This is a genomic window from Orenia metallireducens, assembly GCF_003001995.1.
In the GTDB taxonomy this organism is placed as follows: Bacteria; Bacillota; Halanaerobiia; order Halobacteroidales; family Halobacteroidaceae; genus Orenia; species Orenia metallireducens_B.
Window position 1 is genome coordinate 1 of sequence record NZ_PVNB01000018.1, and the last position, 57,671, is coordinate 57,671.

Below are 57,671 nucleotides of genomic sequence, written 5' to 3' on the forward strand. Positions count from 1 at the left end.
TGGAATGGAGCAACAATAAAGGAAAGCTGTATACGGGAAAACCGTACGTGCAGTTTGAAGAGAGGTCCCAGCTGTGAGGCTGGTCCTACTCTATTATTGAAATTATATTTTGAAAATCGTAGGTAGAGAGAAAAAATTAAACTGACATATTATATTAACCAGAAGAGTTTGCAGATGAAATAGTGTATTTATAAAGATGGTATAACGAGAAGTTAAGAATGACTGCAACATAACTGTAATTTTTAATAAGATTTAATATCGCGAGGTTAGCTATATACTATTATAAGTTGCTAAGATTAAAGATTTTTTTATTTTAGATTACATATATATTTAAGGGGTGAGGCTACTTTTACTCTATTTTTCAAATAAAGAAGGTAAACCTCTTTATTTTGTAGAATATGTTAAGATGTGGCAATTATCTGTGATATCTATTATCTGGAGGGATTTTATATGGGAGTCAATAAATTTACTAACCTTGAATATTGTAATGTTAATGGAAGGTCTTTAGTGTTAGATATCTATGTACCTCAGTTAGCTGGTGAGAAGCCTCCTTTAGTAATTTATCTCCATGGAGGAGAGTGGGAAATAGGTAGCAATAATGGTTATGAAGAGGTTTATAGTGTGTCTAGACCACTGATTGAGAATGGATATGCTGTTGCAATAATAGACTATCGATTATATAATGAAGCAGAGTTCCCAGCTCAGATTGAAGACTGTAAAGCTGCTGTTAGGTGGCTTAGGGCTAATGGAGACAATTATGGTTTTAATCCTGAGAAAATTGGAGTTTGGGGACGTTCAATTGGGGGGCATTTGGCATCTTTATTAGGCACAGCAGGGGATTTTAGAGGTTTTGATGTAGGTGAGTATCTAGAATATTCAAGCAAGGTACAGGCAGTCTGTGATTTTTATGGAATGAGAGATTTATTAGAGATAACAGAGGCGAATCCAATTAATTATATAAGCCTAGAAGTACCTCCTTTTTTGATGGTTCATGGAGAGGCAGATATTGAGGTTCCTCTTTTGCAAAGTGAATTATTATATAATGCTTTAAAGAAATTTACTAATCAAGTGGAGCTATATATCTTAGAAGGAGAAGGTCATGGCTTTGATATCATTAATCAAGAATTTCATCAGGATGTGTATAAACAGGTAATAGACTTTTTTAATAATTATTTAAGATGATTTTTAAAGAGGAGTTTGATATGTTATGGAGGCTTTTGTACCGTTACTAGTTTTAATTCCTTTATTACCCTTTGTAGCTATAGCTGAATATATAAGATTAGAAGAGAAGGGGCAAAATAAGAAGATTATAATCTTTAAAGTTCTATTGAATATTTTAGTGGTTGTCTTATCGGTGTTGTTACTTATTTATTTGCCAGCAGAGTATGATAAAATTTTAAATATGTTAATTATAGTAGTTGTATTTTTAAAATATCGTGCTAAGGTTAAGAAATAGATTATATATTATAAGGAGAGGAAGATAATGTCATGGCGCAAGATTAAGCGGACAATCACAGCAGAGCCTGGAACATATATCTTGATTCTAGAAGCTAAAGAGGTTCAAAAGGTTAAAGTTGGTAAATTAGGTTACTTTGATATTGAAAAAGGCTACTATGTTTATGTAGGGAGTGCTTTTGGGTCAGGCGGGGTACATTCAAGGGTTAGAAGGCATAATAAAAAGTATAAGAAGCTCTATTGGCATATCGATTATTTAAGAAAGGAGACAGAGCTTATTGAAATTTGGTATGCTTATGGTAGAGAAAGGTATGAACATAAGTGGGCACAACTACTAGAAAGTTTAGAGAGTAGCTCTATCCCTTTTTCAGGCTTTGGGTCAAGTGATTGTGACTGCCCAGCACATTTATTTTATTTTGAAAATATACTAGGCTTTAATGATTTTTATAAAAAATTAAAGGAAAATTTAGCAAATCAAAAAGTAATAGAGCTGTCTAAGTTAGAACTATAATCTATTTAAGAAGCTGCTCTATTAAATTTTTTATGGATTTTCTTGATTTTTATGTTAATTTGGTTATAATTATATAGACTATTATATATAATATTGGATCTAATTTAAAGGAGGGAGATTGGAATCGATAGTAAAGAGAAGATAATTAATACAGCTTTCAAACTATTTATTCGAAAGGGATATCAGGGGACTTCCCTAAATTCTATTGCTAAAGAATCGGGGTTGACCAAAGGTGGCATCTATCATTATTTTGATAGTAAAGAGGACTTATACTATCAGGTTTTAGAAGATTATTTCACTCCAAATGGAATACCTGAATGGCTACAAAATATAGAGTTAGATATAAAAGCTCTGATTTGGAGAGGTTTTGAATCTCTTAAAGAGAAGAAAAAGTACATTCAAGACTTGGTAGGTTCTGATAATGATGATGCGATTTTACATTACTATAACTTTTTATATGAAGCTACTCGGAAGTATCCAGAGTTTCAAAGGGCAATAGATGAATCTGATAAGCTAAAGATTGGTATTTTGACTGCTGCTTTTAAAAAGGCACAAGAAAGAGGAGAGATTCGCCAAGATTTAGATCCAGAGATCTTATCCTTCGAGTTAGATGCGTTATTGCAGCAACTATCATATTTAAACTTTGTCAATCCAGGTATTAAAAAAGATCAGAATATGTTCAAGAGATTATTTGATAATTATTGGATAAGGTTGAAAGTGTAATTTTTTTATCTTAAAAACATACCGACTGGTAGGTATGAACGGAGGGTTATGATGAAAGAGAATAAGAATATAAGTAGATTAAAGGTGATTTTAGCTATAGCTTTACCGATTATAATTCAGAATATAGTAATGCATTTTCAGATTATGATCGATAGAGCCTTTTTAGGAAATCTTGAGTCACGGTATCTAGCTGCAATTGGGAATGTCTTGATTCCTTACAGTGCTCTAAACTTCTTCTTCTTTTCTGCAGCAACAGGATTGACAGTTTTGGTGGCTCAGAATTATGGGAGAAAGGATTATAGTAAGGTTCAGCGTTTAGGGGAATCGTCGTTCTTCTTTTCTACATTATTTTCAATAGGACTCTTCTTAATATGGGCTTTAGGTGGGAGATGGATATTCTCACTTTTTGGAGCAGAAGGGCAGATACTTCAGGATTCAGTTACTTATGTAAGAATTTTAGCAGTCTCATTAGTCTTTTTAGGAATTGAGGTTTCAGCAGCATCTATCTTCCAAGGTGTAGGCATTACCCGACCTATTATGGTCTTTGGAGTTGTCAAGAGTTTAAGTAATCTCTTTTTAGATTGGGTGATGATTTATGGTAAGTTTGGTTTACCAGCTTTGGGTTTAGAAGGGGCAGCTTTAGCTACTATGATATCTAATATTATAGCAGCTGTGGGAATCTTTATAGCTGTTATAGTGTATAGTGATCTACCTTTTAAGTTCTCTAAAAGGGCTTTGTTAAAACCAAACTGGAATTTATATAAAGAGACCTTAAATATAGGGATTCCTAGTGGACTTGAATCTCTTTTATGGAATGTAGGGCAGTTGGTAATAGTACGCTTATTAAATCAGATTGATGGGATGACTATAGGGATTTATTCACTGGTAGCGGGGATTCAATCTCTGGCATTATTTATTTATCTTGGTTTTGCTAAGGCCGCAATGACCAAGGTCGGTCAGTATTGGGGTAACGAAGATTTTGAGCAAGCAAGGGATATAGGTTTTTATTGTCAGAGGTTATCTGTAGTAGTTACTTTGGTTTTTGGGTTAATCTTCTTGATATTTCCCGAGTTTCTTGCAGGTGTCTTTACTTCAGATCCTAGTGTAATTGCTAGAGCAGTACCATTACTCCGCTTATCAGGACTACATATCAATTTACAGGTATTTAATGTAGTGATGGGTCATGCCATTAGAGGTACTGGTGATACCAAGTGGATGCTATATTCACAGATATTTGGGACTATCTTTGTAGTCTCTTTATCGCCGTTGATGATTTTTGGTCTCTCCTTAGGGCTAATGGGAATGTATCTTACTCTAATCTTAGATGAAGGAATTAGAGGTGGAATCAATCTGATGAGATTTTATTATGAAGAAAATCCCTTTAAAGTATGGCTAGCATTAGTTAAGGATAATAAAGAAGTAGCATAAGAAAAGCAGTTGATAATGTTAGTTGCTTAGGTCCAACATAACTGTACACTGTCAATAGTCAACTGTTCACTATCAATTCAATTGGAGGTAGAAATATGACAAAATCAGATTGGTTTAAGGATGTAGTTGTTTATCAGATATATACTAGAAGTTTTTTTGATTCTAATGGCGATGGAGTGGGAGATATAGCAGGGGTAACTGCTAAGCTGGATTATATAGAAAAGCTGGGTGTAGATGTTATCTGGATAAGTCCTTTCTGTTCCTCTCCAAATTATGATAATGGTTATGATGTATCTGATTATAGAGATGTTATGAAGGAATTTGGGTTTATGGATGATATTGAACTTTTGATTGAGGAGTGCCACAAACGTAATATTAAAGTCATGATGGATTTGGTTTTAAACCATAGCTCCGATGAGCACCCATGGTTTATTGAGGCTCGTTCTTCTAAGGATAGTCCTAAGAGGGATTATTACATCTGGTCTAAGGAGCCTAATAATTGGGAATCTTATTTTGAGGATTCAGCTTGGACTTTTGATGAAAGTAGTGAAGAATATTATTTACATCACTTCTATTATAAGCAACCTGATTTGAACTGGAGTAATCCTAAGCTTAGAGAAGAGATGTATGAGATTGTTCAGTGGTGGATAGATAAGGGAATAGATGCTTTTCGTCTAGATGCAATTCACCATATCGGAAAGCCAGAGGGGCTACCAGATGCTCTTGAACCTGAAAAAAGATGGAGTAAGAGAAACTATCGTAATACTGAAGAGACTCATCAGTATTTACAAGAGCTTTACGAGAAGGTATTAATTAATCATGATGTAATGACCGTTGGTGAGACTGGTGGTACTACTCCAGAATCTTCAAGGCTTTATGTAGATCAGGATAGGAATGAGCTTGATATGGTATTCCACTTTGGTCATGTACTTACGAAGAAGCTTGATGCACCAATCTTAAGGGATTATTTTAAGAAGTGGTATGATTCTTTAAGCCCTAAAGGATGGGATACAGTCTTCTTTAGTAACCATGATCTGCCTCGCCATGTATCAGTCTTTGGTGATGATCAAGATTATCGAAAAGAGTCAGCTAAGTTATTTGCTACATTAGAATTGACTATGTGGGGAACACCATATCTCTATCAAGGTGAAGAGATAGGGATGACTAACGTTAGATTTGATGATATCGATGACTATCAAGACCAAGCAAGTAAGAAGAGGTATGAGTGGGCACTTAAATCTGGTAAGAGTGAAGAGAAAGCTTTAGAATATTTTCTTCAACGTAATAGAGATAATGCAAGGACTCCAATGCAATGGAACAGCCAAGAGCATGGAGGATTTACTACTGGAGAGCCTTGGATTAAGGTAAATCCTAATTATAAGAGTATTAATGTAGAAGAAGAGAATCAAGAAGCTGATTCTATCTTAAATTATTATAAAGAGCTGATAGCCTTACACAAAGATAATAATGCCTTAAAGCGTGGAGACTTTAAGCTTTATGGAGAAGAAGATTCTCATATATTGGCTTATACTAGAACAGATGAAGAAAGAGAATTTCTAATCTTATTAAATATTTCAGGTGATAGTGTGGAGTATAGAATAGATGAGATTAATCAAGATTGGAATCTGGTTATAGGTAATTATGTTAAGCAACCAGAATCATTATCGCAAAATAATCTATTTAAGCCTTGGGAAGCAAGAGTATATATGATTAATAAATAGAAGTATTAAGTTAAAATAGCTCCTAATTAGGAGCTATTTTATTAGTTTATAGCAAAATAATATTATTTATAGATATTACTACACTTTCGCGTCTTAGTTGACAGTTAAGTTCTTTAAAGGCGAAAAGAATTATTGTTTGAACATAGCAAAAATTGAGATGAACTTTAGAGTACAATGAATTTTTAATTAGAGAGTATAATAATTACTAATTCATATTATTTGGATTGCGTAGTGAGTTATAATTCTTTTCTAGACCTTTTGGTTACTTTTAGGGCAATGCTAAGATTAACTCGGGAAAAAAGCTGGTAAGCTTTCCCAAAAGAGATTTTTATAGTTTGAATTACTTTTCAAAGTATAACTGTTGCAACATCCTCACTAACTCTTAATACATTAAAGTTTAATCAGCTACTTCATTTTAATTAAAGAGGTAGCAAGGTGATTATCAAGGAGTGGAGAAGTTATTAAGATAGCTTAATAATTATAATTGTAATTAAAGGAAGGAAGATATTATATGGAATTCAAATCGTCAACAACACCCATATCTAATAAATCAGACTCAGCTTATTGGCTCTTATTTAGTGAGAATCAAATTTTACTTAAATTTAATAATGATATCCCTGCTGTCCCACTTATCAATAATAGATTTGTAGATAATTTAAATCCTATTGTCACAGAGTTTCTTGGCACTTTAGATGGAGTATCCTGTTATGTAGGATTGCTTGAATCCCCGAATAAATTACTTAACTGTTTATCTTTTTATGGAATTAGGGAACTCTATGGAGTAATAGGTGAAGATTCATTCAAATTAATCGGCTATGCACATCAATTTATCAATTGGTCTTATGATAGCCAATATTGTGGTAGGTGTGGGGGCCCTACAGAGAATTTAAAGAGGGAGAAGGCTAAAATTTGTAGTGAATGTAATCAGATAATCTTTCCTCGGATATCACCAGCTATCATAGTAGCTATTACTAAAGATAATGAGATTTTATTAGCTAACTCATATAGATTTTCCAATAAATTATATAGTGTGATTGCTGGTTTTGTAGAGCCAGGTGAGACTCTAGAGGAGTGTGTTAGAAGAGAGGTTAAAGAAGAGGTAGGAATAGAGGTTAAAAATATTGAATATTTTGGTAGTCAACCTTGGCCTTTTCCAGATTCTTTGATGGTAGCCTATACTGCCGAGTATGCTAGTGGGGAGATAGTGATTGATGATGAAGAGATTGCAGATGCAAGGTGGTTTGATGTTAACAGCCTTCCTCAAATTCCAGAGAGGGTCAGTATTGCAAGAAGACTGATTGACTGCTTTATAGAGAATAATAGTTAATAGGGGGCTAAGATGAAGGGTAAAACTGCGATTATAACAGGTGGAGCACAGGGGATTGGTTCTGTGATAGCTCTTCACTTATTAAAAAAAGGGTGTAGTGTTGTAGTTTTAGATAATGATGCAGAAGCGATTGCTGATTTTATTGAAGATAATCAAGAGTTTAAAGAGAATATTCTAGCTATTAACTGTGATGTGGCTAAAGAAGATAAAGTAATTGATGCAGCAAGGAAAGTAGTAGAAAGGTTTAAGAAGATAGATTATATTATTAATAATGCTGCTATTGCTATCAATAAGGCTATTATGGAACTAAGCTTTGAGGAGTGGAATCGAGTAGTTGGAGTTAACTTGAGTAGTATCTTCTTGATTACTAAATACTTTAGACCATATTTTCGTAATAATCAGGGCGTTATTATCAACATGGCTTCTACAAGAGCCTTTATGTCTGAGTCAAATACAGAAGCCTATAGTGCTAGTAAAGGTGGTATCTATGCTCTGACCCATTCTCTAGCAATGAGCTTGGGACCTGTTATTAGGGTAAACTGTATCAGTCCAGGTTGGATAGATGTCTCTAATTATCAAAAGAAGAGTGAAAGAAAGCAGGAGAAGCTATCAAAAGAAGACCATCTACAGCATCCAGCTGGAAGAGTAGGTACTCCCCAAGATATTGCCTCAATGGTGGAATATCTATTATCAGATAAGGCAGAGTTTATTACAGGACAAAACTTTGTGATTGATGGTGGAATAACTAAAAAGATGATATATTTTTAATAAAATTGAGTAAGGGTACGAGAAATCGTGTCCTTTTTTCTTTATATTATTTTGTACTCAACTAAGGGTTATTATAGTAAGAGGACGGTAACAAGTGATGATTAACTAGCAAGGAGAGAGAAATTTTACTGGTTACTGGTCACTTGTCACTGACTGCTTATCACTCATCACAGAATAGGAGAAGGTAAAGATGTCATTATTACCTAGGATTATTTTATGTCTTTTGCTGATAATTGCGGGGATTAAGCTCTTTCAATGGAGTTTTCAAGATTATAAGGAAGAAAGTTTTTCTAAAAATCTCTTAATAGCAATCCTAGATTTGTTTATGGGCTCTTTTGAAGATTCAGCCATAGGTGGTTTATTGATTGCTCTATTATTAATAGTAGGAGCTATACTCTTATTTATATATGGTGGATAATCTATCTTTGATTTAATAAATATCATTATAATATAGATTATTTTTTCAAGTCGAGCAGATTTTCTGTTTGGCTTTTTTCTTTTTATTGCATATTTTTACCATGGTATTAATATAGTTAGGTAGAGGTGGTATCTATGGAAAATAAAATGAATAGAATCTTAAAACAGGGTATCTTGCCTGTACTAGCTCCTGAGCTTAGAAGGATAATTAATCATATAGATGATAACCAAATAGATGATTTGATAGAGATAAGGTTAAGGGTAGGAAACCCTTTAATCTTAGAGAGGCGGCGAGGGGAATTGATAGTCGATAGTAGAGGCTATAGGATTAAAGATATTAAGCAAGGATATTTAGTAACTATAAAGGATATTAAGGATACCTTAAATTTAATGACTAGAAGCTCCCTCTTTACTTTAGAAGGTGAGATTAAAGCAGGATTTTTCACCTTGACAGGAGGGCATCGGGTAGGCTTAGTCGGTCAAGTCATTGCTGATGAGCAGGGGATTAAGAGGATTAAGCATATTTCAGGCTTGAATATTAGGATTTGTCAAGAAATTATCGGTGCAGGTGATAAGGTGGTTAAAGAGATAGTGAGAGGAAGAAATGATATTTACAATACTTTAATTATCTCTCCACCTCGTTGTGGTAAGACTACTTTGATTAGGGATTTAACTCGTCAGCTAAGTGATGGGATTCCTACTTTAAAATTCAATGGCTTGAAAGTAGGGGTGGTTGATGAACGTTCTGAGATTGGAGGGGCATATCAGGGGGTAGCTCAGAATAGATTGGGAGTAAGGACAGATTTGTTGGATAGATGCCCCAAGGCTGAAGGGATGATGTTATTAATCAGATCCATGTCCCCTGATGTGATTGTTACCGACGAAATTGGGTCAGAAGAGGATGTTAAAGCATTACAGGAAGCTATCAATGCAGGGGTGAGAATCATTACTACTGTTCATGGTAGTAGCTTAGATGAGTTGAAATTAAGACCAAGCTTAAAAGAGATTATAAATACTAATACCTTTCAAAGGATAATCATTCTAAGTCATCGGCAGGGAGCAGGTACAGTAGAGAAGATTATTAAGATATAGGGGGACGGAAATGAAACTATTGGGTGCATTAATTATCATTAGTAGTAGTACAACAATTGGATTTATTATAGCTGAGCAATATCTTTTAAGACCCAAACAGTTAAGGGAGCTACAGACTGCTTTACAGATGTTAGAAACTGAGATAAGCTATGGTGTTACCCCCTTACCTGATGCCTTTGCTAAATTGGCTACTAGCTTATCAGCACCGATTTCAACAATCTTTCAGGTTGCACAAGAAGAGTTGGATTCTGGAATGATAGCAGAAGAGGCTTGGCATAGAGCAGTTAATGCTACCTATAATCAAACAGCTTTGGTATCAGAGGATATAGATGTTCTGCTAGACTTTGGTTATAATTTAGGGCAGACAAGTATCGATGACCAAGTCAAGTATATGAATCTAGCCCAGCATAAGCTAGATGCTCTATATCAACAAGCCTTCACTGAGAAGGAGGAGAAGGTCAAGTTGTGGAGATATTTGGGGGTATTAGTAGGGGTGTTTCTTGCAATATTGATATTTTAAAAGCAGTAACGAGTGACGGGTAATAAGTTATGAGTAAATAAAAGGATTAAATTAAGTTATTGATTATAGTACTAAGATTAATAATTTACTATTATAAGGTTTTATGTTATATAGGTTTAATGATTTTGAACTTAACTGTCCTTACGAGTCTGAAAATATGACTCTTCAAGTAAACCATCGTCAACTGTACCTACGAGTCGAAAAATATGACTCTTCGTGTAAGCCACTGTCAACTATTAAGGTAGGAGGTTGGAAAATGGATATAGATTTAGTCTTTAAGATTGCAGGTTTAGGAATTTTAATCTCAGTCTTCAATATGGTATTAAAGCAGGCAGAGAAGGAAGAGCAAGCCCAGATGTTGACTTTAGTTGGGGTAATAATTGTACTGATGGTGATTATTCAGCTGATAAATCAATTATTTACTAATGTTCGTAGTATCTTTGGATTTTAGGAGGGGATATGGTGGAGATAATCCAGATTGTAGGTATAGGCATCATCGGTACCATTTTAGCTGTAGTAATCAAGCAATATAAGCCTGAATTATCTTTGCTCTTAAGTATAGTGGTGGGACTGATTATTCTACTCTTACTGCTAAGCAGGATAGCAGTAATTATTGATGTAATGGAGAATCTAGCAACGAAAGCCAATATAGATTTAATTTATTTCAAAACAATTTTAAAGGTGATAGCTATTTCATACATAACTGAGTTTGCTTATAAGATCTGTGAAGATACAGGGCAGCATAATATAGCTATGAAGATACAACTGGCTGGTAGAATTTTTATTATGATTTTAGGTATTCCCATTATGTTAGCTATTTTAGAATCAGTAATGCAACTCTTACCATAAAGGCGTGATAATATGAAGAAGCTACTAATACTGATATTTATACTGACTCTAATCTCGCCACCTGTAGATGCTAATAATTCAGAGCAGGACTTGTCAATTCAACCAGGAGAGATTATAGAGAAGCAACTAGAGAAGTTGAATCTATCAGAGTTAGATAAAGAGGTTGAAAAATTGAATAAAGAGGTAGAAGAGTACCTTCCTCAGATAAGTGTTAAGGATATTATTAAATTATTCAGTAAAGATGGCTTTAGAATCAAGATAATAGAGATTAGTAAAGGGATATTGAAGTACTTCTTAGATGAAATTTGGGCAAATAGTAAGCTCTTAGGTCAATTAATAGTCCTAGCTATGATGGTAGCTGTTTTAAAGACCTTTCAGTCAAACGATTCAGCTCAGGTTAATAATCTAGCAAATGGGATAGTATATCTGGTTTTAGTGATTATAGCTCTGAATTCCTTTAAAGTTGCTATAGGAATTGGTAAAGATACTATTAGGGATATGGTAGATATTATGCAGGCAATACTGCCAATATTATTGTCTTTACTGGTTAGTATGGGAAATGTAACCTCAGCAGCCTTATTTCATCCAATCAGTTTCTTGATAGTCAATAGTTTAAGTACCTTTATCATCAATATCCTCTTTCCCTTGATCTTCTTAGCTACTATTTTAGATATAGTAAATAATCTCTCTGATAACTTTAAGGTGACAGGGCTGGCAGGGTTATTTAAGAAGGGGGTTGCTAGTATACTAGGATTAATTACAACAATCTTTTTAGGAACTATTGTAGCCCAAGGGACTATTGCTACTGTAAGTGATGGGGTTACTATTCGTACTGCCAAATATTTAACAGGTAGCTTTATCCCAGTAGTGGGAGGTTTTTTATCGAGTACTTTAGATATGGTGATAGGTGGCTCATTATTAATTAAGAATGCTTTGGGAGTCTTTAGTGTATTTATTATTATTGTATTCTGCTCCTTCTCTGTGATTAAGATTTTAGCTTTGGTTTTTATTTATAGATTGGCAGCAGCGCTGATTCAACCTATCAGTGATGATAAGATAGTTGATTGTCTCAATAGATTAGCCAATAACCTATTGTATGTCTTTGCATCGGTAGCCATTGTAGGGGTAATGTTCTTTGTAGTGATAATTATCATGGTAGGAGCAGCCAATTTTACAGTAATGATGAGGTGATAGAATGGATTTTCTAACAGGCTGGATTAGAAATATAGTACTAGTAATTATCTTTGCTAACTTTATTGAGATGTTATTACCAAATAATAATACTAAAAGAGAAGTCAATATGGTGATTGGGCTGTTTATTATCCTAGTAATATTGAACCCAATAATTAATTTAATAAATTATCAGTCAAATTTTTTGAGCTTTTTTAATATATTTAATTATAGTAAACCATCCTTTGAAGAGATAGTTCAAGAAGGAGAGCGATTAAAGGAAGATAATCAAGTTATAGCAGAGGATTATAAAAGAAGATTAAACAGGCAGATTGAAGCTTTAATCAAGTTGAATTCAGATTTAGAAGATGTTGAGGTTGAGGTAGATTTTGATTCTAATAGTCGGCTCCAAGGAGTATCTATTAGAGGAAGGGATAATAGAGTTAAAGAGGTTAGTGTAGATTTATCAAAAAATAATCCATCTCAAGATAATGGGGATAATCAGATAACAGAATTAAAAGAGCTGATAGCTAATTTTTATGGGATTGATATTGAGCAGATTACAGTAGACTTGAATTAATGCTTTCTATTATTTTAAAAGTGATACTATATAGAGATATTACGACACTTTTTATTAGCTCCTAGCCACTGGCTACTAGCTAAGAACTTATAGTTCTAATAGCCAGAAGATAGAGGCTAGAAGCTAGTAGCGAAAATGTCGCAATATTTCCATTAACCAACTAATATTCATATAAAAATTGTAAAATAGATTAAATCATATAAGAGAGGAGGACTTATATGGATAATATTTTTGGAAAAGAGGGTTTTTTCAATAAATCACAATTTAAGTTTATCAGATATTTGGTGATATTGGTCTTAGCAGGTGTCTTTTTAATGCTATTAGGTGACTTTGGCAAAGATGTCTCTACCTCCAAGTCAAAAAAGTCATTAGCTAGCAGGAAAGCAAGCTCAATAAATACGAGTACTTCAAATTTGGAGGAGAGTATAGAACTTAAATTACAGAAGATGTTATCTCAAATTGAAGGTGTTGGAAAGGTTGATGTAGATATAACTTTGGATTCTGGTTCAGAGTATACTTATGCTAGAGATTATCAAGATTCTAAACAAGAGAGTTTAGAAGAGGATAACTCTGGAGGAAATCGTAAGACGATCCAATATGATAATAGGACTGAAGTAGTATTACTTAATAATAGTGGTGAGCAGCTTCCTTTGATAAAAAAGGAGGTCAAACCCCAAATTAGAGGGGTATTGGTGGTGGCAGAGGGTGCTGGGAATTCATATATTAAGGCAAAATTATTAAGGGCAATTAAGATAGGTTTAGGAGTACCTAGCTATAAGATAGTTATATTATCAAAAGAAAGGTAGTGATTTTAATGAAGATAGTTGGAATGATAACTGATCAAGAGTTGAAGAGAAGGGCAGGTTGGTTTTTAGTATTGATGTTATGGGTGGGAATGGTAACAGCGGTAGTGATTCATCGTAGTTCAGTATCTGATAATCATCTAGCAGATATATCTTCACAGGAAGGCTACGTAGCCATAGAGGATGTAAAGGAGTCAGATACTGAAATTATCAGTGAAGAGCCAATCTTAAATGATGTAACAGCTAAAGAGGTAATTAACTTATCCAAAGGTGATAAGGATACTAAGAATAAAGGCAAGGACTTTTTTGTAGAATATAGAATTGATAGGGATCAAGCTCGTAGTGAACAGATAAATCTGCTAAGAGAGATGATAAATAATCCTAATTCTGATAAGAATTTAAAGTCTAAAGCACAGGAACGTTTATTGACTTTGACGAATAATATAGAGAAAGAGATGGAGATTGAAAGCTTGGTTAGAGCAAGAGGTTATCAGGATGGAATTGCCTTTATCCATGACAAGTCTATAGAGCTAATTATCTGCACAGAAGCATTAAAGAAGGAGGATGTAGCAAAGCTTGGTGATATTATTAAAAATAGCACCAATATCAATTTACAGAATATAACTATCATTGAGAAAAAACCTGAATGAATTGACAAAATATATGAAAGAAGGTATAATAACTAAATAAGATTAACAGTGCTCAGGTTATATTTGTTCGTTAACCTGAGTCTTTCTGTAATTAAGTCCAGTAATTCACTAATGAGTAAATTGTTTTTATGTTAAGGTTTGAAATGAAGATTAAATTAATCTTTTTGCTAGTAATTGCCGATAAATTTAACGCTTAACAAGGAGTTAAATTGTAAATATAGAAATAATAGAATGAGTATTTAGGAGGGAGAAGAATGAAGAGAAGAGTGAGAATTACCGATACAACTTTAAGAGATGCTCATCAATCATTGTGGGCAACAAGGATGAGAACTGAAGATATGTTACCAATTATCGGTAAGATGGATGAAGTTGGCTATAATGCTATGGAAGTTTGGGGCGGAGCTACTTTTGATGTCTGTATGCGCTATCTAAATGAAGACCCATGGGAGAGGCTTAGGCTATTAAATAGCTATATCCGCAAGACTCCATTACAGATGTTATTGAGGGGGCAGAATGTAGTAGGGTATAAACATTATCCTGATGATGTTGTTAGAGCATTTGTTGATAAAGCAGCGGAGAATGGAATAGATATTTTTAGAATCTTTGATGCTCTTAACGACGTAAGAAATATCGAAACAGCAATGAGTGCTGTTAAGGAGACTGGAAAGCATGCACAAGCTACAGTTGCATATACTGTTAGTCCTGTTCATACTATTGGACATTATGTAGAAACTGCAATGACATTAAGGGATATGGGAGCAGATTCTTTATGTATTAAGGATATGGCAGGGTTATTAACACCTTACCGTGCTCATAACTTAGTTTCAGCAATTAAAGAGAAGATTGATCTTCCAATTGAATTACATAGTCATTATATTGGAGGTATGGCGATTCCAACCTATTTGAAAGGTATTGAAGCAGGTGTAGATATCGTTGATACAGCTACTGCATCTTTGGCTTTTGGTTCTTCTCAGCCGCCAGTTGAGACTATGGCAGCTATTTTAAGAGAGACTGACTATGATACTGATTTAAATTTAGATTTATTATTCGAAATAGATAGTTATTGGGAAAGAGTAAGAAGACAAAAAGGCTTCCCTAGAGGAGTTACTAGGATTACTGACATGCAAACATTCTCACATCAAGTACCAGGTGGAATGATATCTAATCTAGTATCTCAATTAGAGAAGCAAGAGGCTTTAGATAGAATCCATGATGTATTAGAGGAGATACCAAAGGTAAGAGAAGACTTAGGGTTTCCTCCACTGGTAACACCAACCAGTCAAATTGTAGGAACTCAAGCAGTATTGAATATCTTATTAGGGGAAAGATATAAAGTAATTCCTGATGAGATTAAATCATACATTAAAGGATATTATGGTAGACCTCCAGCAGAGATCAATCCAGAGGTTCAAAAGAGAGCAATTGGTGACGAAGAACCAATTACTTGTCGTCCTGCTGATTTATTAGAGCCAATGTTGGATAATATAAAAGACGAAGTTACACGCTATGCAGAAAAAGAAGAAGACTACTTATCCTATGCTTTATTCCCACAAGTGGGATTAAAATTCTTAAAAGAGAGAAAGAAAGAGAAAGATATCTTTGGAGAAACTGAACCAGAAATTAATAGGGAGGAAGAAGACATGGAATTAAAAGACATTAAAGAATTAGTACAGATTTTAAATGAAACTGATATCTCGGAGATCAATCTAGAAAGTGATGGAACAAAGATCAGTATCAGAAAGGGAGGAAAAGTAGTAGCTCAAGAAGCTTCAGCGGTAGCTGCACCAGCTCCAATTGTGGAAGAGGTAAAATCTAATTCTACAGCTCAAGCACCAGCTGCTCAGCCAAAGGCTGAAGAAAAACCTGTTGTAGATGGAGAGAAGATAGAGGCTCCAATGGTAGGAACTTTCTATACATCACCTGCTCCAGATGCAGCTGCATTTGTTAAAGTTGGTGATGTTATTAATGCAGGAGATACTTTATGTATCATTGAAGCAATGAAGCTGATGAATGAGATTGAAGCAGAATTTAAATGTAAGGTTGTAGATATTTTAGTAGAAGATGGAGAACCAATCGAATATGGTCAACCTTTATTTATAGTTGAGCGAGTATAAGGGAGTTGGATATGATGTTTAAGAAGATACTTATAGCTAACCGTGGAGAGATTGCATTAAGAATTATTAGAGCTTGTCGAGATCTTGGTATTAAATCTGTGGCAGTCTATTCAGAGGCTGATAGAGATTCATTACATGTAAAGTATGCAGATGAGGCTTACTGTATTGGTCCAGCTGCCTCAAATAAGAGTTATTTAGATATTCCTAGTTTAATCAGTGTGGCTGAAATTTCTCATGCTGATGCTATTCATCCAGGTTATGGATTCTTGTCAGAGAATGCTCATTTTGCAGAGGTTTGTGAAGAGTGTGGTTTTAAATTTATTGGACCTTCTCCTGAGCATATTAACAAGATGGGAGATAAATCTATAGCTCGTGAAACTATGATCAATGCTGGAGTGCCAGTTGTTCCTGGTACTGAAGGAGCTATTGAAGATGCTGATCAAGCTGTTGAAATAGCAAAAGAGATTGGCTATCCAGTTATTGTTAAGGCTTCCTTTGGTGGTGGAGGTCGTGGGATGAGAGTAGCCAACAATGAATCAGAATTAGTTAAGGCTATTCAAACAGCAAGTTCTGAAGCAAAGGCTGCTTTTGGAAATGCTGAAGTTTATTTAGAAAAGTATGTTCAAAATCCACGCCACATTGAATTCCAGATCTTAGCTGATGAACATGGTAATGTAGTTCATTTAGGTGAACGTGACTGTTCTATTCAACGTCGTCATCAGAAGGTAATTGAAGAAGCACCATCTCCAGCTATTGACCCTGAACTAAGACAGAGAATGGGAGATGCTGCTGTTAAGGCTGCCAAGGCTGTAGGTTATTACAATGCTGGTACAGTTGAGATGTTATTAGATAAGAATAATGACTTCTATTTTATTGAAATGAATACTCGTGTTCAAGTAGAGCATCCTGTAACTGAGATGGTAACAGGGATAGATATTGTTGGTGAACAGATTAGAATTGCTCAAGGTGAAGAATTAGGTTATTCTCAAGAGGATATTATAATAGAAGGTGCGTCTATTGAATGTCGAATCAATGCTGAAGATCCTAGTAAAGACTTTAGACCTTCTCCAGGAAAGATAACTGAGTATTTAGTTCCTGGTGGAATTGGGGTAAGAGTTGATAGTTGTGCTTATCCTGAATATATGATACCTCCTTACTATGATTCTATGGTTGCTAAGTTAATTACCTTTGGTAAAGATAGAGAAGAAGCTCGTAAGAGAATGCTAAGAGCTCTACAGGAGTATGAAATTGATGGAATTAAGACTACAATTCCATTCCATCAAGAGGTTTTAAATAATGAACACTTTATTAAAGGTCAATTTGATACAGGGTTTATTGCTGAACATATCATGAAACCAGAAGATAATTAGTTTTAGGAGATTTCGTAATTATTAAATGCCTCTAGACTTCAGTATAGATATTATAATAAATGAACAATATATAGTGACTTATACTAAATTGCTTTATTAAATTAGGTATATTGGCTAGAATATATTCTAGCCAGATAATCTGGTTATATAGTTGGATGTATTAGGTTTTAATAAAGACAAGGAGGGGCAAATATGAGCGAAGTTGAAAATGGTGTAGGAAGCATTAAGATTGCTAATGAAGTTGTAGGGATCATTGCTGGTTTGGCTGCTACTGAAATTGAGGGAGTAGCAGGAATGAGTGGTGGTATAGCTGGTGGAATTGCAGATATATTAAGAAAGAACAATTTATCTAAAGGTGTTAGGGTGGAGGTCGGAGAGACTGAAGCTGCTGTAGATTTATATACAATCATGAAATATGGAGTAAAGATACCTGAAGTTTCTCGAGAGATTCAAGAGAATGTCAAGAGATCGATTGAAAGCATGACTGGTTTAGATGTAGTAGAGGTTAATGTTCATGTTCAAGGTATCAGTTTTGAAGATGAAGAAGCAGAAGAGGAAGAAGAAGTTGAAGAAGAGGAAACAGAAGAAGTAGAAGTTCCTAGAGTAAGATAAGCACTAGAAAAGCTAGCTCTTGTTTAAAGGGTTAGCTTCTCTTATATTTCTGGTGATTTTTTATAAAAATAAACATTATAATATTTGTTAAAAACATTAAGCTAATACTTCTAATATATTTTAGATCTGGGTATGATTATACATAATAGGTTCCAACCTGAAAGTTATTATTCTTTAAATATTGTTACTAAAAACTGCTACTTTAGAGAGGAGTTTAAAGATGACAGTTATTGACAAATTATTAATATTGCTGATTGATTTCATTACTATGATTCTTTCTATCTTGCTAATTGGTCTTTACTCAGGTATATTGGATATTAAGTTCTTAATTGCTAACTTTGAAAATTATCAAAAATATACTGTAGGAATAGAGGGGATAGTTGTAGGGGCGGTCTTGTTTTTAATCTCTATCAGAATTTTACAGCTATTCTTTAGAAAAAAGAAGGTAAAGCAGGCTATAGTTGCTAGAAATGAATTCGGTGATGTAAATATCTCTTTAGATGCTATCAATAGCTTGGTCCATGACATAGTTAAAGAAGAGTCCAATGCTAAGGACATACAATCTAAGATCAAGGTCAAAGAGGATGGAGTACATGTCTATTTAAATTTTGTTGTTGATAGTAGGACTATTATTCCTGAGCTGTCAGAGCGCTTACAAGAGATATTAAAGGCTAGAGTAAGTGAGTCTACAGGGGTTAAGATATCGAAAGTACAGATTCTAATTAAAGAGATTAAAAGAGAAGAAAGAGCAAGATTAGACTAAAAGAGAGGTGTTTAATAGTGATTAATAAGAATGATCTAATGGAACTTTTAAACCTCTTAACTGATTATAAAGGTAGAATTTTAGGAATTCTACTTGGTTTTGTGATTGCTTTATTAATTATTAACTTTGGTATTATCTTGTCAATCTTTATTATTATCTGTGTAGTTATTGGATATTATCTGGGGATGCGTTATGATAATAAACAGGACTTCAAAGATTTGATTAATGATATTCTACCAAATAATGAATAATTATTGTTGAGACTATTAAAATTAATTAATAATTTACCACCTAATTAAGTCATGGGTGGTTTTTTAAATGAGAAGTTGAGTTTAAGTCTGATTATAAGCTCAAGTCTAAGTCTTAAGCTTAGCCTTGATTTTAATCTTAGACTTAAGCTTAACCATAATTTGGGGAGGAAATAATATGACTAGGGAATTAAACAGGCATGAAGCAAGAGAAGTAGCAGTACAGTTATTATACCAGATGGATATCAATCAAGAGAGTTTGGAGGAGAATCTAGAGGTTTTAAAGTCTGAACAGCCTGAATTGATGTTAGAAGAGAGTTTTTTATTGGAGTTACTAGAAGGTACTTATGAGAAGTTAGAAGAGCTAGATAATACAATTGATCAGAATGTTGTCGATTGGAAAGTAGATAGAATGGGTAAGGTAGATAGAAATATTATCAGATTAGCCATGTATGAGATTCTATTTAGACAGGATATTCCAGTAGCAGTCTCTATTAATGAAGCAGTAGAGTTAGCTAAGAGTTTTAGTGATGAGAAGTCGGCTAACTTCATCAATGGCATTTTAGGAAAATTGGTCGATGCTTTAGATTTGGAGATAAAAGAGGAGGAGTAATTAAAGTTGATTTTAGGGATAGATACCAGTAATTATACAACTTCAGTTGCTTTAATGACTCTAGAAGGTAAATTAGTTAAGCAGAAGCGAGAGAGGCTAAAGGTTGACTTAGGGGAGAGGGGCTTACGCCAATCAGAGGCTCTATTTCAGCATGTGGAGCAGCTACCAGCTTTGATTGCTGAGGTTGCAGAAGCTAGCAAGGATAAGTTGACTAAGATAATAGTCAGCACTAAGCCTTGCCCCCAAGAAGGCTCTTATATGCCAGTCTTTAAAGTAGGCTTTGGACATGCTAAGGCTCTAGCAAGTGTTTTAAACATACCCTTGATTAAGACTTCCCATCAGGAGGGGCATCTGATGGCGGGTTTATGGTCTGCAAAGATAAATCTACATAATTTTTTGGCTGTTCATCTATCTGGGGGAACTTCAGAGGTACTGAAGGTAGAACAGAGTAATAATCATTTTGATATTACAGAGTTGGGAGCTTCTCAAGATTTACATGCTGGTCAATTCATAGATAGAGTTGGTGTAGCACTAGGGTTATCCTTTCCAGCAGGACCCCAGCTAGAAAGTTTGGCTACTAAAGGTGAATTAGGCAAGGTCAGTATTCCATCTTCAATACAAGGCTATCAGATGAGCTTCTCTGGACCAGCATCAGCAGCGATGAGATTGATTAAAACTGCTAAAGCTTCAGCAGATATAGCTTTAGCTGTGCAGCAGTGTATAGCCAATTCTTTGGAGAAGGTTTTAAAGAAAGCAATTGTTGAAGAGAAAAGCAAAGATATCTTAATCGTTGGTGGTGTAGCAGCCAATCAGTACATCAGAGAGAGATTAAAGAAACGTTTAGAACATCCTGCTGTAGGTGCTAAACTATACTTTGCTGACCCTAAATGGAGTAGTGATAACGCAGTGGGTGTTGCTGCAATGGGGCTAAAAAGTGATGATTAATGGACTTATTGTGACACACTTTAAAATTGAGAATTAAAAGATTTTCAAACCGAAAAAAATTTCTGTTTGAATGAAGCAAGTATTTTCAAGGGATAAAAATAGTTGCAGAATCTTTGAATTAGAAGTACTATATTTCTCTAATTCAATAGATGTTGGTTGCTGAGTGAGTTGAATTTTTTTCTTGATTTTTTGGTTACTTTTTCATCAAGGAAAAATGTAACCCGCCCTTAGGCGGAACCTGAGGTTTTGATTACTTTTTAAAAATAAATATTTATAAGTAAACTATCCCTAATTGTTTTGGAGGTGAGATGGTGAAAATAGGCTTTTTAGATTCTGGAATAGGTGGACTTACAGTATTGAAAGAGGCTTTGAAAATATTGCCTAATCATGAGTATATCTACTATGCTGATACTGAAAATGTTCCTTATGGCATTAAGCCTAAAAATGAAGTAAAAAATTATATTTTTAATGCAGTTGATTTTATTATCAAGCAAGGAGTTAAAGCAGTATTAATAGCTTGTAATACAGCCACTAGTATTGCAATAAAAGATCTACGACAACAATATAATATTCCTATTATAGGAATGGAGCCGGCTGTTAAACCAGCTGTAGAAAATTGTGATGGTAAGAGGGTTTTAGTACTGGCTACTCCTTTGACGTTAAAAGAAGAGAAATATCAAAAGTTGGTTTCTAGATTAGATTCTAAAGATATTGTTGATTCATTGCCGTTACCAGAGTTAGTAGAATTTGCTGAAAATTTTGTATTTGATGAAGAGATAATAACTAGATATTTAAAAGATAAATTTGCACCCTATAATCTGAATGCTTATGGGACAATTGTGCTGGGGTGTACTCATTTTCCTTTTTATAAAAGCTTCTTTAGAGAGATACTTCCTGCTCATATAGATATAATTGATGGTAATTTGGCTACAGTAAAGCACTTAAAAAGGAGCATAGAAGAAAGATACTCTAATATAAATACTGATAGTCAAGGAAAAGTTAATTTTTATCTTTCTGGTAATAAAGTTTGTGAAGATGTAGTTTTAGATAAGTATATGGGGATTTTAAAATCATAGGAAGTTATTGCAATTGAAGATAATAAATATAGTGTAGATAAATTTGAAGAATTATTAGGTAGGGATAGCCTAATTTGGAAGATATAGAAGAAGTGAAAAATTTACAAGAGATAATATATTACAGAAATCATTAAAGATTTTGTATTTGGTTTGTTATAATATTGAGCAACAGGTTTAAATCTGTTACTTATCAGAGCGATTATAAAGTTTCTCAAAAACATGAAACTTTATTTCTTCTCACAAGAGTCCAAAGGATTTGTAGAAAGAGTGAAGAAATTTGATAATGATTATTGTTTTACTCGTTACTGAACTTAAAAGGAGGATTAGTTATGGAAAGAATCAAGTTAAGTGATACATTAGAGATATCAAGAGTTGTTCACGGGCATTGGCGTTTAGCAGACTGGGATATGTCTAAAGAAGAGATTATAGAGCTGGTGGAAGAATGTCTAGAGTTAGGGATAACCACCTTTGACCATGCAGATATCTATGGTAATTATACCTGTGAAGGTATTTTGGGAGAGGCTTTAAGTCTAAAGCCTAAGCTAAGGGATGAAATTGAGCTAGTAACTAAGTGTGGAATTAAGTTAATCTCTGAAAATCGTCCTGAACACAAGATTAAATCTTATGATACCAGTAAGGAACATATTAGAAAATCTGTGGAGAATTCTTTAAGAAATTTTAAGACAGATTATATAGATTTGCTGTTGATTCATCGCCCTGATCCTTTTATGGATGCCGATCAAGTAGCAGAGGTATTTACAGAGTTAAAAGAAGAAGGTAAGGTGTTAAACTTTGGAGTCTCTAACTTCAAAGCCCATCAATTTAGTTTATTGAGCTCTCGTTTAGATTTTCCTCTGTTAACTAATCAAATTGAGCTTTCGGTAATGGAGCTAGAGAATATAGAGGATGGGACATTAGATTATTGTCAAGAGAAACGGGTTGCTCCAATGGCATGGTCGCCAATGGCAGGGGGCAGGGTCTTTACTTCTCAAGATGAAAAAGCTATTAGAGTCAGAGAGACTTTAGAGCAGATAGCTAAAGAAGTCAATGCTAAGTCGATTGACCAAGTAATGTATGCTTGGTTATTAGAGCATCCAGCTAAGATAATCCCTATTGTAGGAAGTGGAAAAATAAAGCGAATCAAAAGTGCTGTTGCAGCTATGGAAATAGAGCTGAGTAGGGAGCAATGGTTTGAAATTTTACAGAGTTCAATGGGCCATGAGGTACCTTAAATATTATAAAACTACCTACTTTCATTTGAAAGTAGGTAGTTTTATAATTGCAATAAACAGGAAGCAAAATTGACTTATATTTAACAATTAAAAGATAATAATTATTAAAGAATGATAAATAAAGTTGATTGTTACTTTAAATTAGATAGAAAAGTCAGATATTTTTTAATTTTTTATATAATATTGCACTATATTACCACTTATGTTATAATATAATTGTTAAAATAATAACATTAGGGGTGATGAGATGAGTACATTTTTGATTCCAAGAAATATTGAATTTGGTGAGAATTCTTTAGAGATTTTGAAAGGATTAGAAGGAGAGAGAGCGGTTTTAGTTACAGGTGGAAGTTCAATGAAGAGATTTGGTTTCTTAGACCAAGCAGTAGATTATTTAAAAGAAGCTGGTATTGAGTCTAAAATAGTTGATGGAGTAGAGCCTAATCCATCAGTTAAGACTGTAATCAAAGGAAAAGAAGAGATGTTAGACTTTAATCCTGATTGGATCATTGCTATAGGTGGAGGTTCAGCTTTAGATGCTGCTAAGATTATGTGGGCATTTTATGAGCATCCAGATTTAGAGTTTGAAGATATTATTGAAGTAGCTTCTATGCCTAAGTTAAGAAATAAGGCTAAATTTATTGCAATTCCTTCTACTAGTGGAACAGCATCTGAGATTACAGCTTTCTCTGTTATTACAGATACAGAAAATAAGATTAAATATCCAATTGTATCTCCAGAAATTGTACCAGATATAGCAATCGTTGACCCTAAAATTCCTGCTACAATGCCAGCACATATTACAGCTAATACTGGAATGGATGTTTTGGCACATGCAGTTGAAGCCTTTGTATCTACTGCAGCTAGTGACTATAGTGATGCTTTAGCATTAAAAGCAATCGAGATGGTATTTGAGTACTTACCTAAGGCTGTTAGTAATGGTGATGACATGGTAGCTAGAGAGAAGATGCATAATGCTTCTACAATGGCAGGAATGGCTTTCTCTAATGCATCTTTAGGAATTGTACATAGTTTGGCTCATAAAATTGGTGGAGAATTACATGTTACTCATGGGTTAGCCAATGCTATATTACTTCCATATGTTATAGAATTTAACTATGAAGCTGCTAAAGAGAAGTTTGAAATAGTCGAAAAGGCATTAGGTGTAGATAGTTTAGCAGATTCTGTTAGAGATTTAAATAAAAAATTAGATATAGTACCTTCATTTAAAGCAATAGACTGGTTAGATTATACTGAGAAGGATTTTGAAAATATACTAGATAGAATGTCAAAAAATGCTCATCAAGATCCATGTACATTAACCAATCCACAAGAGCCTACTGTTGAAGATATGAAACAGATTTATACTGACTCTTTCTATGGGAATTAATCAAGTCAAGCTTAGAAGGTAATAGACTCAAAAATAAAATATTTTACTTAAAATAACCTAAAGCCACGGGATTTAATCTCGTGGCATTAATATTAAATGAGCAGATGAAAATTATTCCTGTAAATTAAAGGTGAGAGATAAAGTTACACTTTGGGTGTTAAGTAGATAGGTGGGTAGGAAGTACCTAACTACCTAAATTTCTAACTCCTAGCCATCTAATACTCTACTCATAAAGTTTTAGTTATAAATGAAAAGAAGAGTAGGGTATTTTAATAATTTAGATGACATGTATTATTATTTATTCAAGAAAAGTTGATTTTAGCAACTAAATTGATATAATTATAATAATTAGTTTTATATTTTTATGCAATTTACTATTACTAATTAGAAAATCTATATAAATTAGGAGGAGAGAGTACAAGTGTATAAGATATTAGAAAAAGAAGTCTTGGCACCTAAGATAACTAAATTTAAAGTTTTAGCACCAAATGTAGCAGCTAAAGCTCAGCCAGGACATTTCTTAATTGTTAGAGTAGATGAGCAGGCAGAAAGAATTCCATTAACTATTGCTGACTATGATCGCCAAGAGGGCAGTGTTACAATTATTGTACAAGAGGTTGGTTATAGTAGTGAAGAGATCTGTAAGTTAGAAGCTGGAGATAGCTTCTTAGATTTGGTAGGTCCTTTGGGAGAACATATTGAGACTGAAAATTATAAGAAGGTTGTTTGTGTTGCAGGTGGTTTAGGTGCAGCACCACTATACCCTAAAGCAAAATCTTTAAGTGAAGAGGGGACAGAAGTTATTACTATCCTAGGGGCTAGAACGAAAGAGTTGATAATTTTAGAAGAAGACTTTGCTGAATTGAGTCAGCAATTATATATAAGTACTGATGATGGGTCTAAAGGTCATCAGGGGTTTGTGACTGATGTTTTAAAGGAAGTCTTAGAAGAGAATGATGATATAGATTTAGTAATAACTATTGGTCCAATGATTATGATGAAGTTTGTGTCAGAGTTGACTAAAGAGTATGGAGTCAATACAATGGTGAGCTTAAATTCATTGATGGTTGACGGTACTGGTATGTGTGGAGGGTGTCGTGTGACTGTTGGTGGAGAGACCAAGTTTGCATGTGTTGATGGTCCAGCCTTTGATGGACACTTGGTAGACTTTGATGAACAATTAAGAAGGCAGCAATTTTATAGTGATCATGAAAAATTAGCCCATGGTCATGAGATTGGAGGTGAAGGTTGCCGTGTCAAAGCAAACTAAGAAGACTAAGATGCCAGAACAGAATCCTCAGCAAAGAGTTAATAATTTTGGTGAGGTAGCTTTAGGCTATTCTGCTGAAGATGCAATCAATGAAGCCAAGCGTTGTCTACAATGTAAGAATCCTCTCTGTATGCAAGGCTGTCCAGTAGAGGTTGACATTCCTGACTTTATTGCTCTAGTAGCAGAAGGAAAGTTTGAAGAGGCAGCTAAGAAGATTAAGGAGAAGAATAATTTACCTGCAATCTGTGGACGGGTATGCCCTCAAGAAGAGCAATGTGAACGCAAATGTATAGTAGGAATTAAGAATGAACCAGTAGCTATTGGACGTTTAGAGCGCTTTGTAGCTGATTATGCTAGAGATAAAGAAGAGATAGAGGCGGTTACTAAGCAAGATAAGGGTAAGGTAGCTATAATAGGAGCAGGTCCTGCAGGTCTGACTGGAGCAGCAGACTTAGCTAAGATGGGTTATCAAGTAACTATCTTTGAAGCCTTCCATGAGGTAGGTGGGGTATTGACCTATGGTATTCCAGAGTTTAGATTACCTAAAGCAATTGTTAAAGATGAGGTAGAGAAGATTGAAAAGTTGGGAGTGGAGATCAAACTCAACCATGTTATCGGTAAGATTAAAGGTGTAGATGAGCTCTTTGAAGAGGGGTATGATGCTGTCTTTGTAGGAACTGGAGCAGGGCTTCCTCGTTTCTTAGGTCTTGAAGGGGAGAATTTAAATGGAGTCTATTCAGCCAATGAGTTCTTAACTAGAGTTAATCTGATGAAAGCCTATCGTTTCCCAGAGTACAAGACCCCTGTTTATGTAGGTAAACGGGTGGCAGTAATTGGAGCAGGAAATGTGGCTATGGATGCTGCTAGAACTGCATTAAGGTTAGGAGCTGAAGAGTCAATTATCGTTTATCGTCGGGCTAGAGAGCAGATGCCTGCAAGAGAGGAAGAGATTCATCATGCTGAAGAGGAAGGAATTCAGTTCAAGCTTCTCAATAATCCAACCAGAATCTTAGGTAATGAAGAGGGCTTTGTAACTGGAATGGAATGTATCAAGATGGAATTAGGTAAGCCTGACGATTCAGGTAGAAGAAGACCAGTTCCAATTGAAGGCTCTGAATGGGTGATGGATGTAGATACTGTGATTATGGCTATCGGTCAAAGTCCAAATCCTATTTTATTAAAAGACTCTCCTGAGATTGAAACCACTAAGTGGGGGACAATTGTAGCTGATGAAGATACTGGTGAGACCAGTAAAGCAGGAGTCTTTGCTGGAGGAGATACGGTAACTGGAGCTGCAACAGTAATTGAAGCTATGGGTGCTGGAAAGAGAGCAGCTAGAGCGATTGATGAGTATATTAAGGGCAGTAAGAAGTAATGGGTGACGAGTAACAAAGTAAATAATTTTTTGATTAATAGGGTAGCTTAAGGTGAAAATCTTAGGCTGCCCTATTTTTGTTTAGAGAATGTTTTTATTGGTGATATTCTTATAGCCTAATTATAAGCATAAATAAACACTAAAGTAGTGTTCTTATGGTTTACTCAATCTTAAACTTAGACTTAGACGATGGTCCTTGACAGATAAAAATTGCTGTGGTACTATATGAGTATAAGAACAAATAAACATATAAGAACAAATGTTCACAAGATAGATTCTTAAAATGAATTTAACTAGGAGGTGATAAGTTGTGTCTGAAGGTCTAGTTGCTAGAATAGAGAGTTATGGGGTTTATGATGGACCAGGAATTAGAACAGTAGTCTTTCTTAAAGGATGTCCCTTAAGGTGCCAATGGTGTAGTAGTCCTGAAACTCAACATAGAGGACAGGAGTACTATTATGGTGAGGACTCTTCTAAAGGAGAGTTAGTAGGCAGATATATGAGTGTTGAAGAGGTAGTTGAAGTAGTTAAACAGGATATGACCTTCTATAATCAATCTGGTGGAGGGGTGACCTTATCTGGAGGAGAGGTCTTATCACAAGCTAAATTTAGTGCAGAGATTTTAAAAAGATGCCAAGAAGAGTATATTCATACTGCTATTGAAACCTCTGGCTATGGGAGTTGGGGGAATTTCAAGCAGGTTTTAGAATTTACAGATTTAGTACTATTTGATATTAAGCACTTGGATAGTAATAAACATTTAGAAGTAACAGGTGTTGAGAATACTTGGATAATAGATAATTTAAGAAGAGCTGCCCAACTAAATAAGGAGATGATCATCAGAATTCCTGTCATTCCAGGAGTTAATGATAGTAAAGAAAATATCAGTCAAACTGCCCAGCTGGCACAAGAGTTAGGTATAAAAGAGGTACACCTCCTTGCTTATCATAGCTTAGGTAGGGAGAAGTATGCTAGATTGGATCGAGAATATCTCTTAGAGAATTTAGAAAGTCCTAGTGATGAGAAGATGAATTATCTGAAGAAATTAGTAGAGTCTAAAGGGATAAAGGCTCAAATTGGAGGTTGATTATAAAATAGGAGGGATGAGTGTGAAAGATAAAGTTTATCAAATTCAAAGTCCTAGAGTAGAAAAATTAAGAGAGAGTGTTCTATCTAAAAGACCAGGAGTCTGTATCGAAAGAGCTAGATATATTACAGAAGCTTATCAAGAGAATGAAGCTGCTCCTATCTATTTAAAGAGAGCCAAAGCAGTAGAGAAGATTTTACAGAATATGAGTATTTATATTAAAGATGGAGAGCTAATAGTTGGAAATCAGGCTTCTGATGAGAGAACAGCCCCTATCTTCCCAGAGTATGCTGTAGAGTGGATGGAGGCTGAAATAGAAGCAGAAGGAAACTTTGATAAACGATCAGGCGATAACTTCCACTTACCTAAAGAGCATATTGACGAGTTATTAGAGCTTGTTCAATACTGGAAAGGTAAAACCTTACATGCTAAATGTTATCAGCTATTACCTGACGAGGTTAAGAAGGCTTCTAAGGTAAAGGTGATTCATGGTGAAGGGAATATGACCTCTGGTGATGGGCATATAGTTCCAGATTTTGAGAAGGTCTTGGATAAAGGTCTTGAAGGTATAATTGCAGAGGCTCAAGCAGAACTTGAGAAGCTTGATTTAGGTGAGGTTGATGCTATTAGAAGAAAGGCTTTCTTAGAGGCTATTATTTTGACCAACAAAAGTGTGATGAATTTTGCCAAAAGATATGCTCAACTTGCTAAAGACCAAGTAGAAGAAGTAGCTGACCCTACTATAAAGGAAGAATTAATCAAAATTGCTGAGCTTTGTGAGCGAGTTCCAGCCAAAGCACCCCGTAATTTCTATGAAGCAGTTCAGACAATCTGGTTCATTCATTTAGTTCTTCAGATTGAAAGCAATGGACATTCAGCTTCTCTAGGTAGAGTAGACCAATATCTATATCCATTCTATAAAAATGATATTGAAGAGGGAACTATCACTAAAGAATTTGTCAAAGAGTTACTAGAATGCTTATGGATAAAGCTATTCTCGATTATCAAGCTTAGACCTACTTCCCATGCAGGTTATGGAGCTGGTTATCCTACTTATCAAAATGTAACTATTGGTGGTCAGAATGCCCAAGGAAAAGATGAAACTAATGAATTATCCTATTTGATTTTAGAGAGCGTTGCTGAGATGAAGCTGACTCAGCCTAACCTATCTGTTAGAGTCCATACTAACAGTCCAGAGAGATTCTTGCGAGAGGCTGCAGAGGTTATCAAGGCTGGTTATGGAATGCCGGCACTTCATAATGATGAGATTATCATTCCTTCTTTACTCGATAAGGGAGTAAGTTATGAAGATGCCTATGGATATACGATGGTAGGGTGTGTAGAGGTAGCTGTACCTGGTAAGTGGGGCTATCGCTGTACTGGAATGACCTTCCTTAATATGTTAAAGGCCTTAGAGTTGACCTTAAATGATGGAGTTGATCCAAGAACTGGCTATGAATTATTTAAAGGGCAAGGAAACTTAAATGATTTTAGAAGCTTTGATCAACTTTGGAAGGCTTGGGAGGCTCATATTGCTTATTATACAAAGCTTTCTGTGATTGTTGACCATGTAGCAGATACTCAGCTTGAAGAGTTGGTGCCAGATATCTTATGTTCTTCATTAGTAAATGACTGTATTAAGCGGGGTAAGACTGTCAAAGAGGGTGGAGCAATTTATGATATGGTTAGTGGGCTTCAGGTAGGTCTAGCTAATGTGGCTAACTCTTTTGCAAGTATTAAGAAGTATATCTTTGAAGAGAAGTCCTTAAAGGCTGAGGAATTAATGGAGAGTTTAGCTAATAACTTTGCAGGTGATAGAGGCCAATTCATTAAGAAGATGCTACTTGATGCCCCTAAATACGGTAATGGTGATGATTATGTTGATCAGTTAGCAGTAGCTGCTTATAAGACCTATATGAATCAGATTAAAAACTACAAGAATACAAGGTATGGTCGAGGTCCTATCGGTGGTAACTATTACATGTCTACCTCAGGAATCTCATCTAATGTACCAATGGGAACAGTAACTGGTGCTACTCCTGATGGAAGAGAGGCTGAGAAGCCAACAGCAGAAGGTGCTTCACCTACCCAAGGAACCGATGTTAAAGGACCAACAGGGGTCTTAAACTCTGTAACCAAATTACCTACAATGATGATAACTGGTGGTCAACTCCTTAATCAAAAATTCCCTCCTGAACTAGTAGCAGGTGAGCGTCAATTTGATAGATTTGTCTCCTTTATCAAAGCCTTTATCAACCTAAAAGCTTGGCATGTACAATTTAATATCGTCTCTAGTAAGACCCTTAGAGCAGCTCAGCATAATCCAGAAGAATATCGGGATTTAATAGTCAGAGTAGCGGGATACTGTGCTCAATTTGTAACCTTAGATCAGAAGACCCAAGATGATATTATTGCGAGAACAGAACAGAAATTTTAATAACTTAAACTATATAAATTGAATTAAAGTTCTTCATATCAAAATCAATACCAAAAGAAAATTTAGACACAGATTTACACTGATAAATACAGATTAAAAATTAAATAAATTAAGGTTTTAAATCGGATCTTAATCAGATTTTAGTCTGTGTCAAAAAAGGTTTTGATTTATATCTTTTTTATGAAAATTATTAGTTCAACTTATATAGATATTAAATTTTAAAATAAATTCAGAGAAATTACTAGCCACAGATCTACACAGATTAAAACCAAATAACAATTATATTCTTATTAATTTATTATCTGTGCCCATCTGTGTTAATCCGTAGTAAAAATAGGGTTTTAAAGCTATTTATATAAAAAGGAGGAAATAAAATGCTAATTTTATTAGATACAGCTAATTTAGAGAAGATTAAAAGACTTAATGATTTATATCCACTTGATGGTGTAACGACCAACCCATCAATTATTTCTAAGGAGAATAAAGACTTCTTAGAATTATTAGCAGAGATTAGAAATATCATTGGTGAAGATAAGATGTTACATGCTCAAGTATTAAGTACTAAGGCAGAAGAGATGATAGAGGAGGCTGAATTTTTAGCCAAAAAGTTTGGTGAAAACCTATATATTAAGATTCCAGTTATTCCTGAAGGAATTAAAGCTATTAAAAACTTAAGTAAGCAAGGAGTTAAAATTACTGCAACAGCAGTCTTTACTCCACAACAAGCATTTATGGCAGCCAAAGCAGGAGCCGATTTTGTAGCACCATATGTCAATCGTTTAGATAATATCTCTGCTGATGGTATTAAGGTTGTTGCTGAGATTATTGAATTATTTAAGGTGCATCGACTAGATACTAAGGTGATTGCTGCTAGCTTTAAAAATATTAATCAGATTCACCAATGTTTGTTACAAGGGAGTCAAGCTGTTACAGCCAATCCAGATTTAATTGAAAAGCTAGTCTATCATCCAATGACCAACTTAGGTGTAGAAGGCTTTATTGCAGATTGGGAGAGAGTCTATGGAGAAGGAAAGAAGGTCAATAATCTATAGAATCTTCAACAAAATATAAAAGAGAGTAAATACATGGATATTTACTCTCTTTTTATTATAGATAAACAATTTTAGAATGAAAAAATATAGAGATATTACGACACTTTTGAATTTACAATTAAAAGAACTTAAAGATTTTTAAGACGAAGAAAATTAGTGTTTGAACGAGGCAAATATTCTAAAAGAACAATAGGTTCAAGATAATTTTTGAATTAGAAGTATCATATATCTTAATCCCAATACATCTGGATTGCTGAGGGAGTTTAATTTTTTTCTAGACTTTTTGGTTACTTTTGCGGCAATGGCAAAAGTAACACGGGAAAAAGCTGATAAGCTTTCCCGTAACTTCTTTAATTAATAAAAATTTTGCTCACTTTTTAAAAGTAAAAAGTGTCGCAATATACTCATTAAATTCAACTTTAGACTTGGACATCTATATAAAGAAAGCTAGAATATATTGACTTTTTTTAGCAAATATACTATACTTATCTTAGAACATGATATCGTTTTAGTACATATGTTCAAAGGAATTTAAAAAAAGAGAAAGGGTGATAATATGGCAAAGGTTCTAATTTCTCCAGGAAAGTATGTCCAAGGTAAAGGCGTGCTAAAAGAGGTTGGAGAGCACATTGCTAAATTAGGTGATAAAGTATTGGCTTTATCAGACCCAGTAGTCTTAGATTTATTCCAAGAAGAGATAACAGCAGGACTAGAAGATAAAGATTTCATACTAGAGAGTTTTCATGGTGAGTGTTCTAAAAATGAGATTAATAGATTGAAGAAATTAGTAGCAGAACAAGAGATTGAAGTTGTAATTGGTATTGGAGGAGGTAAGACCTTAGATACAGCTAAAGCTGTGGCTTATTATAGTGAGTTGCCAGTAGTTATTATCCCTACGATAGCTGCAACTGACGCTCCTTGTAGTGCTTTGGCTGTAATCTATAGCGATGAAGGGGTCTTTGAAGAGTATCTATTCTTACCTTCAAATCCTGATGTAGTCTTGGTCGATACAGAGGTGATAGCTAAAGCTCCAGCTAGATTCTTAGTATCAGGAATGGGAGATGCCTTAGCGACCTACTTTGAAGCCAAAGCATCTAGCTTGACTAAAAGCAAAGCTATGTCAGGTGGAAGTCCAACTATGACAGCACTTAATTTAGCTAAGCTATGCTATGACACATTGATTGAATATGGTCTAGTAGCCAAAAAAGCAGCAGAAGCTGGTGTAGTAACAGAGGCTTTAGAGAAGATTGTAGAGGCTAACACCTTATTGAGTGGACTAGGCTTTGAAAGTGGTGGACTAGCAGCAGCCCATGCTATTCATAATGGCTTTACAGTATTAGAGGAGACCCATAATAAGACCCATGGAGAGAAGGTAGCTTATTCTACCATTGTCCAATTGGTCTTAGAGGGTAGAGAGCCTAAATTGCTTGAAGAGGTAATTGGATTCTGTAGATCTGTTGGTTTACCAACTACCTTAGCTGATTTAGGGATAGAAGAGATTGATGAAGCTGAGATTTTAAAGGTTGCTGAGGCAAGTACTGTCAAAGGTGAAACGATTCATAATATGCCTTTTGCTGTAGATGCTCAGATGGTTAAAGATGCTATCTTAGCAGCAGATAGACTAGGAAGATAAGATTATAGTTTAGTAAGAGCGGACATTTTGTTCGCTCTTATGCATTTTATTGATTGATACTTTGGCTGTAAAAATTAAATAGATTAGAGTAGGAAGTAGTAAAATATTCATGTAGACTTTAAAACTAATGGAAAAGGATTTATAATAAGAGTAGATTTCATTAAGGAGTGAATTAATATGCCAACTTATGAACCAAAATTAATGGCTAAAGTAGCTGAACTATACTATAAATATGATATGAGTCAACAGGAGATAGCCGATAGAATTAAGATTTCTAGAGTGAAGGTTTCAAGAGTCTTAACTGCAGCTAGAAAAGAGGGAATTATTGAAGTCAAGATAAATTATCCTAAAGATAATGCTACTAGGTTGGAGAGAAAGTTTGAGGAGAAATTTGCCTTGAAGGAAGCCAAGATTATCGTTAATCAAGATGCTTCAGAGGAAGTTTATTTTAATGAGGTGGCTAAGACTGCTGCTAAGCATTTAAGTGAGAAGGTAAGTGATGGCGATATCTTAGGTGTCTCGTGGGGAAGTACTTTACGGAGGGTAACTGATTATGTAGAACCCACTAATAAAGAGGTTGATATTGTGCAACTGATAGGTAATTTAGGCTCTAATGATGTAAGTGCCAATACTATTATTCATAACCTTGCTAGAGCTTTTGGTGGTGAATATAATATTTTGCCAGCACCTGCCATTGTTGATAATAAGGCAATTAGAGATGCTATTATCTCTGATAGAAAGATAAAAGAGGTCTTTGAGATGATGAATCAAATAACAGTAGCAATGCTTGGAATTGGAGGGTTAAAACCAGTATCGACTTTCATTAAATCAGGTTATTTGCTAGAAGAGGATATGAAATTGCTCAATCAAGCTGGAGCAATAGGTGATGTCTGTGCTCGATTCTTTGATATCAATGGAGAGAGGTGTAATGCTACCTTTGATGATAGAGTAATAGGAGTGGGTTTTAAGCAGCTTAAAGAGATTCCTTATGTAATGGGAGTGGTGTCTGGTGCTCACAAAGCAGAAGCTATCTTAGGTGTGCTAAGAAGTGGGGCAATAGATGTATTGATAACCGATGAGATTACTGCTTTAGCTGTGTTGGAGTTGCTATAAATTCTCAGGCTGAGTTTAAGGTTAAGATTGAGTAAAACTGACTTGAATTTAATCTTATACTCATACTTAACTTCAGATAATTCAGGTAGAGGAATTTTAATAAAGTAAGTGATGAGTATATTATTTTGAAAGGAGGCAAGCTGTGATTAGAAGAAGATTAGTGTTGATAGTCTGTTTATTATCTATATTGATTTTAAGTGGCTGTGAAGAGATTTTAGATGACCAAAAATTTGTTGGAAAGAAGCTGGGAGTAGTTATAGAGATTGAAAATAAAGAAGATTTACATTTTGGAGCACGAAGAAATGATAATTTACATAATGAGATGGATATTAGAGATATTTATCTTGATAAAGAAGAAGTTATTATATTAAATAATGAATTAATCGAATACATAAAGAGTCATACGCCAATGGAAACAGTAAAAGTAAGCAAGGATTTATTAGAAGCTAATAAAGTTGCTAATAAAATTTCAAACTTTGATTATTTATTACATATTAATATATCAGATATAAAGTTTTATTATGAAAGTCAACTAACTGAGCAAATAAGTCATTCAGATACTGATTCCCTCACTGTATCAACTGATTTTGAGGATGAAGAAGGTAATGAGATAGAGTATTCTTATCGGAATAATCTTTTTTATGAATTAATTGATAGTGCAACAGGTGAAGTAATCATATCTGGAGTAAAAAGTGGACATTATAAAAATGAATATCTTTTGACAGACAGCGATTTTGACCTTGAAGGTTTTGAATATGAGCTAGATTATTCTGATTTTAAAGATTTTAGAGTTAAAGATATTAAATATAGTATTATTGATTCTTTGTTAAAAACAGATTTATATAAATAAAGTCAAAGGGTGTCATTTAAGTATATTCAAAATAAATAGGATAAAACTAAGAAGACTACTAAAGTTATATCTATTGGTAGTCTTTTTATAATACAAGTAATGTTAGTTAATGGATATATTGCGACAGCTTAGCTACTAGCTTCTGGCCTCTCCTACGGGTTTGAAAATCATAAACCCTCCGTGATAAATCTGCTATTAGCTAAGAACTTATAAAGCTAGAGGCTAGTAGCCAGTAGCTAGTGGCTATTAAAAAGTGTCGCTTTTTCTTTCTAAAATGACAGTTATTATATCAGTATATTTAGTTGAAAGGAGGTAAATTATGAATTACTTAGCTATGATTTTTAAGTTATTAGGTGGAGGTGTAACAGGATATATTACCAATGATCTTGCAATCAAGATGTTATTTAGGAAGTATGGACCCTTTGGTGGGGTGATTTTGGAGACCAAGGATGAGTTCATTGAGAATATAAGCCAGTTGGTAGAACGGGATATCATCAATTATCAGACCATTGAGCAGGAGCTATCTAAGAAGGAGTTTAAGCAAGCTTTTCAAGCTACAGTCTCTGATCTCTTAGAAAGATATTTATACCAGAATACTGAGAATATACAGTGGTCAAAGATACCTAAATTAGATGAATCATTGGAAAATATCAGCAACTTTTATGATCAGAAGAGGTCAGGCTTCATAACGGAGTTTTTAGATATTTTGGCTGAGAATATCTTAGTAGAGGAGTTACTAAGTGTTGAGCAACTAGAGCAGTTGCTCAACTTAAGCTTTGATCTTTTTACTAATACTCTAGCTGAAAGTAAAGTAGTTGATAATTTGCTTGATGATATCTACAATACTAACTCTACAGAAGAGTTAGTAGAGTTTATTCCAGCAACTATTTTCAAGACCCTTGCCATTAATTTAGAGGATAGTACTAGAGGCTTTCATGTTAGGCTTAAAGATAAATTTGAAGCTAGTATCGATGAGAATATAGAAAAATTATATTCAGAGTTGAGTATCTCTGATATCTTGGCTGAGATAGAGGAGAAGGTTAAAGCTAAGTCTCTGGCTGAAATCTTAGGAGAGAAGCAAGTAGATGATATAAGTAATCAACTTCTCTTAAGGGTAATTGAATTCTTCAAATCAGCAGAAGGTAAGAGGTTAATCTATAATTTTCTAGAAGGAGCTCTAGAATTATTAAAGCAGATTGATCTTCCTATCTTGAGCCTGTTAAGTGAAGATATTAAAGAAAACTTAGAGAAGTTTATGTACAAGCAGTTACCCTATTTGGTGGAAGAAGGTGTAAGGTGGATTAGGGCGAATCAACAGGAGATTGAAGAGTTGATTGAAGAGAGTATTGATGAGGTTTTGGAGAAGGGGTCAGGGGTTAAGAATTGGATTAAAGGTCAGATAAAAGAAAGTTTAGGTAATATCGCTAGAAGGTTTCAGCTGATTGATAAGCTATTATTGTCTTTAGAGGATGATTCTGATATTAAGACTCTAAGCCGAGAATTGAGCCATCAGATCATAAATTATATCAAGGATAATAGTATCAAGGATATTATTGATTATCTAGAGAGTAGGGATTTAATCAGGATACAGAACCTTGTCAAGTTGATTGACAGGAATATCGATAGATATTTAGATGGGATTGATTTGAGTGGCTTTGATAGGTTATTTGAGATTAGCTTAGGTGAGATTATAAATATAAATCTGGCTCAATACTTTGATGATAATATTAAAGACAATTTAATTGAGAAATTTAAAGAAGATTTTCTCTTTACACCTCAATTAACAGAGATATTGCAAAGAGAGTTATTTCAGCAGATAATCAAGGTTGCTCAATTAAAGTTAGCAGAGCTTATTGATGAAGAGAGCTTGGAAGCTAGCTTACCTTTAATTAAAGGTAAAATCATAGGTTATTTACGAGAGAATCATGAGATTATTATAACTAAAGTGAGAGAAGAAGTTGAAGCATTTGTTAAGGGGAAGAGTTTCTCTGAGCTATTTACAGATAAATTGAAGGAGGAGTTAGTTAATAATCTTGGAGACAAATCTAGTAACTATTTAAAAGAATCTCTTTCAGGCTTACAAGAGCAGAGAATAACTGAACTATATGATAGATTAAATCAGCAGGAGGATGTAGTGCAAAGGATAACTGCTTTGATATTGGAGTTAGTAAATAAGAATCTACCTCTTATGCTAGAAGGGAAGGTCAAAGGTGCAGTAGCCGATAATTTGTATAAATTAGAAGATAAGCAGGTACAAGATGTAGTTGAGGGCTTTATGGGCAAAGAGTTGAAGCCGATTACTCAACTAGGGGCATTGTTGGGGATCATAGCAGCATTAATTTTATATTTAATTCAGGGGAGTATCAATCTATCACAGTTAGGCTGGCTTAATTTTATCTTATCTACCTTTACATATGGTTTTGTCGGTTATTTTACCAATGTACTTGCTCTTAGAATGATCTTCCGTCCTTATAGTGAGAAGAAATTATTAGGGCAGAGAGTTCCTTTTACTCCAGGAGTAGTTGCTAAGAATAAACCTAGGTTTGCTGATTCTATGGGTAAATTTGTAGATGAACAGTTATTGAATGGGGAATCAATCAATAAGTTATTTAAAGATAATAGAGTGAAGATAGAAGATGATTTGAAAAGCCTGTTTGCTAAAGATAATTATCTGATTCTTAATAAATTGTTAGTCAAGAACAGGGGCTTGATATCGGAAAAAGTTTTTATATCTTTGTTAAACGTACTCAAATTTAATGGCGATGATTTAGTTAATAAATTATTGAATCAATTAAAAGAGATAGATATATTAGAGGTTGATCTTTCATTATTAGAAGCTAAACTAGCTTCAAAGCTAGAAACAATATTACTAGAGTCAGAAGATATTTTAACAGAAAGACTATTTCAATTTATAAATAACAAGAATTCTCTAAAGGAATTCCTACCAGAGTCTTTAAAAGTGAGAATAATAGAGCTGTTAAAGGAAGTAGTAGATAATGAGCTAACAGAATTAGTAGCTTTAATAGATAATCCTGATAAAATTCAGCAGCTATTGACAGAATACTCACCAAAATTTGATGAATTAATTGAAGAGAAGCTGATGGAGTTAATCCCTTCTTCCCATCAGAAAGCATTGAAGGATTTTATAGTTGAGTATTCTCTTGAAAAGTTTAAGTCAACTGAAATCCGTCAGCAATCAGCCTCTTTAATTGAAAATAATATCTTTAAAAAAATAAATCCTGAGGATAGGATAAAAGATTTATTCAATGGTAAGTTAATGAATCCATTATATGATAATATGGACTTTATAATCAATAATTTCTTCAATAAAGGGATTCGTTATCTACAGTATCAGAAGAGATTTATCAAAGATATGGCTTTAGAGGTAGTTGAAGAGGAGTTTGCTAGAGAACAGATAAGTGGAATCGGTGGTTTAATTACAGGTTATTTTAAAAGAGGGGTATATAATCTAACAGATACAGCAGAGACTATCGAGAGTATTATCGATAATCTAATAGATGAAAAGCTACCTGAGTTTATAAAGCTGAAAGAACAGGAGATAGTCAAGCTAGTAAATAGATTTTTAGATAAAGTGGGAGATAGAAGGCTTAAGGAGATTGGGATTGATTTAGATAGTGCTGCCTTAATGAGTTTGGTGGACAAGCTCTTAGCTAATGAAAATTTGGTCAATAGCTTATCGGTTTTAGTAGCTAGAGTAGTTGACTCAATTTTAGAATTAAAGTTAAAATCAGTCTCAAGGATAATGGCTATCGATGATATTTCGGATATGCTAGAGTTTTTTACAGATGAGATTGATGTATTTAGCAACTCTTTGAGTAGTAATCTTAGGAATAAAGAAGGGGTAATTAAAGAAAATTTATTAGTTTTGTTCAGTGAGATATTGGATAGACTGATTTTATCATTACCACTTAATCAGCTTGCTGTTAATATCAGTAGAGGTGAGTTGAAGAAAGTAGTCAATAAAATTATTGAGACTATCCATAGTACTCCTACTTTTGAAGAAAATTTGAGTATCTTTATGAAGGATATAATTGCTAAATTAGCAGAGAAGAATATCGATAAAATTCTAAATTTTGATTATTTAGCTGCTGATATTAAGAAGCTTCTAGCTAGAATGATAGATGATGGAGAACTAAGATATCAACTATTAATCTTTATCAAGAAAGTTATAGAGGAGATATTAGCAGAGTTAAATAGCATGCTTGAATCAGATACTAAGGGATTCTGCTTTGAGATTATCTTAGCTAGTAGCTTAGATTCATTAGAGAGCCATTTTTTAGAGTTGCTAACTGCTTTAAATATCAAAGAGGTAACGGAATTAGAAGTCAATCAGATGAGCTCTCAGGATATCGAGGATCTCTTCAACTCCTTTGCAGGAAGATACTTTAGAAGATTAGAGGCTTATGGGTGGATGGGAAGTGTAGTTGGGGTATTTACAGAACTGCTTTCTATTATATTGTAAAAATTTACATTAAATTATTCATCTTATTATTATAAATCTCAATAAAGAAAAATCTCATTTAACCTTTTACTATGGTTATAATCTATGTTATAATTATCTCCGTGTCTATAAGCCTTGGGATGTGTTTCTTAATAAGCAGTGTAGTAAATTTTAGATAGTTAAAATTATAAGGTTATATATAAGGCGGTTTTTGTTTTAAGCTAACATCTTTATAAGAGACTATATAAAAGAAGTTTATATAAGAAGTTTATATAAGTTTATAAGAATATAAGGAGGAGATGTTTTTTATGGTAAAAAGGATGAAAGAGAGCTTTAACCGACAGATAGTTAAAGATGATGTTCTATCTGGATTGACAGTAGCTTTAGCGTTGATTCCAGAATCAGTGGCGTTTGCTTTTGTAGCAGGGGTGAGCCCAATTATCAGTCTGCAAACCGCTGTTATTATTGGTCTAATAGCAGCTACTTTTACAGGAAGACCTGGAATGATTAGTTCGTCTACAGCTGCACTTTCAGTTGTATTTGCTTCATTAATCTCTCAGCATGGCTTGGAGTATCTCTTTGCTACAGTAGTTCTAATGGGGATTATTCAGGTATTAATAGGGGTATTTAAGTTGGGTAAATATGCCAGAATGATACCTTATCCAGTAATGCTTGGTTTTCTTAATGGGTTATCGATAGTGATGTTTTTGGCTCAGTGGGAGCAGTTTAAAGTAAAAAAGACAATAATGGTAGATGGTGTTGAAATGATACATAAGGTTTGGTTACCTGCATCAGATATGACAATAATGTTTTTATTTGTAGTCTTTACTATGGCAATTATTCATTTTGTTCCTAAATTGACTAAAGCAGTTCCAGCAAGTTTAGTGGCTATTGTAATAATGACAGTTATTGCAGTTCTTTTGGATAAAAATGGCTATCATCTAAGAAATGTACAAGACTTTGCTGGAATGGAGTTAAAAGGTGGCTTACCTAAGTTTCATATACCCCAAGTTAAAATAAATTTGGATATGTTAAAAATTATCTTTCCCTATGCGATAATTGGGGGACTTGCAGGATTGACAGAGGCAGTACTTACCCTTAGAGTAATTGATGAGATGACTGATACTAGAGGGCATACTAATAAAGAATGTATTGCACAGGGTCTAGCTAATACTGTTAATGGATTTTTTGGTGGAATGGGCGGAGATGCTATGATAGGTCAGTCTATTATTAACATTAAATCTGGTGGTAGAACAAGATTGTCAGGATTGGTAGCAGCATCAGGGCTAATGATGTTCATCATGTTTGGCTCAGGTTTTGTAAATGTTATTCCACTGGCAAGTTTAGTAGGGGTTATGTTTATGGTTGTAGTAGGAACCTTTAAGTGGGAAAGCTTAAAGTATGGTAAGAAGATACCTAAAGAAGATATTGTAGTGGTAGTAGCAGTTACTTTAATTACAGTATTGGTAGATTTAGCTACAGCTGTAATTATAGGGGTAATCCTATCAGCATTGATCTTTGCTTGGCAGAAAGGAAAAGCAATTCAGGTAAATAAAAGAAATAGTCACTGTGGTTCTAAAGTTTATGAGGTAGATGGACCATTATTCTTTGGCTCTGTATTAGAGTTTAGAGATTTATTCGATATTAAGGGTGATCCTGAGAATATTATCATCGACTTTAAAAACTCTAAAGTAATGGATCACTCAGCTATCGAAGCTATTAACTCTATAACAGAAAAATACTTCAATGCAGGTAAGAAAATTATTTTGCGGCATCTTAGTAAAGACTGTCAAATGCTTTTAAAGAATGCCGAGAGTATTATCCAAGTTAATATAGAGGATCCTAATTATCATGTGGCTGATGATCTATTATAAGATTAATAAAGAATGATATGATTACTATTAACACCTAAAATAATCCCCTACTTCTAATTAGAAGTAGGGGATTATTTCTAAATAGTAATCATATTTTCAAACTCTGAAATATACCAATTACCATTGAGTTTATCTAACTCTAAGGTAGCCTTAGCATTACCATAGCTATTGACTTGCCCACTTTCTTTCTCTCTTACTTCAATTAAGATATCAGCAGTAAAGATATACTTCTCGCCTTTTTTAAAAATCTCTTCATTATTAGTTTGGAACTTTAGGTAATCTCTTCTTGTAAATAGGTCTCTACAATAATCAATAAACTCTTCTTTACTAAATTCATTAACCTTTTCACTGATTATATCATTATCCTTAATAATTATTTCTATCTCCATAAATCTGTCAGGGGCTATAGTTCTTTCTAATTCCTTATAATCGGCAAATACCCAAGAATCAAAAAAATCTCTTACTCTCTCTTTAATTTTATGTTTCTCAGTTAGATTCAAGCATTGAGTCTCTTCCATAATACCACCCCTTTGCCAAATTAGTATATATTATTAATTGAACAAAGTTTTATAAAATCCTTTCTATTTTTGCATTATAGATAGTAAAATAGTAATGAGTTATGAGTAACTAGTGACGAGAAAAGAATTTTACACTGGTTATTCATCACCTGTCACCCGTCACTAAATTAAAGTTGGATGATCAGAGTGTTTTTATGTTATAATTGTTAATATATTAGAGAATAGGGAGTGAGTAGTAGAATGAGTCAAACTAAGATTTTAGATGGTCGCAAAGTAGCTAAAGAGTTAGAAGCCGAGATTGGTCAAGTAGTAGAGAACCTAACTAAGCAAGGTATCACTCCAGGACTAACGGTTATTTTGGTAGGTGATAACCCAGCTTCAGAGATTTATGTATCTTATAAAGAGAAGGCATGTAAGAGGGTTGGAATCAACTCTAATCTAATTAAATTACCTGCTGAAATCAATGAAGAAGAGTTGTTAGGAGAGGTAGAGAGATTAAATCAAGATGATAGTGTAGATGGTATCTTGGTACAATTACCATTACCAGAGCACATAGATGAAGAGAAAGTAATCAATACTATCAGAGCAGATAAGGATGTTGATGGTTTCCATCCAATCAATATAGGTAAGCTGATGATTAATGGTAGTGGACTTCATTCATGTACACCAAGGGGAATTATGGAGATATTACATAGATATGAGATTGAAGTAGAGGGTAAGAATGCAGTTATAATTGGCAGGAGCAATATTGTAGGTAAACCAATGGCTCAGATGCTTCTACAGGAGAACGCTACTGTGACTATCTGCCATAGTAGAACCAAAGATTTAAAGGAGCATACGCTAAAGGCAGATATTTTGGTAGCAGCAGTAGGTAGAGCTGAATTTGTAACTGCTGATATGGTCAAAAAAGGAGCAGTTATAATAGATGTAGGAATTAATCGAACTGAAAATGGACTACTAGGAGATGTTGAATTTAAAGGTGTCAAAGAAAAGGCAGCTGCTATTACTCCAGTACCAGGTGGAGTAGGTCCGATGACTATTGCTACTCTACTTAAGAATACTTTAAAGGCATGTCAGGAAAGAAGGGGATAAGATGTTGAGAAATAATGGAGTAACAGATCGAATCTGGTCTGTTACCCAAGTAACAAATTATTTAAAAGAGTTACTAGAGACTGATCCCAACCTCAGTCCAGTTATGCTCAAAGGGGAGATTTCTAACTTTCACCACCACTCATCAGGGCATATGTATTTTACTATCAAGGATGAGAAGACTCAGCTTAGTGCAGTAATGTTTAAAGGTTATAATCAGAGTTTAGACTTTATCCCTGAGGATGGGATGTCGGTAATTGCTGAAGGTAAGATAAGTATCTATCCTGCTAGGGGTCAATATCAAATTTATGTCCATCGGATGCAGCCTGATGGTATCGGTAGCTTACATCTAGCTTATGAGCAATTGAAGGAACGCTTGGAAAAGGAAGGCTTATTTAGAGCAGAGTTAAAGCAGGCTATCCCTAAGATTCCAGCCAAAGTAGGTGTAGTCACCTCTCCAACTGGTGCTGCTATTAGAGATATTATCAGTGTGATTAAACGGCGGTTCTCCAATGTGTCACTATTGATTGCACCAAGCCAAGTACAAGGTGTGGGAGCAGAAGAGACTCTGGTTAGAGGATTGGAGCTATTAAATCAGAGTGATGTTGATGTAATAATTATCGGGCGTGGTGGAGGGTCTATTGAGGATTTATGGGCATTTAATAAAGAAAAGCTAGCTAGGGCTATCTTCAATTCTAGAATTCCTATTATCTCAGCAGTTGGTCATGAGACCGATTTTACTATCGCTGATTTTGTAGCTGATTTGCGAGCACCGACACCTTCAGCAGCAGCTGAGTTGGTAGTCTCTAATCGAGAAGAGATAGTTAAATACTTAGCCAGATTATATAATAACTTAAATAGTGCAATGGATAATCGAATAAACCGTTTAAATGATAGGTTACTTAGCTTAAAGGAACGAAGAGCATTGCGTTTACCTGAAGAGAAGATTACAGAGTATATGCAACAAGTTGATGAGTTGAGTATGAAGCTTGAGAAAGAGATTTGTGACAACCTGACTAAGAAACAAGAAGAGCTAGAAAGAGTAGTTGGACAGCTTAATTCATTATCCCCATTAAGTACCTTTGCCAGAGGATATAGTTTAGCACGGAAGCTAGATAGCAAAGAAGAGATCAAGTCAATAGCTCAGCTAGAAGAAGGGGAGATGATAGAGGTTATCTTAAAGGATGGAGCTTTGGATTGTAAGGTTGAATCAGTAACCGGTGAGAAGTAAATAGTAATAAGTAATATTTAGGCAATCTTCGTAGATTGTCTTTTTTTTATCTCTGACAAGTTATAATATACTTATTATGGTTAATGTGGTTTTTGATTACAAGATATCAATTTAAATTCTACAGAATAGTCCCCTAATTTTAGACATATAATCTTACTAGTATATTGTGGAGGGGAGCGTATGTTTCTTTTGATTGAATTAAATAGAGAGAAGATCTTGCTGTTATCTATATTTCTCTTGATATTTTTAGGATTAGGGGGCTATTTAGGGGTTTTGTTTAGAGAAGATGCTGTAATGGTTATTGATGATGAGGTCAAGGATATCTTATCCCAAGATATACAGAATATATTTAATATTAGAAATAAGGCTTTGGTAGAAGGGGATAAAGATACTCTAAAAGCTCTATATAATACAGAGGGTAGGACAGGGCGATGGGCTTATGAACATTCTTTAAGAAAGATGAGGTACTTACAAGATTGGGGAGCTAAACAAGGTGTGAAATTTAAAGATATTAACTCTGAAGTTCTTTTAAGATATGTCAAGGAGAAGGGGGATGGCTATTCAACTACTCTGTTGGTCTCCACAGAGTATAAGTATGCTTATCAGGATTCACCGAAAAAATATAATACTTTTAGAATTGGAGCATATCATGCCTTTGAGATTATTCCCAAAGATGAGAGGTGGGTGATTAGCAAGGAGTGGTATATGGATCCTATGGATGACTCTCTAGAGCTAGAGCAGAGTAAGATTGAAGAGGTAAATGAGGTTATTCTTGCAGAGGAGCCTAAGGATTTATCGAATTTAAATAAAAGAAGACTTAAAGCAGTGGAGTATGCTGATAAGTATTGCGGAACTGCTAGTTTACCTAAATATGGTTTTAAATATAACCCTAAATATAGAAACTTTAATTCTCAAGGGGGTAACTGTGCCAACTTTGCTTCACAGATATTATATGAGGGAGCAGGGTTTAGAAAGAATCGTGCCTGGAATTATAGTAGAGGAAGTGGTACTAAGGCTTGGCTAAATGCTCATGGTTTTAATCAATATATGACCTATAGTGGTCGGGCAGCTATGATTGCCCATGGCAGTTATGATCAGGTTCTAAAGTCCTCCTATAAGCTATTACCAGGAGATTATGTTGCTTATGAAAAGAAAGGAAAGGTTGACCATATATCTGTGGTAACTGGATTAGATTCTAAAGGCTATGCTCTAGTAAATTGTCATAACTCCGATAGATATCGAGTCCCTTGGGATATAGGTTGGAATAAGAAAGGGGTTAAGTTTCGTTTGGTTCGAGTACATTATTAAGAAGAATAAAGTTGGATTTTAGAGAGATATTAAGACAGTAATGAGTGATAAGTGATAAGTGACGAGAAGAGATTTTTACTCATTACCTGTCACTCGTCACTGATTACTAAAAGATTTAGTGTGACTATATATATAATTTTAAATTTACAAGTATAATCTTTTAGTTTGTAAGCTTTTAATAAATTTTTTAAATAATTACTTGCAAGGGTGACAAACATATGTTATTATAATTCTGGCAAAATAGAATAACGTGTCGGATGAATGTTACAGGAGAAAAGCTTAAGCTTTGCCGACGGGGCAAGTCTATAGTTGTCCGACTATAGATGAAACTCTCAGGTAAAATACTGTAACTGGACGGCGCTCTGGAGAGACTCATTAAGAGCACCGAAGGAGTAACCTGATTAATTCAGGGTAATCTCTCAGGTAAAAGGACAGGGTAAAGGACAGATATAAAGCAGGTGGGTAAAATATAGGTTTTAGGAGTGTAGTAACTAACTACCCAAACACCTAACTACCTTTATTTATTTGTCTTTCTCCAGAGTCTAAGCCTTAGAGGTTTAGATTTTTTTAATTTGTACTAAAAATTATAATAAGGATTAGAGGAGGAAGAATGATGGCAGCATTGCAAGAATTTTTTAGTAGTATGAGTAGTTTGGTCTGGGGACCACCAATGTTAATCTTATTATTAGGAACAGGAATTTACTTGACCATTAGATTAAAAGGGGTGAGCATATCTAAGGTTCCTCATGCAATCACCTTAATCTTTAAAAAGGATAAGAATAGTAGTGAAGGTGATGTGTCGGCCTTTGAAGCTTTGGCTACAGCATTATCATCAACAATTGGAACTGGTAATATCGCAGGGGTAGCTACTGCTATTGCTGTTGGTGGACCGGGAGCTGCTTTTTGGATGTGGATGGCTGCTCTAGTGGGAATGGCGACTAAATTTGCTGAAGGTGTACTAGCTGTCAAATATCGTGTTAAGAATAAAGCAGGAGAGATGGCTGGAGGTCCAATGTATTATATCCAAGAAGGATTAGGAGAGAAATGGAAGCCATTATCAATCTTCTTTGCAGCCTGTGGAGTAATGGTAGCATGGCTTGGAATTGGTGCTACAGTACAGGCAAATTCAATGGCTGATGCTTTAAATGCTAACTTTGGGATTAAACCTTTATATACAGGAATTGTTTTATCAATCTTGGTTGGAGCAGTAGTATTAGGTGGAATTAAGAGAATTGCGAAGGTGGCAAGTAAGATTGTTCCATTGATGAGTGTAATCTATATTGGAGGAACCTTATATATCATCCTTTCTCATATCGGTGAATTACCTGCTGCTGTTGGGTTGATTATCAACTCTGCTTTTAATGGACAAGCTGCTGTTGGTGGCTTTGCTGGAGCTGGAGTTATGTTAGCTCTTAGAAAGGGGATCTCAAGGGGGATTTTCTCTAATGAAGCAGGACTAGGAAGTGCACCTATTGCCCATGCTGCTGCTAAGACAGACAGTCCAGTAAGACAAGGATTAATTGCTATGTTAGGTACTTTAATTGATACTATTATTATCTGTAGTTTGACAACCTTGACTATTATCATGACTGGTGTCTGGAATAATGGAATGACTGGGGCTGCTTTGACAACAGAAGCCTTTAATGTAGGAATGCCAGGACCAGGTGGGTTGGTAATAGCTATCGGAATTATTTTCTTTGCTTTCTCTACAACACTAGGATGGTGTTACTATGGAGAAAAATGTATTGAATACTTATTAGGAACTAAAGCAATTAAGCCTTATAAATTTATCTATATCCTCTGTATCTTGATGGGAGCTACTGTCAAGCTAGAGTTAATCTGGGCTATCTCTGATGTAGTAAATGGATTGATGGCATTTCCTAACTTGGTAGCTTTATTAGGATTATCAGGGGTAGTAATTAGTATGACTAAAGATTACTTTAATAATGTCGATATAAAAGAGTCAGAAGAATTAAAAACTATTGCTTAGTCAAATTCAAAGGTTGCCTTAAGGCGACCTTTTTGTTATTATAAAGAAAGATATTATTAATACAGTGACAAGTAACGAGTGATTATGAAGAAGATTTTTATAATTTACTGATACATAGACTATTTATACTGGAACTAAATTATAGATTAAATTTATAAAATTAGTATTTTTAGGTATAATAAGGTGTATTAGTTTAAGTATAAGTTTAAGGCAAAATAATACCTAAATTAGTCTTGAACTCAAACTTAAGCTTAGACTGAACCTTAATATATGCAGGTGATAAAACACTAATCTAGAAGTAATTATACTGTAGTATTGTAGATAAGGAGATGAAATTTGATGGGTAATAAATCGGAATTAACCTTTGAAGAAGCATTAAATCAATTAGAAGAGGCTGTTGAGAACTTAGAAAAGGGAGAGCTAACCTTAGCTGATTCTTTAGAAGAGTTTGAATTGGGTGTTAAGTTAACTAAGTTTTGTTCTGATAAATTAGAGCAGGCCCAAGAGAAGATAGAGATTATAAAAGAAGAGAATGGTAGGGTTAAGATAGAGGATTATAATTACCAAGATGAAGGAGCAGAATAATGGATATTAGAAGATTTATTAAAGAAAAGAGCCAATTAATCAACCAAGCTTTAGAAGATTATTTACCTAATCAAGAGCTTCACCCTGCTAAATTACATGAGTCGATGAGTTATAGTGTTTTAGCAGGTGGAAAGAGGCTAAGACCTATTTTAGTATTAGAGGCTGCTAAGTTAATCGGTGCTAATGAAGATGATATTTTAGCAGCAGCTTGTGCTTTAGAGCTGATACATAGTTATTCCTTGATTCATGATGATTTACCTTGTATGGATGATGATGATTTTAGAAGGGGAAAACCGACAAATCATAAGGTCTTTGGTGATGCGATAGCAGTATTAGCTGGAGATGCTTTATTGACCTATGCCTTTGAGCTTATGACTGAAGTCAAGAATATTTCGCCAGATAAGGTCTTATTAGCTATTAAGGAGTTGGCCAAAGCCTCTGGAAATCGAGGGATGGTAGGTGGACAAGTTGCCGATATTATGGCAGAAGGTCAGAAGATAGATGGCAGTGAGCTAGAGTACATACATACCCATAAAACGGGTGCTTTATTGAAGGCTTCTGTCAGAGTTGGTGCTATTTTAGCTGGGGCTAGTGATGAACAGTTAGCAGCTTTGACTACTTATGCTAAAGAGATTGGTTTAGGATTTCAAATTGTTGATGATATTTTAGATATTGAAGGGGATGCCAAGAAGTTAGGTAAGGATATAGGCAGTGACTTAGATCGGGATAAAGCTACCTTTCCTGCGATTTATGGCTTACAAGAGTCAAAAGAGATGGCTACTGCTACCTGTAAAAGGGCTAAAGAGGCGTTGAATATTTTTGGTGAAGATGCTGAGTTATTATTGCAATTAGCAGATTATATTATAGAACGAGAGTATTAAGGACAGTTAACAGTTGACAGTGAACAGTGTACAGTTAAAATCCTAAAACATAAGAATTTTGACTTGTATAAATCTTCTATTTTAGATTTAATGTTGGATTTATATCTTAAATAACTGTAAACTGTAAACTGTACATTGTAAACTAATTAAAAGAGGGTGATTTTTATTATGGATGATCTATTATCTAAGGTCAATTCACCGCAAGATTTAAAGAATTTATCCATAGAGAGTTTATATAAACTAGCTCAGCAAATTAGAGATGAGATTATCATTAATTTATCACAAACAGGAGGTCATTTAGCCTCTTCTTTGGGCGTAGTAGAGCTGACTATTGCCCTTCATTCTATCTTAGATAGTCCCAAGGATAAGATTATCTGGGATGTAGGTCATCAGGCCTATGCTCATAAGATTTTAACAGGGAGAAGAGCAGACTTTAAGAGTTTAAGAAAGTTAAATGGGATAAGTGGATTTCCTAAACGTATTGAAAGTGTTCATGATCAGGTAGATGTCGGTCATAGTAGTACTTCGATTTCATCAGCCTTAGGGATTGCCTGTGCCCGTGATATTAAAGGTGATGATGATACGATTGTGGCTGTAATTGGAGATGGGGCATTGACAGCAGGAATGGCCTTTGAGGCGTTAAATCATGCTGGTCATTTGCAAAAAGATATGATAGTTATTTTAAATGACAATGAGATGTCTATCTCTGAAAATGTAGGTGCAGTCTCTAATTATTTAGATAAGTTAAGGACAAATCCTAAGATTCATCGGGCTAAGAAGGATTTAGGACATTTAATTAATGCTATTCCAGCTATTGGAGATCATTTGCTAAAAACAGCAAACAGAGTAAAAAATAGTCTAAAGTATCTACTGGTATCGGGAATTTTATTTGAGGAGTTCGGCTTTACTTATTTAGGACCTATTGATGGTCATAATATTAAAGTCTTACAAGAGCATATCAAAGATGCTCAAAAGATTGGTGGTCCAGTCTTAATTCATACGATCACCACTAAAGGGAAGGGATATACTCCTGCTGAAGAAGAACCAGCTAAATTTCATGGAGTAGGTCCTTTTAATATTAGAACAGGGGAAGGAAAGAATAAGAAGCAAAGAAGAACCTATACCAATATTTTCAGTCAGACCCTAATTGATCTGGCTAAAGATGATAGTGAGATTGTAGCGATTACAGCAGCTATGCCTTCAGGTACGGGCTTAAATAAATTTGCTCAAGAGTTTCCTAAGCGTTTTTATGATGTAGGGATAGCTGAGCAGCATGCAATAACTTTGGGTGCTGGTTTAGCCTTAAATGGAGTCAAGCCCTTTGTTACATTATATTCTACCTTCTTACAACGGGGCTATGATCAGGTAATGCATGATGTCTGTATTCAGAATTTACCTGTTAAATTGGCAATTGATCGTGCTGGAATTGTTGGAAGGGATGGGGAGACTCACCAAGGTGTCTTTGATTATGCCTTCTTACGCCATCTGCCAAATATGACTGTGATGGCTCCTAAGGATGAAAATGAATTGAAGGCTATGATTAAGTTGGCTGCTAACTATAATAGACCAATTGCTCTTAGGTATCCACGGGGAGAGGTTGTCGGAGTAGAAAGAGTAGAGATAGATGATTTAGAGATAGGCAAGGCAGAAGTTTTATGTGAAGGCAAGGATGGAGCTATCTTAGCTATAGGTTCTATGGTCTATCCTGCTTTAGAGGTTGTTAATGATTTAGCTAAAGAAGGGATAGATTTGACTGTGGTCAATAGTCGCTTTGTTAAACCATTAGATCAAGAGTTAATTTTAGGTTTAGCTGATAAATATAATAGAATCTTCACTATTGAGGAGCATGTCCTACAGGGAGGTTTTGGTAGTGCTGTAGCTGAGTTATTGCTTGATAATGATAGTAGTGTAAGATTAACACGAATAGGGCTACCTGATAAGTTTATAGAGCATGGTTCTAGTGAAGAACTTTTAGCTAGATATGGCTTAGATATAGAAGGGATTAAAAAGCGGATTAAAGAGGTAATGCAGGAGGGGTAATATGAGCAAAAAAGAACGATTAGATGTACTATTAACTGAGCGGGGTTTTTTCAAAAGTCGTTCCAAAGCTAAAAGATCAATCATGGCTGGATTAGTCTTTGTTGATGAGCAGAAGATAGATAAGGCAGGTACTAAGATAGATTTGGAAGCAGAGATTAGAGTAAAAGGTGACTTGCACCCTTATGTAAGTAGAGGGGGATTGAAGTTAGAGAAAGCCCTTGAAGTTTTTAATATCGATTTAAGTGATAAACTAATAATCGATATAGGTGCTTCTACAGGAGGATTTACCGATTGTGCCTTGCAAAATGGTGCAAGAAAGGTATATGCAATAGATGTAGGTTATAATCAACTGGCTTGGAAGTTACGGAGTGATGAGCGGGTAGTCTGTATGGAGAAGACCAATGCTCGTTATTTAACCTTAGAAGATATAGGAGAAGCAGGTGATTTTGGAATGACCGATGTTTCCTTTATCTCTTTAACCAAAATCTTACCTGCTTTAAAAGGGTTATTGAACAGTTCTGGTGAAATTGTAGCTTTAATTAAGCCACAATTTGAAGCAGGGCCAGAGAATGTGGGTAACAATGGTGTTGTTAAAGATCCAGCTATCCATAAAGAGGTGATTTATAAGATCTTTAATTTTGCTAAAGAGATTGGCTTGATTCCAATCGGTCTTAATTATTCACCAATTACTGGAGGAAAGAGCCATAATATCGAATACTTATCTTATTTCACTCTTGATCAAAAGGCTTTAGAAATCTCTAATTTAGATCAGAAGATAGAAGAAATAATCAAGGTTGCCCATCAAGATTTATAATTCCAATTAATATAGATTATATAAAGATAAGGATCTTTAATCCATATTCCTGAGGTGAATAGAAGTGAGTATTAGAGGTGAGATTAAAAAAATTGCTTTAATTGCTAACACAAACAAGGCCAAAGCTGTAAATGTAATGGAGCAAGTCTGTAATTACTTAGATGATAAAAGGAAGGATTATATTCTAGAAGAAGCCAGTGCAGGCTTGTTAGAACGGAGAGTTAAAAGTCAAGTTTATGAGAGGTTGGTTGATTTTGCCGATATAGTAATTGTTTTTGGTGGTGATGGTACCTTTTTAAAGGCTGCTCGTACCTTTGCTGCTAGTGATGTGCCAATTTTGGGGATTAATTTGGGGCAGCTAGGCTTTTTAACTGATATAGAGGTAGAGATGTTAGAGGATGGTTTAGATAAACTATTAGCAGGAAAATATCAGATAGAGGAGAGAATGATTCTAGAAGGAAGGGTTATTAGGTCTAAACAACTGGTCAGTCGCTTAATTGCTATCAATGATTTAGTCCTTACTAAGGGACCCTTTTCTAGAATTATTAAGTTAGAGACCTTCATTGATGGAGAATACATCACAACTTACCCAGGTGATGGACTGATTATAGCCTGTCCAACAGGTTCAACAGCCTATTCCCTATCAGCAGGGGGACCTATTGTCAATCCTAAGATGAAATCTCTAATTATTACTCCAATTTGCCCCCATACCTTAAATTCTCGATCTATAGTTACTACTGAGGATGAAGAGATAGTAGTTAAGGTAGATGCTGACCATAGTGAAGTGATGTTGACAGTAGATGGTCAAGAGAGTTTTCCTATACTATCAGATGATATCATTAAGATCAATAAATCTAATTTAGTGGCTAAAATGATAAAATTAGAAGGATATAATTTTTATAAAATTCTAAGAAACCGGTTACATAATAATCGGTTTTAAAGGAGGAGACTGTGTGAAAAGTAAGCGCCATCTTAAAATTATGAGCTTAGTCCAAGATGAAGATATTCATACCCAAGATGAGTTGGCTTCTAGGCTAGAAGAAGAGGGAATTGAAGTGACCCAAGCAACGGTATCCCGTGATATCAAGCAATTGGGTTTGATTAAAATACCGCTAGATAATGGAGGTTATAAATATTCATTACCTCTTCAGCAGAAGGATAATATTAATATAAATAGTAGAATGAAGAGGATGTTTGAAGATTCAGTAAGCAGGATAGACTATAGTGAAAATTTAGTTGTAATTAATACTTTACCAGGAACAGCTCAAGCAGTAGCTTCTTTAATCGATAATACAGAATGGAAGAATGTATTAGGGACAATTGCTGGTGATGATACTATTTTGCTGATCATAAAGCCTAAAAGTGCTGTTACAAGTGTGATTGAAAGGCTAAAAAGTCTGACTGTTTAAAGATAGAGGGAGGTAAAGCAGTGCTATCTGAGTTAGTTATAAATAATTTTGCATTGATTAAAGATGTTAAATTAGAGTTGACTCCAGGATTAAATATATTAACTGGAGAGACTGGTGCTGGTAAATCAATTATCATTAAAGCTTTGGATATGTTATTAGGTGGTAGAGCATCGACAGATTTTATTAGATTTGGTGAGGAGAAGGCGATTATAGAAGGATGCTTTGATATCAAAGATAATCCTCTTGTCAAAGATCTATTAAAGGAATTGGGGATAGATATATTAGAGGAGGAGACTCTAATTTTAACCCGTGAAATCTCTACAAGTGGGAATAATAAATCAAGAATCAATGGGAGAGTTGTTACCCTAGAGATGGTTAAGGAGCTAACCCAATATTTAATAGATATTCATGGGCAGCATGAACACCAGTCACTGCTAAATCCTGAAGACCATTTGAGGCTATTAGATCAGTTTGGTGGTAAAGAGCTGATGGTACTTAAAGATAGGCTAGAAGAGGTATATAGCAGATGGCAGCAGAAGAAGAATAGATTAAATAAGATCAGTTATGATGAGAAAGAAAGAGAGAGAAGAATTGATTTATTAGAGTTCCAAATCAATGAAATTGAGCAAGCAGAATTAAAGCTTGAAGAAGATGAAGAGTTATTAGATGAGAAGAAGAGGTTAAGTAATGCTGAAGAGTTGAGTAGAACTGTCAATAAGGCTTATAACTCGCTATATCAAAGTGATTTTGAACAGACTGCTATTATTGACCAGATTAAGCAGTTTTCTAAGGAACTTGATAGTCTAGTCAAGATAGACAGTAGCTTAGAGGAGATTGCTGAGAGTTTAAGAAATATCAATTATGAGTTAGAGGATATCTCTTTTAGATTGAGTGACTATAATGATAAAATAGAGTTCAATCCCCAACGCTTGGATATGATAGAGAATAGATTGAAGTTAATCAATGATTTAAAACGTAAATATGGAGATTCCATTGAAGAAATTTTAGACTATTATCAAAAAATAGATCAAGAGTTGGCTGAGCTGAAAAATAGTGAGGTAGAGAAAGGTGAGCTATTAGCTGAAATTACTAAATTAGAAGAGGAATACTTAGTTGAAGCTGAAGAATTATCTACTCAAAGAAAAGTAATTGCTACAGAGTTAGAGAAGAGTATCGCTAGAGAGTTAATGGATTTATCGATGTTACAGACTAGATTTAAGATAGATTTTCTAAGAAAAGAGAACTTTACTAAAGATGGGATTGATAAGGTGGAGTTTTTAATCTCACCAAATCCTGGATCTGAGCTGCTTCCTTTGATTAAGATTGCATCAGGAGGAGAGCTATCGAGAATCATGTTAGCTTTAAAGACGATAACGGCAGATATTGACCAGATATCTACATTAATCTTTGATGAAATAGATACTGGAATTGGCGGTAGAGTCGGTAAGCTAGTTGCTGATAAATTGCTAGTCTTATCAGCTAAACATCAATTAATCTGTATTACCCATCTTCCCCAGATTGCATGTATGGCAGATAACCATTATTTCATTATGAAGAAGGTAGTCAATGATGAGACTGAGACGGTAATCCATCCATTAAATGATAATGGTAGAGTTAGAGAATTAGCGAGGATGTTAGATGGTACTCTAACCGAGACAACTCTAGACCATGCCAAAGAATTACTTAAATCAGCTATAGAAAAGAAAGAAAGAATTGAATAAAATTAAACTATTTAGGGCATCTTTATTAATTAAAGGTGCTTTTTTTATTTTATATTTAAATTTAAAATTGTCATTATATCCATCTATCTTCGAATCTAACTTACGAATTTATTATAAAAATTTTAAATTAGCAGGATTAATTTTATGATAATAATAAATAATTTAAAAATATTATTAAATTTAAAAACAATTAACATAAAAACCTTTAAAATACAACTGAATATAACTATTTATGGTGGGTATAATAAGTATATATCTAAGTTAAATATCATCCACAGTGGTATTTTAGAGTGCTTAAAATGTATCTATAGTCTTCTTTGATAGATTAATCTTTGAGTTTATTTTTAGTATTGGCAGATGAAATTTTGTTAAAATTCTTTTAATTGGAAGATACTACACAGGTGGGGACTGTGTAGGAGTGTGACAAATGAAAAAATATAAGAGAGTAGTGGTGATCAATCTTCTTCTATTATTAATCTGTTTTTTGTCATTGCCTAGAGTATTGATCTTTTTAGGTCTACCTGATAATTGTCAAATATTTGAGGGGAATAAGACACCATTAAAGATAAATTTACCTTTTAATGTATCTATCCGATCAAATCAACAGGGAAATCTAAAGATTAATGGTCAAAAACTTTCTCAGCATGAACTGAATATCAATCTTTCTAATCCGATTGCTTTACAGGCTTCTTCTGTTGGTGAGTATAATCTTGATTTTAAATTATTTGGCTTAATCCCATTAAGAAAGATGGTTGTGAATGTTCTCCCTCAGGTCAAGGTCATTCCTGGAGGGCAGGCCATTGGAGTAATTCTTAAGTCTGATGGGATTATGGTAGTGAGAAACTCCTATATTATTGGAGAAAATCAGCAAAAATACTTCCCTGCTAAAGAGGCTGATATTGAAGTAGGTGATAGTCTGTTAGAGGTCAATCATGTTGAAATTAAGAATAAATATCATTTGGCTAGATTAATCAATGAATATGGGAAGAAGGGCGAAAGCTTAAGATTTAAGATTAGAAAAAAGTCAGGGGAGGTTCAATTTAAGGAGATTACTCCTATTAAAAGTAAAGATGGATTTTACATGATAGGTATTTATGTCGATGATGGTGCTACTGGGGTAGGAACGATGTCCTTTTATGAACCAAAGAATGGCTATTATGGTGCTTTGGGTCATATGATTACTGAAGCAAATACACAATTGAAGATTGATGTAGGAGAAGGAGAGATAGTTAGAGCTAATATTTCAGGAATTAATCAGAGTCATGATGGCTTACCAGGAGAGAAATTAGGAACTTTTTTCAATGGACAAGGTATGCTAGGGAATATAACCAAGAATAATAGTTTTGGAATTTATGGTCGCTTATCTATCTCACCTAAGCATCCTTATTTTAAGGAAGCTATACCAGTAGCAAGCCCTTTAGAGATTAAAGAAGGACCTGCTAAGATTTATACTGTACTCCATGGTGGAGAGATAGAGGAATTTAATATAGAGATAGAGAAGGTTAGAAGGCAATATGAACCTGCTGAAAAAGGCTTGATTATTAGAATAGTTGATTCTCGGCTTTTAAGTCAGACAGGAGGAATAGTACAAGGAATGAGTGGCAGTCCTATTGTACAAGATGATAAGTTAGTAGGTGCTATTACCCATGTTTTTGTCAATGACTCTACTCGTGGCTATGGTATTTTGGCTCAATGGATGATAATGCAGACTGATTTATTAGAAAAGAATGTCGCCAAAGAATTTGCATCATAAATTCTTTGGCTTTTTTTATTTTTTAAAGGAGGAATTTGGAAACAGACATAGAATTTGTAGTATAGAGTCAGTATGAGGAGGAAATGTACTATGAGAGAAGCAGATGAAATCAAGGTGTTATTAGTAGATGACAATAGGGATTTTTGTAATTTGATTAAAGAGTATCTTGACCAGCAAGATGAGTTTAAGGTAGTAGGAATTGCTAATGATGGAGTTGAGGCTTTAAAGGTAATCGATGAGGTCGACTTTGACGTATTGGTCTTAGATGTGATTATGCCGCATTTAGATGGAATTGGAGTATTAGAAGAGTTGCATAGTCAAGGAGTAACTGACAAATTTAAGATAATCATGTTGACTGCTTTTGGACAAGAAGAGTTGACACAGCGAGTTGTTAATTTAGGTGCTGATTATTATATCTTAAAGCCTTTTGATTTAGAGAAGTTATCTAATAGAATCAAGCAAGTTACTTCTAAAGTTGCTTGTGGAAGCAGAGGCTATACATTTACTACTTCGGCTAATAATCCAAATAACGGAAAAAATGTTGAAGAAAGAATTACTGATATAATGCACCAGATTGGAATTCCAGCACATATTAAAGGATATCTATATTTAAGAAAGGCAATTGCTATGGTCGTTGATGATGTAGAGTTATTAGGAGCAGTAACTAAAGAGTTATATCCTTTAGTAGCTAAGGAGTTCAATACAACAGCTAGTAGAGTGGAAAGAGCAATTCGACATGCTATTGAGGTTACTTGGGAGAGAGGCAATACCAATGCTATTAATAGAATTTTTGGTCATTCTG

The 57,671-nt window shown here is 34.5% G+C and carries 51 protein-coding genes and 2 riboswitches (1 of these 53 running past the window's edge); of the genes, 50 read left to right on the forward strand and 1 reads right to left on the reverse strand.

What is annotated here, in order from left to right; genetic code table 11:
* The first annotated feature begins 450 nt into the window (after window positions 1-450).
* The 37 genes from BX659_RS12115 (at window position 451) to BX659_RS12295 (ending at window position 41,530) form a co-directional block, all read left to right on the forward strand.
* On the forward strand, window positions 451-1,182 hold the full coding sequence (locus BX659_RS12115) for an alpha/beta hydrolase (protein ID WP_106231842.1): 732 nt from the start codon (window positions 451-453) through the stop codon (window positions 1,180-1,182).
* Window positions 1,183-1,207: 25 nt separating this feature from the next.
* Window positions 1,208-1,456 carry a hypothetical protein gene (locus tag BX659_RS12120; protein WP_106231843.1) on the forward strand — a complete coding sequence of 83 codons (249 nt, stop codon included), beginning with the start codon at window positions 1,208-1,210 and terminating at the stop codon, window positions 1,454-1,456.
* 27 nt (window positions 1,457-1,483) lie between these two features.
* Complete coding sequence (locus BX659_RS12125) at window positions 1,484-1,966, forward strand: GIY-YIG nuclease family protein (RefSeq protein WP_106231845.1); 483 nt, start codon at window positions 1,484-1,486, stop codon at window positions 1,964-1,966.
* A gap of 144 nt (window positions 1,967-2,110) precedes the next feature.
* The gene (locus BX659_RS12130; RefSeq protein WP_258176141.1) at window positions 2,111-2,689 is read left to right on the forward strand and encodes a TetR/AcrR family transcriptional regulator; all 579 of its coding nucleotides are present in this window, start codon (window positions 2,111-2,113) and stop codon (window positions 2,687-2,689) included.
* Window positions 2,690-2,740: 51 nt separating this feature from the next.
* Window positions 2,741-4,117: an MATE family efflux transporter gene (locus BX659_RS12135; RefSeq protein ID WP_097019183.1), complete on the forward strand. Its 1,377-nt coding sequence runs from the start codon at window positions 2,741-2,743 to the stop codon at window positions 4,115-4,117.
* Between the two features lie 95 nt (window positions 4,118-4,212).
* Window positions 4,213-5,838: a glycoside hydrolase family 13 protein gene (locus BX659_RS12140; protein ID WP_106231848.1), complete on the forward strand. Its 1,626-nt coding sequence runs from the start codon at window positions 4,213-4,215 to the stop codon at window positions 5,836-5,838.
* A gap of 511 nt (window positions 5,839-6,349) precedes the next feature.
* Window positions 6,350-7,165 (forward strand): NAD(+) diphosphatase, encoded by an 816-nt coding sequence (gene nudC, locus BX659_RS12145; RefSeq protein ID WP_097019185.1) that lies wholly within the window; start codon window positions 6,350-6,352, stop codon window positions 7,163-7,165.
* A gap of 12 nt (window positions 7,166-7,177) precedes the next feature.
* Window positions 7,178-7,933, forward strand: a complete 756-nt coding sequence (locus tag BX659_RS12150) for a glucose 1-dehydrogenase (protein WP_097019186.1) — start codon at window positions 7,178-7,180, stop codon at window positions 7,931-7,933.
* A gap of 190 nt (window positions 7,934-8,123) precedes the next feature.
* The gene (locus BX659_RS12155; RefSeq protein ID WP_097019187.1) at window positions 8,124-8,351 is read left to right on the forward strand and encodes a hypothetical protein; all 228 of its coding nucleotides are present in this window, start codon (window positions 8,124-8,126) and stop codon (window positions 8,349-8,351) included.
* Between the two features lie 134 nt (window positions 8,352-8,485).
* Window positions 8,486-9,442, forward strand: a complete 957-nt coding sequence (spoIIIAA, locus tag BX659_RS12160; RefSeq protein ID WP_106231850.1) for a stage III sporulation protein AA — start codon at window positions 8,486-8,488, stop codon at window positions 9,440-9,442.
* A 10-nt stretch (window positions 9,443-9,452) separates the two neighbouring features.
* The gene (spoIIIAB, locus tag BX659_RS12165; RefSeq protein ID WP_106231852.1) at window positions 9,453-9,962 is read left to right on the forward strand and encodes a stage III sporulation protein SpoIIIAB; all 510 of its coding nucleotides are present in this window, start codon (window positions 9,453-9,455) and stop codon (window positions 9,960-9,962) included.
* A gap of 256 nt (window positions 9,963-10,218) precedes the next feature.
* Window positions 10,219-10,413, forward strand: coding sequence for a stage III sporulation protein AC (gene spoIIIAC, locus BX659_RS12170; RefSeq protein ID WP_068716357.1), 195 nt, complete (start codon window positions 10,219-10,221; stop codon window positions 10,411-10,413).
* Window positions 10,414-10,421: 8 nt separating this feature from the next.
* Window positions 10,422-10,811: a stage III sporulation protein AD gene (gene spoIIIAD / locus BX659_RS12175; RefSeq protein WP_253250797.1), complete on the forward strand. Its 390-nt coding sequence runs from the start codon at window positions 10,422-10,424 to the stop codon at window positions 10,809-10,811.
* Window positions 10,812-10,823: 12 nt separating this feature from the next.
* Entirely contained in the window at window positions 10,824-12,002 is a 1,179-nt protein-coding gene (gene spoIIIAE / locus BX659_RS12180) for a stage III sporulation protein AE (RefSeq protein ID WP_106231853.1), read from the forward strand.
* Between the two features lie 4 nt (window positions 12,003-12,006).
* Window positions 12,007-12,561 carry a stage III sporulation protein AF gene (spoIIIAF, locus tag BX659_RS12185; RefSeq protein WP_106231855.1) on the forward strand — a complete coding sequence of 185 codons (555 nt, stop codon included), beginning with the start codon at window positions 12,007-12,009 and terminating at the stop codon, window positions 12,559-12,561.
* Window positions 12,562-12,779: 218 nt separating this feature from the next.
* Window positions 12,780-13,367 carry a stage III sporulation protein AG gene (spoIIIAG, locus tag BX659_RS12190; RefSeq protein WP_106231857.1) on the forward strand — a complete coding sequence of 196 codons (588 nt, stop codon included), beginning with the start codon at window positions 12,780-12,782 and terminating at the stop codon, window positions 13,365-13,367.
* Window positions 13,368-13,375: 8 nt separating this feature from the next.
* Entirely contained in the window at window positions 13,376-14,014 is a 639-nt protein-coding gene (locus BX659_RS12195; protein WP_097018630.1) for a SpoIIIAH-like family protein, read from the forward strand.
* 254 nt (window positions 14,015-14,268) lie between these two features.
* A complete protein-coding gene (accB, locus tag BX659_RS12200) occupies window positions 14,269-16,128 on the forward strand; it encodes an acetyl-CoA carboxylase biotin carboxyl carrier protein (RefSeq protein WP_097018631.1) in 1,860 nt (619 codons plus the stop codon).
* A 14-nt stretch (window positions 16,129-16,142) separates the two neighbouring features.
* Window positions 16,143-17,498 (forward strand): acetyl-CoA carboxylase biotin carboxylase subunit, encoded by a 1,356-nt coding sequence (gene accC, locus BX659_RS12205; RefSeq protein ID WP_097018632.1) that lies wholly within the window; start codon window positions 16,143-16,145, stop codon window positions 17,496-17,498.
* 192 nt (window positions 17,499-17,690) lie between these two features.
* On the forward strand, window positions 17,691-18,110 hold the full coding sequence (locus BX659_RS12210; RefSeq protein ID WP_097018633.1) for an Asp23/Gls24 family envelope stress response protein: 420 nt from the start codon (window positions 17,691-17,693) through the stop codon (window positions 18,108-18,110).
* A gap of 220 nt (window positions 18,111-18,330) precedes the next feature.
* Complete coding sequence (gene amaP, locus BX659_RS12215; RefSeq protein WP_097018634.1) at window positions 18,331-18,873, forward strand: alkaline shock response membrane anchor protein AmaP; 543 nt, start codon at window positions 18,331-18,333, stop codon at window positions 18,871-18,873.
* Between the two features lie 17 nt (window positions 18,874-18,890).
* Window positions 18,891-19,124, forward strand: coding sequence for a DUF2273 domain-containing protein (locus tag BX659_RS12220; protein WP_253250775.1), 234 nt, complete (start codon window positions 18,891-18,893; stop codon window positions 19,122-19,124).
* A 175-nt stretch (window positions 19,125-19,299) separates the two neighbouring features.
* Window positions 19,300-19,734: a transcription antitermination factor NusB gene (gene nusB, locus BX659_RS12225; protein ID WP_106231859.1), complete on the forward strand. Its 435-nt coding sequence runs from the start codon at window positions 19,300-19,302 to the stop codon at window positions 19,732-19,734.
* A gap of 6 nt (window positions 19,735-19,740) precedes the next feature.
* Entirely contained in the window at window positions 19,741-20,679 is a 939-nt protein-coding gene (locus BX659_RS12230; protein WP_106231861.1) for a Kae1-like domain-containing protein, read from the forward strand.
* A gap of 311 nt (window positions 20,680-20,990) precedes the next feature.
* Entirely contained in the window at window positions 20,991-21,755 is a 765-nt protein-coding gene (gene murI / locus BX659_RS12235) for a glutamate racemase (protein WP_106231863.1), read from the forward strand.
* Between the two features lie 329 nt (window positions 21,756-22,084).
* Window positions 22,085-22,987 carry an aldo/keto reductase gene (locus BX659_RS12240; protein ID WP_106231865.1) on the forward strand — a complete coding sequence of 301 codons (903 nt, stop codon included), beginning with the start codon at window positions 22,085-22,087 and terminating at the stop codon, window positions 22,985-22,987.
* A 247-nt stretch (window positions 22,988-23,234) separates the two neighbouring features.
* The gene (locus BX659_RS12245) at window positions 23,235-24,377 is read left to right on the forward strand and encodes an iron-containing alcohol dehydrogenase (protein ID WP_106231866.1); all 1,143 of its coding nucleotides are present in this window, start codon (window positions 23,235-23,237) and stop codon (window positions 24,375-24,377) included.
* A gap of 421 nt (window positions 24,378-24,798) precedes the next feature.
* On the forward strand, window positions 24,799-25,647 hold the full coding sequence (locus BX659_RS12250; RefSeq protein WP_106231868.1) for a sulfide/dihydroorotate dehydrogenase-like FAD/NAD-binding protein: 849 nt from the start codon (window positions 24,799-24,801) through the stop codon (window positions 25,645-25,647).
* Window positions 25,601-27,022 (forward strand): NADPH-dependent glutamate synthase, encoded by a 1,422-nt coding sequence (gene gltA / locus BX659_RS12255; RefSeq protein WP_374956482.1) that lies wholly within the window; start codon window positions 25,601-25,603, stop codon window positions 27,020-27,022. Before BX659_RS12250 ends, gltA begins: the two co-directional genes overlap by 47 nt.
* Before the next feature lie 310 nt (window positions 27,023-27,332).
* Window positions 27,333-28,109 (forward strand): glycyl-radical enzyme activating protein, encoded by a 777-nt coding sequence (locus BX659_RS12260; protein WP_106231871.1) that lies wholly within the window; start codon window positions 27,333-27,335, stop codon window positions 28,107-28,109.
* Window positions 28,110-28,125: 16 nt separating this feature from the next.
* Window positions 28,126-30,546, forward strand: coding sequence for a glycyl radical protein (locus BX659_RS12265; protein ID WP_106231873.1), 2,421 nt, complete (start codon window positions 28,126-28,128; stop codon window positions 30,544-30,546).
* 374 nt (window positions 30,547-30,920) lie between these two features.
* Window positions 30,921-31,598, forward strand: coding sequence for a fructose-6-phosphate aldolase (fsa, locus tag BX659_RS12270; protein WP_106231874.1), 678 nt, complete (start codon window positions 30,921-30,923; stop codon window positions 31,596-31,598).
* A 556-nt stretch (window positions 31,599-32,154) separates the two neighbouring features.
* On the forward strand, window positions 32,155-33,231 hold the full coding sequence (locus BX659_RS12275) for a glycerol dehydrogenase (protein ID WP_106231876.1): 1,077 nt from the start codon (window positions 32,155-32,157) through the stop codon (window positions 33,229-33,231).
* Between the two features lie 177 nt (window positions 33,232-33,408).
* Window positions 33,409-34,344 carry a sugar-binding transcriptional regulator gene (locus tag BX659_RS12280; RefSeq protein WP_106231878.1) on the forward strand — a complete coding sequence of 312 codons (936 nt, stop codon included), beginning with the start codon at window positions 33,409-33,411 and terminating at the stop codon, window positions 34,342-34,344.
* Between the two features lie 142 nt (window positions 34,345-34,486).
* Window positions 34,487-35,194 (forward strand): hypothetical protein, encoded by a 708-nt coding sequence (locus BX659_RS12285; protein ID WP_106231879.1) that lies wholly within the window; start codon window positions 34,487-34,489, stop codon window positions 35,192-35,194.
* Window positions 35,195-35,513: 319 nt separating this feature from the next.
* Window positions 35,514-39,677 carry a DUF445 family protein gene (locus BX659_RS12290; RefSeq protein WP_106231881.1) on the forward strand — a complete coding sequence of 1,388 codons (4,164 nt, stop codon included), beginning with the start codon at window positions 35,514-35,516 and terminating at the stop codon, window positions 39,675-39,677.
* A 287-nt stretch (window positions 39,678-39,964) separates the two neighbouring features.
* On the forward strand, window positions 39,965-41,530 hold the full coding sequence (locus BX659_RS12295) for a SulP family inorganic anion transporter (RefSeq protein ID WP_106231882.1): 1,566 nt from the start codon (window positions 39,965-39,967) through the stop codon (window positions 41,528-41,530).
* 77 nt (window positions 41,531-41,607) lie between these two features.
* Here BX659_RS12295 and BX659_RS12300 read toward each other — a convergent pair whose 3' ends face one another.
* On the reverse strand, window positions 41,608-42,048 hold the full coding sequence (locus BX659_RS12300; RefSeq protein WP_097018650.1) for a hypothetical protein: 441 nt from the start codon (window positions 42,046-42,048) through the stop codon (window positions 41,608-41,610).
* Window positions 42,049-42,288: 240 nt separating this feature from the next.
* On the opposite strand from BX659_RS12300, the gene folD reads away from it, so the two are divergent.
* The 13 genes from folD to spo0A all read left to right on the forward strand — a co-directional run.
* Window positions 42,289-43,140, forward strand: a complete 852-nt coding sequence (gene folD, locus BX659_RS12305) for a bifunctional methylenetetrahydrofolate dehydrogenase/methenyltetrahydrofolate cyclohydrolase FolD (protein ID WP_097018651.1) — start codon at window positions 42,289-42,291, stop codon at window positions 43,138-43,140.
* 1 nt (window position 43,141) lies between these two features.
* A complete protein-coding gene (gene xseA, locus BX659_RS12310) occupies window positions 43,142-44,368 on the forward strand; it encodes an exodeoxyribonuclease VII large subunit (protein WP_097018652.1) in 1,227 nt (408 codons plus the stop codon).
* A gap of 180 nt (window positions 44,369-44,548) precedes the next feature.
* Window positions 44,549-45,676: an amidase domain-containing protein gene (locus BX659_RS12315; RefSeq protein ID WP_097018653.1), complete on the forward strand. Its 1,128-nt coding sequence runs from the start codon at window positions 44,549-44,551 to the stop codon at window positions 45,674-45,676.
* Window positions 45,677-45,933: 257 nt separating this feature from the next.
* A riboswitch (glycine riboswitch) is annotated at window positions 45,934-46,033 on the forward strand.
* A gap of 3 nt (window positions 46,034-46,036) precedes the next feature.
* A riboswitch (glycine riboswitch) is annotated at window positions 46,037-46,113 on the forward strand.
* A 176-nt stretch (window positions 46,114-46,289) separates the two neighbouring features.
* Window positions 46,290-47,666, forward strand: a complete 1,377-nt coding sequence (locus tag BX659_RS12320) for an alanine/glycine:cation symporter family protein (protein WP_097018654.1) — start codon at window positions 46,290-46,292, stop codon at window positions 47,664-47,666.
* A 339-nt stretch (window positions 47,667-48,005) separates the two neighbouring features.
* On the forward strand, window positions 48,006-48,251 hold the full coding sequence (gene xseB, locus BX659_RS12325; protein ID WP_097018655.1) for an exodeoxyribonuclease VII small subunit: 246 nt from the start codon (window positions 48,006-48,008) through the stop codon (window positions 48,249-48,251).
* Complete coding sequence (locus tag BX659_RS12330; protein WP_097018656.1) at window positions 48,251-49,132, forward strand: polyprenyl synthetase family protein; 882 nt, start codon at window positions 48,251-48,253, stop codon at window positions 49,130-49,132. The genes xseB and BX659_RS12330 overlap by 1 nt, the downstream gene beginning before the upstream one ends.
* A gap of 168 nt (window positions 49,133-49,300) precedes the next feature.
* Window positions 49,301-51,172: a 1-deoxy-D-xylulose-5-phosphate synthase gene (gene dxs, locus BX659_RS12335; protein ID WP_097018657.1), complete on the forward strand. Its 1,872-nt coding sequence runs from the start codon at window positions 49,301-49,303 to the stop codon at window positions 51,170-51,172.
* Between the two features lies 1 nt (window position 51,173).
* Complete coding sequence (locus BX659_RS12340; protein ID WP_097018658.1) at window positions 51,174-51,986, forward strand: TlyA family RNA methyltransferase; 813 nt, start codon at window positions 51,174-51,176, stop codon at window positions 51,984-51,986.
* A gap of 64 nt (window positions 51,987-52,050) precedes the next feature.
* The gene (locus BX659_RS12345) at window positions 52,051-52,926 is read left to right on the forward strand and encodes an NAD(+)/NADH kinase (RefSeq protein WP_253250776.1); all 876 of its coding nucleotides are present in this window, start codon (window positions 52,051-52,053) and stop codon (window positions 52,924-52,926) included.
* 13 nt (window positions 52,927-52,939) lie between these two features.
* Window positions 52,940-53,395 carry an arginine repressor gene (gene argR / locus BX659_RS12350; RefSeq protein ID WP_097018659.1) on the forward strand — a complete coding sequence of 152 codons (456 nt, stop codon included), beginning with the start codon at window positions 52,940-52,942 and terminating at the stop codon, window positions 53,393-53,395.
* Between the two features lie 20 nt (window positions 53,396-53,415).
* Entirely contained in the window at window positions 53,416-55,116 is a 1,701-nt protein-coding gene (gene recN / locus BX659_RS12355; RefSeq protein ID WP_097018660.1) for a DNA repair protein RecN, read from the forward strand.
* A gap of 427 nt (window positions 55,117-55,543) precedes the next feature.
* Entirely contained in the window at window positions 55,544-56,869 is a 1,326-nt protein-coding gene (gene spoIVB / locus BX659_RS12360) for a SpoIVB peptidase (protein ID WP_097018661.1), read from the forward strand.
* 90 nt (window positions 56,870-56,959) lie between these two features.
* Window positions 56,960-57,671, forward strand: the 5' portion of a protein-coding gene (gene spo0A, locus BX659_RS12365; protein WP_097018662.1) for a sporulation transcription factor Spo0A. It continues 86 nt past the right edge of the window; only the first 712 of its 798 coding nucleotides appear in the window; it begins with the start codon at window positions 56,960-56,962; its stop codon lies beyond the right edge, outside the window.

Excerpts from the sequence above, each read along its gene's own strand:
- accC (WP_097018632.1), top strand. The coding sequence starts at position 16,143 with ATGTTTAAGAAGATACTTATAGCTAACCGTGGAGAGATTGCATTAAGA.
- BX659_RS12195 (WP_097018630.1), top strand. The coding sequence starts at position 13,376 with ATGAAGATAGTTGGAATGATAACTGATCAAGAGTTGAAGAGAAGGGCA.
- BX659_RS12280 (WP_106231878.1), top strand. The coding sequence starts at position 33,409 with ATGCCAACTTATGAACCAAAATTAATGGCTAAAGTAGCTGAACTATAC.
- BX659_RS12115 (WP_106231842.1), top strand. The coding sequence starts at position 451 with ATGGGAGTCAATAAATTTACTAACCTTGAATATTGTAATGTTAATGGA.
- accB (WP_097018631.1), top strand. The coding sequence starts at position 14,269 with ATGAAGAGAAGAGTGAGAATTACCGATACAACTTTAAGAGATGCTCAT.
- BX659_RS12275 (WP_106231876.1), top strand. The coding sequence starts at position 32,155 with ATGGCAAAGGTTCTAATTTCTCCAGGAAAGTATGTCCAAGGTAAAGGC.
- BX659_RS12340 (WP_097018658.1), top strand. The coding sequence starts at position 51,174 with ATGAGCAAAAAAGAACGATTAGATGTACTATTAACTGAGCGGGGTTTT.
- spoIVB (WP_097018661.1), top strand. The coding sequence starts at position 55,544 with ATGAAAAAATATAAGAGAGTAGTGGTGATCAATCTTCTTCTATTATTA.
- spoIIIAG (WP_106231857.1), top strand. The coding sequence starts at position 12,780 with ATGGATAATATTTTTGGAAAAGAGGGTTTTTTCAATAAATCACAATTT.
- BX659_RS12295 (WP_106231882.1), top strand. The coding sequence starts at position 39,965 with ATGGTAAAAAGGATGAAAGAGAGCTTTAACCGACAGATAGTTAAAGAT.
- BX659_RS12210 (WP_097018633.1), top strand. The coding sequence starts at position 17,691 with ATGAGCGAAGTTGAAAATGGTGTAGGAAGCATTAAGATTGCTAATGAA.
- nudC (WP_097019185.1), top strand. The coding sequence starts at position 6,350 with ATGGAATTCAAATCGTCAACAACACCCATATCTAATAAATCAGACTCA.
- BX659_RS12300 (WP_097018650.1), bottom strand. The coding sequence starts at position 42,048 with ATGGAAGAGACTCAATGCTTGAATCTAACTGAGAAACATAAAATTAAA.
- spoIIIAC (WP_068716357.1), top strand. The coding sequence starts at position 10,219 with ATGGATATAGATTTAGTCTTTAAGATTGCAGGTTTAGGAATTTTAATC.
- xseA (WP_097018652.1), top strand. The coding sequence starts at position 43,142 with ATGTTGAGAAATAATGGAGTAACAGATCGAATCTGGTCTGTTACCCAA.
- dxs (WP_097018657.1), top strand. The coding sequence starts at position 49,301 with ATGGATGATCTATTATCTAAGGTCAATTCACCGCAAGATTTAAAGAAT.
- spoIIIAB (WP_106231852.1), top strand. The coding sequence starts at position 9,453 with ATGAAACTATTGGGTGCATTAATTATCATTAGTAGTAGTACAACAATT.
- BX659_RS12140 (WP_106231848.1), top strand. The coding sequence starts at position 4,213 with ATGACAAAATCAGATTGGTTTAAGGATGTAGTTGTTTATCAGATATAT.
- nusB (WP_106231859.1), top strand. The coding sequence starts at position 19,300 with ATGACTAGGGAATTAAACAGGCATGAAGCAAGAGAAGTAGCAGTACAG.
- BX659_RS12315 (WP_097018653.1), top strand. The coding sequence starts at position 44,549 with ATGTTTCTTTTGATTGAATTAAATAGAGAGAAGATCTTGCTGTTATCT.
- folD (WP_097018651.1), top strand. The coding sequence starts at position 42,289 with ATGAGTCAAACTAAGATTTTAGATGGTCGCAAAGTAGCTAAAGAGTTA.
- spoIIIAE (WP_106231853.1), top strand. The coding sequence starts at position 10,824 with ATGAAGAAGCTACTAATACTGATATTTATACTGACTCTAATCTCGCCA.
- BX659_RS12155 (WP_097019187.1), top strand. The coding sequence starts at position 8,124 with ATGTCATTATTACCTAGGATTATTTTATGTCTTTTGCTGATAATTGCG.
- BX659_RS12265 (WP_106231873.1), top strand. The coding sequence starts at position 28,126 with ATGAGTGTGAAAGATAAAGTTTATCAAATTCAAAGTCCTAGAGTAGAA.
- BX659_RS12240 (WP_106231865.1), top strand. The coding sequence starts at position 22,085 with ATGGAAAGAATCAAGTTAAGTGATACATTAGAGATATCAAGAGTTGTT.
- fsa (WP_106231874.1), top strand. The coding sequence starts at position 30,921 with ATGCTAATTTTATTAGATACAGCTAATTTAGAGAAGATTAAAAGACTT.
- BX659_RS12290 (WP_106231881.1), top strand. The coding sequence starts at position 35,514 with ATGAATTACTTAGCTATGATTTTTAAGTTATTAGGTGGAGGTGTAACA.
- spoIIIAA (WP_106231850.1), top strand. The coding sequence starts at position 8,486 with ATGGAAAATAAAATGAATAGAATCTTAAAACAGGGTATCTTGCCTGTA.
- gltA (WP_374956482.1), top strand. The coding sequence starts at position 25,601 with ATGGTCATGAGATTGGAGGTGAAGGTTGCCGTGTCAAAGCAAACTAAG.
- BX659_RS12330 (WP_097018656.1), top strand. The coding sequence starts at position 48,251 with ATGGATATTAGAAGATTTATTAAAGAAAAGAGCCAATTAATCAACCAA.
- spoIIIAD (WP_253250797.1), top strand. The coding sequence starts at position 10,422 with ATGGTGGAGATAATCCAGATTGTAGGTATAGGCATCATCGGTACCATT.
- BX659_RS12150 (WP_097019186.1), top strand. The coding sequence starts at position 7,178 with ATGAAGGGTAAAACTGCGATTATAACAGGTGGAGCACAGGGGATTGGT.
- BX659_RS12120 (WP_106231843.1), top strand. The coding sequence starts at position 1,208 with ATGGAGGCTTTTGTACCGTTACTAGTTTTAATTCCTTTATTACCCTTT.
- spoIIIAF (WP_106231855.1), top strand. The coding sequence starts at position 12,007 with ATGGATTTTCTAACAGGCTGGATTAGAAATATAGTACTAGTAATTATC.
- BX659_RS12125 (WP_106231845.1), top strand. The coding sequence starts at position 1,484 with ATGTCATGGCGCAAGATTAAGCGGACAATCACAGCAGAGCCTGGAACA.
- BX659_RS12320 (WP_097018654.1), top strand. The coding sequence starts at position 46,290 with ATGGCAGCATTGCAAGAATTTTTTAGTAGTATGAGTAGTTTGGTCTGG.
- xseB (WP_097018655.1), top strand. The coding sequence starts at position 48,006 with ATGGGTAATAAATCGGAATTAACCTTTGAAGAAGCATTAAATCAATTA.
- amaP (WP_097018634.1), top strand. The coding sequence starts at position 18,331 with ATGACAGTTATTGACAAATTATTAATATTGCTGATTGATTTCATTACT.
- BX659_RS12135 (WP_097019183.1), top strand. The coding sequence starts at position 2,741 with ATGAAAGAGAATAAGAATATAAGTAGATTAAAGGTGATTTTAGCTATA.
- BX659_RS12245 (WP_106231866.1), top strand. The coding sequence starts at position 23,235 with ATGAGTACATTTTTGATTCCAAGAAATATTGAATTTGGTGAGAATTCT.